Genomic DNA, 52071 nt, shown 5'->3' on the forward strand with positions numbered 1-52071 from the left:
TGGGATAGATTCACCGCTTACCCCCTTGGCGTGATGTCCCCGAAAGATATGGACCATACACAACGTGCTATAATCGTTTCAGGCGCTGGACGATTGCTGGAATTTGGGACAGGTTGATGGATGCAGTCACGCGCCCGTCGGATGACGGCGTCACGATGATCGACGGCACTTCAGTTCGCGTTCATCATTTGGCGGCAACGCTTAGGGCGGACCATCAGGATCGTTGCCTTGGGCGAAGTCGCGGTGGTCTTACCACCAAAATCCATGCCGTTACTGATGGAAACGGGCTGCCAATTAAGATCGCCATTACACCTGGTCATGCCCATGATCTAACTGCGGCTAGCGAATTGCTCGATGATCTTCCGGCGGGTGCCATGCTTCTCGCAGACAAAGCCTACGACGCCGATTGGCTCCGCGCGAAGGTAAGAACCAAGCGCTCTTGGGCAAACATTCCGCCAAAATCCAATCGGAAGATAACGCTCGTCTTCAGCCCATGGCTATACAAAAAACGGAACCTCATTGAGCGATTCTTCAGTAAACTGAAATGTTACCGACGGATCGCAACCCGCTACGACAAACTAGGCATGAATTTTCTTGCTATGACCAAGCTGGCTTGTGTTCGCCTCACTCTCTGCCATAACGAGTCCACGGCCTAGACTGGGGTCACCATTGAACTGGAAGTTTCCAAGCCATTCGCAAGCCATCGAGAAGATGACGACAAAGAGCGTCATGTCGCCGCTCCTCTGGTTTGTTGCCATTGCACTCGTGACGCTCATCTTCGGTCTGATTTTCGCAGGCTCCGCCGCGCAACCGATCCTCTTGACACTAATCGCCGTGGTGTGATTTTCCCAATGATCGCGTTTGCATTTTTCGCCCTAAAAGACCCCGATCGCCTCCAGTCGGAAGACTACCAGATTCAGAAAACATACCAGCTGATGCTCGAAGACGGGCGTAGTCCAAAGACCATCGATGTCACCGCCAGCCCTCCGGAAGCACAAATGCCTAACTCGTACGTGCAGCCGGCCGCCGTGATCGAGGACAAAAACGATGGAAAGTAAGACCTACATTCTGACGTTCTATAATCCAACGTTCGATTACTATGCTTTCAACGCATTCATGCGAAGCAGCGTCTACGTTGAAGCCTACTGGAACTATCTGCCCCTAATTTATTGCTTCAGGTCAAGCCGGCCGATCAACGAACTACGTGTGCATTTCGAGCCGTATTTTGGTTACAGCAACTTCATGATCGCGGAAATCAACCCATTCAATGTCGATGGACGTTTGCCCGATCAGGCAGCTTGGGATTGGTTCAGAAAGCATCCCACAAACACAAACATCGGCCGGGGCCCGTTTCTTCAGGGGCTTCTAGATGATTGATGGCAACGCGCCGGCAGATCCACGCTGAAGCCGAGACCCGCGTGGACTACCAACCCAAATCCAAATGGCGGCGAACGAAGCTCGACGAGAACGATCCAGATCTCAATCTGTCTGGCCTTGGCTGGGCTTGACGCCTTCCGAGCCTCACCTCATCTCTAGATGCATGAGCAAACAGCAAGACCTTCGACAAGCAATCCTAGACGCCGCTAACAGCAAAGCAGAGCGTGGTAAACCGGTGAACCTCTTGGAGATCGGCCCAACGCTGGTGATTGAGAAGAGCTTCACGCAGGACGAGGTGGTCAACGCGCTTTTCGCGATGCAGGGCGACAAGGTGATAGAGCTACTTGATGGCAACAGGATGAGGGTTTTATGAAGTGCAGACGTATTGCCGTCCCGACATTGCAGGCATCAATCTAGCATGAGAAATCCAGTGCTAGATTTCTACTTCGCCCTCCGGTATCGACGCGCAACATCTTGGAGTGCAGGAAATCGTGATAGTTGCGTGTGCCATTGACCGACGCTTTGCCGAGCTGGCTGGCGTCGTGATCTATTCATTGGAATTGAACGGCGATGTACCAGATGCCGAAATCTATGTCATCGGTGATGGTCTGAAGCAGTCCGATAAGGACAAAATCCAAGCGTGCGCAAAGCGACGGCTTACCTTCTTCGACCTTGACGAAGGCACCCTGAAACATATCAAGGGGCTCCCGACGAACTCAAATTGGAGCCGGGTTGTTTACGCGCGGCTCTTCTTTCCGAACCTGCTGCCGGCCGACAAGGGCAATCTCCTCTATCTCGACGCCGACACCATGATCAAAGGCAGCCTACGGCCGCTTCAGGATCTGGAGATGGGCAGCGCCGTGATTGCCGCAGCGGGCGGCCCATCCCAGCTCAACGCCAACATCGGCCGGCCCGACGAAGCCTTCTATTTCAATTCCGGTGTCGTCCTTATCAATCTACGTGAATGGCAGAGTGAGGGATTGAGCGAGAAGGCGATTGCACTTCTCAACAGCCGGCCCTTCACCTTCCCCGACCAGGACGTGCTTAACCTCTTGTCGGACGGGCGAACTATAAGTCTTGATCCCAAGTGGAATGCTCAGCGGCGCAAGTCATCGAATGAAGATACCCGCATTGTCCACTTCACCCATGCTAAGCCGAATACGACCTATTGCGACCATCCGGAGCAGGCACTGTTCTTGGAATATCGTTCGCATACACCTTGGACAAACGCACGGCTGCGGACGAAAACGGATCGCCGTCTGAACCGCTTGATGCATTCGATTAAGCGCAAGTTGCGTGGGATCTCGAGGGTAGGAAAATGATTGCGACGGTACTGATGTGCGCATCACTTACTGCCGTCGACGGCGACACTGTGAAATGCGACGGGCAGAACTTGAGGCTGTTGGGAGAAGGCGTTCCGTTCGTCTCGGGCATCGATACGCCGGAGATCGGAAGTCATTCCAAGTGCGAAAAGGAGCGCAAGCTGGCGCAGTTGGCGAAGGGCCGCTTGGTAGCCCGAAGTTTTGCAATTCCCCTCGTGATCTGTGGTCTCCTAGGCGAACCCGCCACTGCACAACCTCCAAATGAGATACCTAGGAACGCACTGATGGGCGTGAATACGTCGATCGCCAAAAACTGGTCGATGCCATATGATCCAATGGTTCGCGGCGTGACCGCAAAGGTACACCTGGAGCTCGATCGGGATGGCTCGATCGTAGGGACCCCAACCGTGGAAATTACGGGGGGAACCCTAGCCATCAGGAAAAGGCTCGCCGATTCATTACTTTTAGCGGTCCGGCGGTCGGCGCCTTTTACCAATCTCCCAAAAGATAAGTACGAGGAATGGAAAACGCTAACAGTGACCTTCGATCCCGGCGAGTGAACTGAAAGCCTTGCACGGTGGCCCGCCTGCCTCGGCACTCCAGCAGCGCGGGTCGCTTGCATCTGAGGACTATTATGATCGACTATTGGCCGTGACCTTGCCCCGTTGAAATAATCCATTTTGAAGTAAGCTCTGGCCCATTGAGAGGACCAGGGAATGAAGCGCAGCCGTTTCACAGACGAACAGATTATCGGCATTCTGAAGGAGCACGAGGCGGGCATGCCTGTCTCGGAGCTTTGCCGCAAACACGGCGTCAGCGATGCCAGCATTTACAAATGGAAGGCCAAGTTCGGCGGCATGGACGTGTCCGAAGCCAAGCGGCTGAAGACGCTGGAGGACGAGAACACGAAGCTGAAGCGGCTTCTGGCGGATGCGATGCTCGACAATGCAGCTTTGAAAGACCTTTTGGGAAAGAAGTGGTGACGCCCGCAGCAAAGCGGCGAGCTGTCGCGCATCTGGTGGACCAACATCGGATGAGCGAACGGCGGGCGTGTAAAGCCATCGGCTTTTGCCGGATGACGATCCGTTACGAAACCCGGCGCAGCGACGATCAGGGCCTTCGCGAGCGAATGAAGGCGTTGGCGCATGAACGCCGCCGCTTCGGCTATCGACGCCTTCATGTGCTGCTCAGGCGCGAGGGACACCTTGTGAACCACAAGAAGCTCTTCCGGCTCTATCGGGAGGAGAAGCTGACGGTGCGCAAGCGCGGCGGTCGCAAGCGAGCGATAGGCACACGAGCACCGATGCTGATCCCGATGGCCACCAATGATCGTTGGTCGCTCGACTTCGTGTCGGATCAACTCACCGATGGACGCAGGTTCCGGGTTCTAACGGTCGTCGACGATTGCACGAGGGAATGCCTGGCGCTCGTCGCGGATACATCGCTTTCCGGTCTGCGCGTTGCCCGTGAGCTGGATCGGATCATCGAGGAGCGCGGCAAGCCCAGGATGATCGTCAGTGACAATGGCAGCGAGTTCACCAGCAACGCGATCCTGCAATGGACGGACCGAGTCAAGGTCGATTGGCACTACATCGCGCCCGGTAAGCCGATCCAGAATGCCTTCATCGAAAGCTTCAATGGGCGGCTGCGAGACGAGTTCTTGAATGAAACCCTCTTCTCGTCACTGACCTATGCTCGCTCAGCGCTTTCAAACTGGCGCAGCGATTACAATCCTGTTTCATAACGCCCATCTTTCTATGTTGTTGAAGGGAATAAGTTTTCCTGATCTGGATGCGATCCTGTGGGGTGTCGAGAGTTCTGCCGGGCGCGATCGAGGATCTGATGTGCTTGTGGGGTGGCGAGTTTTGAACGGCTGAAGATCCATGGGCCGTCGGGTAGCGGATGAGCCCCCTCGATCTGGCCGGCCTCGGCCGCCAGACGCAGCGTTTTTGGCGTTATCCCGAGCAACTTCGCCGCACCGCCCAGATTAAGCCACGGCTCGACCCCGTCGACCTGGGGACGGAAGACCGGAATCTTGCGATATGACCTCAGGGCGGTGACCCGCTCCCGTGTCCACCGATTGCCATTGCCGGTCGTCAGTCCGTTGCGATTGAGGACACCGGCAATCACATCGTCATTGGCGATAAGGACGAGCTGTCGTACGGCGTCGACAATATCGTCAGGCGTCGCGTTTCTTTGCCCGCGGCGCCGCTTCGGCAGGCGCAGCTCGGTGTGGACACCACCGACCCAATGGATGATGAGGACGATCTCGGAGGTTCCATCATCGAGATCGGCAACCACTTCATTGATGAGCGCCCGCACGATGCGCTTCTTCAGCCTTGCATCGGTTGTCGGCGCCGTCCAGACGGCGCGGAGGTTCCCCGCAAGTGCGGCTACCTGGGATGCGGACATGGGGATCGGCTGCGGCGCAACCGTCCGATGTTTGGCAATCTTAGCTTCGATCTCGCCGGCGCGAGCGAGCGCCTTGTTCCAGCGTGCTTCGAGCTCCGACGTCACCAGCCTGTTCTCCGGATCAGCCGCGTCGTATTGCCGGAATGCCCGGTCGGCGGAATAGCGCGCTGCCTCGAGGTCGCGCAGCAGCGCATCCTGAACCTGGTCGCGTTGGCTGGCCATACGGCGTTCCGCCTCGATGGCGGCGGCAATAGCTCCTGGTTCGACCACCCCGAGCAGCGCCTCCTCGATCGCATCATCGACCCGCAGACCGCCGAAGGCGATGCAACGTGGTTCGCCGTTGTCGAGCAACCCTCGCCAACAGGAATAGCGCGGGATGTTATGGTTGGCTCCTGTGTAACGAACCGTCAGCTTCCGACCGCACCTTTTGCAGCGGAAAAGGCCGGCAAGCAGAGCGTCGCCATGCTTCGGCGCTCCATGATGGCGACTGGCCGGTACATTGTCGCTGACCATCTTGCGGATCTCCTCCGCCCGTTCCCAACTGACGTAACCTTCGTGTGCATCCGGGATCAGCGCCAACCATTCATCACGCGCCTTGCGGCGAATTCCAGATCGGCCACCGTATCCCGGTACGGAACGACTCTTACCATAAGCATAAGCGCCGCCGTAGATCGGGTTCGCAATCATCCGGTGGATGGTCGCATAGTTGGGTCTGCGCCAGATGACATCACCGTCCGCGCGCCTGACCGGCAAATCCAACCCGTGTTCGAGGAACCATAGGAGCGCCTGCCGTGCACTGCCAAGTTCGGCGACTTTGTTGAAGACCAACGCAATGGCGTCCTGGATGCGCCGGTCGGGATCTTTCTCGATCCTGTCACCGACCTTCAAAAAGCCGACCGGGACCGTGACGACAAGCTCTCCGCGGCGTGCCTTCTCGTAGCGGGCGGAAAGGGAACGCTGACGTAAGAGATCGAGCTCATACTCGTTGAGGCTGCCCTTCAGGCCCAAGAGCAGCCGGTCATTGCCCTGGCGTGGTGCGTAGACCGCTTCCTGGTCGATCAGAACGGTATCAACGACGCGGCACATCTCGATGAGCTGCTGCCAATCGCGGCTGTTGCGGGCAAAACGCGATACCTCGCGTGCCGCTACCGCCCCCACCTTGCCAAGGCAGACCTCGGCGACCATCCGGTCAAAACCAGCGCGGGTTACACCACCGGCGGCCGAACGACCAAGATCGTCGTCCACCGTCTCAATGCGCGACCAACCAAGTGCTGTCAGGCGATCGCGCATGGCGTATTGAAGGGTACTGCTTTCGCGATTGTGCAGAACCTGGTGAGCCGAGGACTGCCGAACATAGAGAATAGCCTTCCGCTCCAGATGGTGCGGCCCGATCTTCTCATGCATCATGACCGGCCTCCTTCTGCTGGGAGGCGCGCCCGCAGTTTGCGTGATCGACGAACAGCCGCACGATGAGAACCGTCAGCGCCTGGCGGGTTTCTTCCGGCAACTCCGGCCATTGCGGCATGCCTGTGGTCATCCCCCTCTGCGGAGCCGAAAACAGATCGAACTGGTATGTCATGGACTGGCGAGGCATGGACATCTCTCCGACTCGTTTCGTGAGAGACCAATGCTGCGCCCATTACCGCAGATTGCGATGAGGCGCCGGCGTCTTCCAGTAACTTTGCCAAAGCATGCAGGCTCGCGAGATCGACGTGCGGAACCGGCAGGTTGCGCCAATATCCGCTCACGGAGCGGTCGAACATCCATGCTGGGACTTCAAGAAGCCGATCAGAAGAAACACCAGAAAGGCTGCAGCGGAAAATGTCCGTACCTTTAGCCAGCGCCTCATGGACATGCACGAGCTGACCGCACCAAGGATGCCACGGATATAAAAGCTCGCGAACCTCCGTCCCGTGGGTGTTCTGCCGTCGTGTTGTACAATGATCACAGACCGCATTCTGGCCTCGGCTGGCTGACACCTGCCGAGTTCGCTCAGACCATCAACCCGCGACGTGATGCGGTGCTGCGCAGCCGAAATGGCTCCGCACCGCAACCCGCCGCTACCGCCCCAAATACAGCAACCCAAAACCGCAGGAGCGAACTCAAAACTGGATAAAACTTGGGGGCAAGGTCAGTACTCACGAAGGTCTATTTTCGTCCTATTGGACCTGCTGCCTCTTTTGTACTCTGTGCGTCGCGGCGTTTCCTCGATTTGCGTTTGAGTTCGTTGCGCGTGGACGACGAAATCAAATGTTAGGGCAGGTTAAAGCCGCCCTTAAGCATGAACCCAACGGCACCCATAATGATCCCGCCAAGCACGAGCCACATGATCCGGGATAGGGTCGCGTTGATGGCCTCGATCTTCTTGTCGATCGATGTGAACCGAACGTCCATGTTCTTGAACTGCTCGTCTTTCCGAGCGTCGGCAACGTCGCTCAAGCGCTGCCACTTCTCGAGCTCGGCAATCTGCTGTGAATGGAGGGTGGATTGGTGTTCAAGGCTGACGACTCTTGTTCGGAGGTCATAATCCATCTCGGTGCTCGGTGGGTTCAATTTCCCTGCCCTTTCAATGCGCAGTCACTGCCAATGTTTCAGTTCACGCCGTACTTGGTTTTGATATCGTCGTATATCGGCGCCTGAGGGTCACCCGGGTACCGTATAGCTGCGCCAGACGGGCTGAAGAAGTAGTCGTCGATGGCGACGCTCCTGCCATTCAGGACGCGATGGGTATGTCGGACGCGACTGTCACCGGCAGAGCGCCAGATCTTCGTCACATCCTGAGCCTCAACCTTGCCAGATGTGATCTGCTGGCGCATCGCCTGGTCACGTGCGGAGCCGAGAGCCATCATGGTCTCAGTCCGAGCCAGCATCTCACCGCGAAGCAACAGGTTCTTGTCGTTCAGCCGCCCAATGATCTTCTGCAGGTTCTCGCCTGTGATCGGCTTTCCTGCCTTCATTGCAGCGGTCACGGTCCGGTCGAAACGCTTATCGCGGGTCACAAGGGCCAGATACTGCTTCATAAGCTTCGGATCGCCCGACGCGAGGTTCTGGCGCGCCCGCTCGATATATTCGATCTGCCGGCTTGTCAGGCCGATCACGCCACCCTCTCGCCGACCGGTGACACGGTTCTGTCTACCGACGACATCGAGAGCCGTCGCGCGCGGGTTTGCTCCTCGTGCGAGCCCCTGCTCCAGCGCATACCGGATGCCCTGGCGCTGATCTTCGGTGATGTGCGTCACCATCGTCGAGGAAATGTCGCGAAGGATCCGCTCCGCTTCTGGATTGCGGACACCGAAGCGGAAGACAACCTTCGCGCCATTCGGATCGCGGACTGTTGGCAGTTCACCGATTGCGTTGATGCCGCCAGCATTGAACGCCTCTTGCAAGGCGAGATCGAGAGCGGCGAAGGCCTCAGGCTCTATAAGCATGGCCTCGATGGCTCCGGAGACGTCGCCTTTCTCCAGACGCTCGACGACGCGAGCGAGCACGATGCTCGACTTGATCTCTTCGATGCCCTCGCGGAATGCCGCAGCGAGCTTGGGCTCGTAGGTGTCGAGCAGTTCCTCGAAGGTCATGCGCTCGGCTTGTCCGCCTTGGCAATCTGCTTTTCAGCTGTCTTAGTCGCCGGCTCGACGAGGCCCATCTTTTCGAGTGCAGATGCCTTGGTCGCCGTAAGCTCGGTGACATCGCCCTTCTTGTGGCGCTCAAACGGCAGCAGTACATTCACTTTAACATTGGGCATGGGTTATACCTCTGTAGAAAGTAACGAATGAGCGGATCAAGAAGAGAGTTATTGAGTGGTGTGAGGCTCACGAACATCCCTTTCAGTCAGCTTGAAAGGCTGTCTAAGGTCCTTCAAAAATATCGTGGCACCCACTACCGCCTCCCGGCATCAGCCGGACCTATGGCAATGGCGGTGGACGTCGTGTGTCACTTCCCCGGCGGCCGTGAGCGATTGCTGTTCAAAACAGAATGGCCGCCGGGTTAAGGCGCCAACCTTCCTTGGACGATATGCACCACATTGATGACCCCGTCATAATTCTGCGGATCTGCGTTCATGACGTGGTACTCGACGCCACCCGCTGAGACGATGTCACCGACCTGCGGCACGACAGCCAGCCCGACCGAGGAGATGTAGATCTGCCGGTCTGCCGTCGTGATGACCGTCCCGTCTATGTACCGCTGGTCGTAGTTCATCGGCACGAGCGTGGCCGGATAGGTTGCCGGCGTGCAGTCGCCGCCCAACACCGGGTCTGGAGGCGTGATGCGCTTTATCGAGCCTGCTTGGCCATACTTCGCGATGAGGCGCCGTGCGGTTTCCTGCAGGCGGGTGTAGAGGGCATTCGCCACTGTTTCAGCCCTCACTCTTTCCTTTATCCAACCGCCCTATAGTTAAAGCCCTGTATCGAAAAGCTTTTCTAAGGAGTGGGATATATGGGTGCATCCATACTGATCGGAATTCTGATTACATTTCTCGTAATCGTACTTGTTCTCTACTTGGTGCAGCGGTTGCCAATCGACGGCCGCACGCGTCAGATCGTGCAGATCATCGTCATTATCATCGGCATCGTGTCGCTGCTGAAATATCTGGCCGTTTGGTAGTATCTGGCGGCCCGATTACGGCCGGGCCTCTTCAACAGCCGATCGACCAAATCCCAATGCTTGGCTGCGAAAGGTCGCGCAAGTACGGCGCAAGCATGCCGTCGACCATGGAAATCAACGGCGTTATCCCGAGGGCCGTCCCATCGGATTGATGTGACTGATACTCCACCTCAAGCTGGCCAACTTTTTCCCGTTTCACCGTCGATACCGTCGAACCGACCGCCGAAAGCGAACCAGGAGCGGTCGCCTCCTGATAGGCGGCGTAGTAGGAGGCGTTGATGACAGCCGTCGGGACCACTCCGGACGGGAACGCCTTACCATTGACGATCGCGCCATCGCGCGGCCACTGGCGTTCCTGCAGAGGGTCCTCTACGCGACCGACGAAGCGTGAGCCGTAGACGGCGTCAATGTACTGGCTACCACGGTTCAGCAAAGCCGCCAGGTCGGGCGATCCCGATGGCAGCGTATAGCCGTTTGCGTTGAACCACGTGTCGAAGCCTTGCTCGGTACCGTACGGAGTCATTTACCGCTCCTTGACCTTGAACTCGATCGACTGATCCATGGTGCGGCCCTCCGGCGGGCTTCCTCCAACTGTTTAGCTGGGCTATTGGATGGTCCAAGCTGTAGGAGGATGGATGTCTGATGAATTGACTGTTTTTGCGAAAGAATTGATCGTTGGTGTGACGGTTCTTTTGAATTTCACGGCACCCTATGTGGCTTTCAGGGTTCACCGCCATTTTGGCCGGCGACGCGTCATTTGGCACAGCTTGGCCTTCCTGTTTGTGCTGATTTCTCCGTTGCTTGCCGGCGGATTGATCGTGCCGGAGATGCTCCCGGACGAGGCTCCGGATGTTGGTGATGGACTCCTCCTGCTGCCACTACTCGCAGCGTCCGCGTTAATTCTGCTCACGTACTGTTTGGCTGCTGTGTGGCTAGCCTTGAAAGCCGCCTACTCCACGATCGCATTTAAAATCTCTGCGAGGTAATCCCCGGGGGGCCGTCACCAGCCAGGGATTGGTCTGCTACGGTTGGGTTGCCAGGTCTTCGAGGGCGGCTACGATCTCCGCCTTGCTGGCCGGCGTCTTGTCGCCGAGCAGTTCTTTGGCCGCAGCCTTGAACGTCATGAACTGGACGCTGCCGTCACCTGCCATGGCGAGGACTTCGGCGGCCGTCTTTGGTTCGTCACCGCCAGCACCAGTCGCGGGTTCCTTTCCCTTGGTGCTGCCCGAGAGGATGTCGTAGCGGCCTCCCCAGCCCTTTGGCTCCTCGTCAAGTTCGAGTTCGAAGCCGACGGGCAATTCCTTGCCTTCCTTGCCATAGATGCCGGTGGAGTTGAGACCAGCCGGCGCTTTCAAACGGATCTTCATGGGATCTGTCCCCTGTTGCGATGGAAGATGCCCCGCCCACCAATGGGGCGAGGTATCAATCATCAGGTGTTGGTGGAGTAGAAGACGCCGGACTTGCCGTTGTAGTCCGCGCGGATCTCAAGGCCCATCGCGCCCATCTTCAGGAACTGATAGTTCGACGCCGAATTCCTTCTTGACAACGGCGGAGACGGTTGAAGGGCTATCGAAACAGGCGAGAGCCTGAACGATAAAGGTTTTCACCTCATCGCTGAGTTTTGCCTTGGCCATCGGATTTGTCTAAGCCCTGTCAAAATTACGCGACACGCAACTGGCATGTCCCACATACATGGCCGACGCTGGCCCGGGATATCTCGGGCGGCCGGTTTGCCGCATCTACGAGAGCGCGGACATTGGCGGCGTCTGCCCCATAGCGTCGGACCACACCGACGAACTCTTCGACGTCGTGTCCCCTTATCCCGAAGGCAGGGGAACCATCGCGCCGGAACTTGGGAGCGCCGTATGGGTCCCTCTCCTGCCCGGCATGATAGAGCTTGCGTAGCGGCAAACAAGGTGAGATTCAGCGTCAATCAAGATGAGACTCTTATGTCGCGGTCGGGGTGAAGGTATCACGCTGATTGTCGCTGACAAGAGTCTCATCCAGATTGTCGCGCCCGTCTCATCCTGATCGCCGCGCTATAAGAGCTCGTGCTCCACGAGGGCGCAGAACTCTGTGTCCGAGCATGTCGCCGCGTAGTGAGCATCAAAGGTCAGCAGGAAGTGCGGCACGTCGCCGAACCACTGCTGTAGCTGAAGCTCAATCCGAGAGCGGGACCACTTACCTGCTGGTGGCAGTCCCATCTCGCACTGGCCGACTATGCGGCGACCGTTCCTGCCATTGGGGACATTGGTCCACAGGGCGCCGATCGAGGCAAAGCGGAGATGAGCGTGATCCTCGTTCAGGAGGTCTGCCGTCTCATCGATGAAGGATGACCGTGCCCATTCGATCAGATCGTGGGCAGGCTCGAACCGGATGCTGGCGTCTTCGAGCATGTCTTCCGGGGGTATTGGTCGTTTAGACATGCCCGCCATTACCGGCACTTGCCTTTCTTCTCATGCCGTGCGTTTTTCAGGACTGGCATGCTATAGGACAACGTCCAATGGAGGGGATGTTGCGCACTATCTGCATCGTGATTTTAGGATCGCTCCTTTGCGCCTGCACGAGCAGCAGTTCCTCCGGTCAATGGCACCGTGTTGCCTCGACCGAGCAAGGACAACTCAAGCAGGCGGAAGTGATATGCCGAGGCCAAGCCACGAACACTCAAGCGGCGTACGGTCGCCTGTGGATAGCAGGAGCCGTTGCCTCTGAAAGTGCATTCAAAGGGTGCATGGCCGAAAAGGGATATGTTCAGAACTGATATTCCGGCCACCAGCGGGACGCCATACCAGTCTCATCGCAACAACCCTGTTTGCAAGGAAGCTAGACCGAACGTTATCCCCACCAGGGCGAGATAGACGATCCATACAGCAGCGTTGCGGACAGGACGGGGCAGGCGAGCCAGATGATTTTGCAGCCGATGCGCAGCGTCTGATCGTGGGCGAACGTTGTCGTTCCGCGGACCTTCGCTTCGTCGATAAACGTATGAGCCAGCCATTCTGCTAACCCGAGCCAAATATTACCTGTGACCAGCGCCACACCTGCACCCTGCATGCCGGAGTGAGCGATCAGGTGATAAATGCGGAGCGGAGACCCGGCCGGCGAGTTGCTCGACCGGGAAACCATTGAAAACTAGTGCTTAGTGGCCTGAATAATTATGGTTCCCATGGAGACCTTTGGCGCCTCCATGCTAATGTTTGCTGCGTTTTTTGAGAGCCACTCCTTGGCAAGGCGAACACTCTCTTCAGTGCCGGCCTTGTCCCGGCATACGGTCATCGATAAGCCGCCGTCGCTTTCACTACTGCGTGCTAGAGTGTAGCTTTCAAAGCCGGTGACTGAGCGCATAAGCTTTTCAACGTCTGCCTTATGCGTCTCCAGCAATGAGAACAGCTCTTTCGAGCCCTTACCTGAGTAAGTTCTTACAACGACGTCCATAATGGATTTCCAATTCAGGAATGCGTTCATCATCTGAACGCACATGGTGGAGAGCATCGATCAAAACCAACGGCTCCGGTCCTGCTGACCACTATCCCTGATATGGGGGCGCCTTCGACCGAATGCGAGTTAATAGTGGCGTGGCCTCTAAAGCGATCGGAACCGGCAACAAAAAGGCCGGGGCGAAATCGCACTGACCTTCCTCACATCGCATCTCAAACCAGTGCCAGTTTACATCGGTTTCTTGGGCGTCTCTTCGCTCTCGGCTGCCCTGCGATCCGCAAGCAACGAATCCAAAGCCTTATGTTCCGGGCCAAACGGGCGTTGATATAAAAATGAAGTCACGGGAGTCTTAGTTTCATGACCGCCCGACGATGGGTTGCCACGGTGAACAACTACCTCTCTGTTTGTTTCGTCGTCGATGCCCAGAAGCCACCGATCACCATTTGTGCTGGAAGCAAATTCTCTAAGATTTTCCAATTTAGTGCTCCTTCTAAAGATAGAAGTAAGAACTTGGAACTGGAATTACGATGAAATACTTCGCCGGGCCACCCTCCCGGCTTGGCCGACGGCGCTGGTTGCATATCCAGCGCTTCATTAGGTCGGGGCGCATCGGCTTCCCCTGGTATTGGGGGGCCTTGGCGTTCTCGCTGGTCACCGAGCAGTCGCCTTGGCCATCAGACTGTGCTTCGCCAGACCGTATTGTTGCAACGGGAAGCCGTCCGATCTCAGGAATCGAAAAGCCGCCCCAAGGCGGCTCTAAGTTTGGAAGCATTTTTCCTATCGCGGGAGCCTAGTAAGGCCCTATGCATTGCCGCCGGGGGCCGTAGTAAGGCTGAAATGTATTGTCATACGCCCTGTAGGAACGATACCGGGAAAAGCACCAGCTAGCGTGCGAGTTGCCGTAATATCGTGGCTGCTCATAGGACGCGGGCTGATCATAATAGTACCTCGGCTGAGCAAGCGCGCCGCCGATGATCGCTCCCGTCGCCAACCCTCCGAGAACTAATCCGAAATCGTTGTAACCCCCATAGTAGCCACCATAGTATCCCCGACCATAGTAGCCTCCGTAGCGGTAGCCGCCATAAGGCCGATAGCCCCCGTAGTAGCCACGACCATAGTTTCTATAGCCGCCCCACGATCCGCCGTAGTGCCTGCCGTAGTTGCCGTAGTGCCGTCGGTATTGGATCAGGTGGACATCCGCGGCTTGTATCGTAGCCGGATTCAACGAAGGAAATGCCTGAGCCGGCATCACACTCGGACATACTGCCATCAAAGACAGTAAAAAGACCGCGAGCTTCTTCATTTTACTCACCATGTGCATTCAGCAGGCAAACGCCACAAAAGATGTCCTGCAATATTTTAAACTAGCCTCCCGCCAATTGTTGGCAATGCCCCAGATGGAAAAACCCGCCGACCGGTTAAGGTGGCGGGCGATTGGTGACGGCAACCATTCGGGCCGCAATGTTCGATTCGCGGGATAGACCGCGCTGAGAATGAAAGGCTCGATTATGATCGACAACTTTGTATCAACTGGCTGGACGAGCCGTGGGCACTGGGTGGCCATCCGCGAGAATGACATCACGGAACTGCTCGGCCCTTATCCGACTGCGGCGGAAGCACAGCGTGTGGCCGCTGAGGAAAGCGACCGCCTCGGGCTCCGCGGGATGTATCGCGGAGTACGCATGATCTAGAAAACGAGAAGCCCGCCAACCGATGACGAACCGGCGCTCTTGGCTGGCTGTTGCGTTACCCGATCCGTGAATTCACTCGGACTACCAGAATGAGCTCAGGGCTTGCGGGAATCGATGGTGTGTAGCTTCTTGTCTTCACAACCGTGGCAAGCAGATCAACCCATGCTCCGACCAGCAGACGAACTTGAAGAGCGCGTTATGCGCCTGTGGTGGCCTCTACTTCTCTGTGGGTGCCTGCTTTTCGTTGGCGCGCTGGTGTTTGGCCTGCGTTCCTGGCGCTTAAGCCACTTCCCGCATGCGGTCGCTACGATCACCGAGGTTTGGGATAAGCAGATTCGTGTTTCTCGAGGACGTGGCTCCGCCATTGCAGATTTGGTGGTTGGACCGACGTACGAGACAATCACGATGGGGCGCATCCAATTCGAGCGCAGCTCCAGGGTCAAGCGGTACACTTGCACCATGGTTTTGCAGCTCGGTAAGCCGAACGACAAATACCGAGTAGGCGAGAAGCTTGACGTCGTTCCCGCTACCGGCACCTGCCAACGCGTTGATGTTATTGGCCGCCTACCTTAGCGGCACCGGGCGTGGATGTTAGAGGCGGTTTTTAAAGATATTTTTTTGATTGCCTAATAAATGCAATCGAATGACCAAGGATCATCCCGTTAAATGAAGTTACTCCGCGGATTTTTTCAGTTTTGCGTGTTCATCATCCTGACAGTTCTGACGCAGATTGGTGGGATCGCGTATCTAATATCTTCATTTGTGGCGTCAAAGACGGGAGTGCGGAGTTGGTATGCTAAGCTGCTCGTTTTTATTGCTTTCTACGTTGCTGCCACAGTTTCCGCGAATTTGATTGCGCCGATCTTCGGACGGATCCCAATATCGTGCATGTCGGGCGAGGCTAACAATCTCGCGGTCAGATCCCCGATCTATTGCCTGCTAAACCGAAACTACGTGACCCCTCCCACACTTAATCTAGTATCGGCGCTGGCTAATGACGTAAACCGAGCGTTTCCAGGTACGACCACAATGGTGCTGGATGCCAACTTTCCTTTCTGGGACGGATTTCCGCTGCTTCCGCACCTTTCGCATTCCGATGGCCGCAAGCTCGATATAGCCTACTATTACAAGACTGCCGGCGGGGATTTTGTTAATGGCGTGACGAAGTCGCCAATAGGCTATTTTGCCTTTGAGCAGCCGTCTGCGAACGAGGAGCAGCCCTGCGTAGGAAGGCACGACATCCTAACCACCCGATGGAATTTCGATTGGTTACAACCATTCTTGCCCGACTATCACATCGAGGACCGGCGCATGGCTTTCAGCCTCAAATGGCTTGCGACTGAGGGCGTTCAGCGGTTTGGGCTGGAGAAGGTGTTCATAGAGCCGCATCTCGCCAATACGCTTGGAGTCAAGGATAGCGTAATCCGGTTTCAGGGCTGCCGCGCAGCCCGCCACGACGATCACATTCATGTCCAGATCAGACGGTTGGCGGTGCCTCAGCAGCTCGAGACAATGTGAAGGTGCGCATGGCATTCAGATTGTACGATCAGACTTCTCTTATTCAGATCATTTTCTGGCTAGCCGGCGCGACGTTCGTAATCGCGTTCATATGCTGTTTCGCGTGCATCGCCTTGATACTGCTCCGGACGCAAGCACTGAAAAACCTGGACAGGGAGAGACACCTGCCTGTTGGCGAGAAAATGGGCCTAAAGTTCAGTCGCGCAAATTCGTTTCTGGTCGACACGGCGTTTGAGAGAACGCGTCGCGCGTTGTTTGCTTCCTTTGCCGCCGCACTCCTATCGGTTTTTGTGATTACCGCATTGATTGTCGCCTATGAATGCGATCATCGACCGCCCAGGGAAAGGCCGTTATGAGCAGCACTACAGAAGTCGATTTTCCTCGCCTCGAACTCAAACTGGCAAAGGGGCCCCAGTATATCGCCGTATTGGGTGGAGCAGGTATCGCCGCCTGTTTGATTCTGATTGCCCTTGATGCCGTCGCTCCCAATGGCCCTTGGTCCAGCCCAAGTGGTAAAATGACGACTGGAGCGGTGCTCTTCACCATCGGCATGGGCGTTGGGCTTAAGCTATTTTCGAGGATCGATTTCGAAAAAGTAATGCTGACCTTAGACCGCGAGGGTATTTGGATCGCGCGGCCACGAGGAACGAACATCACTCATCGGTCCCCGATGAGTATTCCTTGGACGGCAATCTCGAAAATTCAGTACTACGAGATTGGCCGATTGAAAGAGAGCAAAATTATTGCCATCGATCTGCGCGATACAGCAGACGTACTCATCGATGCCAATCTTCTCCGTGGCAACGCTCGCGAGCTTTACGAAACTATGAGGCGGTATCGCCGCCAATTCGCACCGGCCGAGAGCAATGTCGCAGAAAACGGTCAAGTCTACCAATCGGCATCATGGACTGGGCTGGATGACGAATGAATGATTACGATTCGTAGGTTTTTCGCCAATCTCAGAAATCAAAAAGCCGCCCGGAGGCGGCTGATTTAGTGACCGCTCTGCGCAAATCACCACAATAATCACTAAATACCCCGCAAGGTTTACCTTAGCAACACTGTGGATCACGAATTCTGAGGTGTTTTTCGCTTTTGGAAGCCCCAATGCACAGCCAAATCGTCTAGGGCGTCCCTCAAGTAGTCTGCGAGGGTATGGCGAGCCCGCTTTGAGGTCCCGAGTTCAGCGATTGTCCGGCCCTCCCCAGCAATCCTGCTGACGACATCGTAGTGGCGGCGGCCGAGCAGGTCACGGCAACCTTTGAGCCTGATCCCAGCATCGATCTGGCGATCGGTAATCGGCTCCCGCGCGCCGCCGCCGTCGACTGGTTCGCGAGAATAGTCGAACGATCCGGCACCAGATCCGCCAAGCGCCTCCCATAGCCGGCGGAACATGACGGCGGCCTCGACCTGATGCTTTGCGAGGTGCCCTTTGGCCGCCATCATGGCGATCGGGCTCTCGCGGAGGTTCATGGCGGCCGTGACGGTCTTTGGGTTAACCGTCATTGGGCCAGAAAATGCGACGAGCGGTTCGTCGTCGGCCAGTCCTACACACTCGACGAGCTGCACGTCCGAACCTCCGAGACGCACCGGCATTATTTCGCGATGCTGCACGAGATATGGCAGAGCCTGCCGGAGCATTTTTCGGAACAGTTCCCGACGGAAGAGCACATGCGGAAGTATGCGCTCATCCGGACCGGCTACCACACCATGACGCAGCACGCCTGCAAATCGGAAGCCGAAGCTCAGCGGCTGGCTTCCGTCATCCGTCCCTACGACAGCTATCAGCTCGTGACGGTCAAGGACAGCATCGTCACCGTCTACAACGCCCTCAGCCAGGACTACCGGTCGATGGACAAGCGGACCTTTGCCCAGAGCAAGGAGAAGGTTCTCGACTGGTGCTCGGCGCTGGTCGGTGCAGAAAGGAGCGCGGCATGAACCCGAAGTTCCTCCACATCCTCCAGCACACTCTCGGCCTCGACCAGTACGGGCGCGGCACATTCTACCGGAACCACTTCGTTACCGGGGAAGGCAGGAAGGATCACGCCGATTGCATGTCTCTCGTCGATCTCGGCTTCATGTCGGTTCGTCGTGATCATCCTTTGAGCGGTGGCGATGACTGCTTTTGGGCAACGGAAGAAGGAAAGCGCGCCGTCGTGGCTGAAAGCCCTGCGCCTCCGAAACTCACCAAAGGCCAGCAGCGGTACCGGGATTATCTCGATGCAGACTGCTCAATGAGCTTCATCGAATACCTCCGGTACCGTGACAGGTGCGACAGGAGGGCGGCATCACCCGTATAGAGCTCTGCATTCTTTCCGACGATCTCATCAACTCCGGCGCCGTCGCCGACACGCGAGGTCTACCAGCATGAGAACCGCGCAAGACCACCTCCGCAAGCACCCACGCGCTTTGCCGTCCACCCTCGCCTTCATCGAAAGGCGGAATGCGGTAGTCGAGCAGCTCAAGCGCGAAACAGAAGCAGCCCGTCCGCCGTCGCGCAAGTCGATCATCGGCCGGTTCATGCCTTGGTTCGGGAGGCGCGCATGAAGAACCCGAACCCGGTCAACCTCCAGACAAGCGAGGAAGTCCGCAAGGCAGGATGGCAGGCAGAAACCCGCGATGCTGACGGCCACCTATGCCGCACCCACGCGCCGTTTGAGACTGACGACGACATCATTTGGCTCGTTCGGGAAGCGCTTGAGCACGGCGAGACGGTCACGATCTGGCCCTCCAACTCTCCGGAGGGCAAACATGAGGACCGTTGAGGAATGGATCGGGCGGACCGATGACGCCGCAATCCCGCCGCGCGTCCGACTTCGCGTCTTCGAGAAGTTCGGCGGAATCTGCCAGCTATCGGGCCGCAAGATCATGGTCGGCGAGGAGTGGGATCTGGACCACATCAAAGCCCTGTGGCGCGGCGGTGAGCATCGGGAATCGAACCTGCAGCCGGTTTTAAAGCAGCCTCACCGAGAGAAATCCGCCGCAGAGCAATCCGACCAGGCTAAGTGCGACCGAGTGCGCAAAAAGCACCTCGGCATCTGGCCACAGTCAAAAGCGAAGATCCGCGGCGGCGGCTTCAGGAAGACGAGGGACGTATGACCGGAGATTTCCCCTATTGGCCGGCGGCAATGAACCAGAAGATGGCGGCGGCATACTGTGGCCTGTCTGTCGACCTATTCAAAGAGATTTGTCCAGTCCGCCCCCTGAAATACACTCAATCAACATGGGGCCATCGATATCTTCGCCAAAGACTCGATGAATGGATGGCATCTCTCGATCCTAATGTTAAACAATCCTCGGTGGTCAAGTTCGAGGATTTCTTCAGTGGTGGTAAAGGTGCCGCTTAAAGGCCTGAACATTCGCCAGTCCCGGGGGAAATGGTACGTTTCCTACCGGTCGACTGGCGAAACCCTTATTAAGGGCTTCGAAGGAACACGCTACCAGCTCGATCGTCAGCTCGCCAGTCACGATTTCAGGATCAAACATCTCCAGGCGGAGACACGAGACCGCAGCCCCTCATATGACGAGGGAACGCTCGGCGCTATCATCAAATGGTTCAAGGAAGAATGCCCGCGGTGGGATAAGCTGTCGGACGCCAGCAAAGAGGACTATGAAAAGTCCTTCACCTATCTCGAGGCGGCGAGGCACGAGACGGCCGGCCCCGTCTACAATTTCCCGGTGTCCATCATTACGCAGCCCAGTGTCTACGCGATGCGTAACAAGGCAGCGAAAGACAAATGGGGACGCTTCGCCGACAAGCTGGTGAGCCACCTCTCGACGATCTTCAAGGTTGGGAAGATGGTGCAGAACCCGGCTGGCGGTGTCGAGAAGCTTCACACGGCCGACCCGAATGCCAATCACGAATGGACAGACGAGGAAGTGCAGACTGCGATCTGGCTTGCTTCCGACGCCGTTCTGACGCCGCTGGTACTCGCCCGTTATCAAGGCTTCCGGGGCCAGACCTGCGCCGCCCTCACCTGGCGGAATTACATTCCAGACGCCAAGACAGGGAAGGCCTTCTCCGTCGTCCTGCGGAAGAACAATGAGGCGAGTTGATTCCCCTGCGCTCCTGAGGCTCGGCTTCACCTCGACGCTTTGGAAGCTACCCGCGCCGACGCCGCGGTGAAGGCAACAACGATCTGCCTCAATAGTGATGGCCTGCCTTGGAAAAATGAGAAAGGCATGCAGGGGGCTGTGAGCGATTACCTGTCCGAACTGAAGGCGGATGGGTTGATCCGGGAAGGCTGCACGCTTCATGGCCTGCGTGTGACGTACGCGGCGGCCATTAGGCGCCAAGGCTTCGATACCGGGATTGTTGCAGATGCTCTCGGCGACCGCTCAAGGCGCATGGGAGAGCACTATACGCGCCACGTCGAGAAAGAACTCGGACGCCTTAAAGTCTTCAAAGGCAAGAACGATAAATGAACATAGTTTGCACAACAAAAAAGGCGTTGTGCAGAGCTTCCCAAAACAGATTCGCTAAGTTATTGCGATCGTTGAACGCGAGCGTGGCGAAACTGGTAGACGCAAGGGACTTAAAATCCCTCGGCCTTAGGCTATACGGGTTCGATCCCCGTCGCTCGCACCATCAGGGCCAGACTGCATCAACATCCAGGGCAGCCGGCCACCACCCTTTATCCTCGCTTGCGAATGTGCTTGTATGCGCACGCCAGAAGGACCGCGGTTGGGGCTGCGCATAGTTGTAGGCTTGTCTTGTGGGAGTAAGGCTATGGTTTACGATTGGGATGGCACGAGAACGCGACGTCTCAAATTGTTCAGGGCGGGAACGGCATTCATGATCGCCATTGCGGTTCTCGGAATACCGCTTCTTTTCTACGCGGTGAAACTGCACGACCTCTACGGCTGATGCGCAGTCGGTGACTTTCTCTGCGCAGTGTAAGCAGGCGCGAACCCAATGGCCGCGCCTGCCGGTGAAGAGAGCCGATTAGCCCAGCTTTGCGGCAATCTTGGCGACGTGAGCGCCCTGATACTTTGCCGCTTCCAGCTCGATCGCCGAAGGCTGACGGGATCCGTCACCATCCGTGATGGTGGATGCACCATAGGGTGAGCCGCCCTTGATTTCATCAACGCCCATCTGGCCTTGGAAAGCGTAGGGAAGTCCCGCGACGATCATGCCCTGATGCAGGAACGTGGGGATAAAGCCGAGGATGGTGGACTCCTGACCACCGTGTTGCGTTGCCGAGGACGTGAAAACCGAACCGACCTTGCCGACCAGCTTGCCGGCAAACCAGTGGCCGCCCGTTTGATCCCAGAAATTGCGCATCTGCGACGCAACCGTTCCGAACCGCGTGCCGGCACCAACGATGATGGCATCGTAATCAGCAAGTTCATCGACAGTTGCAATCGGCGCAGCCTGGTCCATCTTGTAGTAGGACGCCTTGGCAACTTCGTCTGGAACCAGTTCCGGAACGCGCTTGACAACAACGTCGGCGCCAGTCGACTTTGCGCCTTCGGCGACGGCATATGCCATGGTTTCGATGTGGCCGTAGGCCGAATAGTAGAGCACGAGTACCTTCGCCATTTACTTATCTCCATCAGGGAATTTGCGTTTGAATTCGTAGGCGGTGGAAACTTAGCAGCGCGCTGTAATCAACATAGCCCCACGCGGCAGAACGCACTGTTCAATGGCCATAGACGAAAAAATACTTGGTGCCAGTTGCGTGACCTAGCGGCGGTGACACGGTTTGCAAGACCGGCGAAGGGCGCTACCTATGTTGGGATCCAAACGTTCGGAAATTTCCAATGACCAATGAGACAGTTGTCACCGCCGCCATGCTTGCCATTGGCGACGAACTCTTATCCGGCCGCACCAAGGACAAGAATATCGGCCATCTGGCGGATATGCTGACGCTTTGCGGCATCGATCTCAGAGAGGTCCGCATCGTCGGCGACGAGGAGGATGCGATCGTCGAGGCCCTGAATGCCCTGCGCGCAAAATACGATTACATCTTCACGTCGGGAGGCATCGGGCCGACCCATGACGACATTACCGCCGATGCTGTGTCCGCAGCGTTCGGGCTGCCTTGCGAATACGATGCTGACGCAATGACCTTGCTCGGCGAGATGTATGCGCGCCGTGGGCTCGAATTTACCGATGCCAGAAAGAGAATGGCCCGCATGCCCAGAGGGGCGCGCCATATCGCCAACCCGGTCTCGACCGCACCTGGTTTCGTCATCGGCAATGTTCACGTCATGGCCGGCGTCCCGCAGGTCTTCCAAGCCATGGTCGACGCGGTCATACCGACCTTGCGCACCGGCACACGCGTGCTCTCGCTCGGCATCTCCTGCCCTTACGGCGAGGGCGACATCGGCACGCCGCTTGCCGCCATCCAGAAAGCCCACCCGGAGACGAGTATCGGCTCCTACCCCCGCTATGTCGGCCAGGCGTTCTCGACTGAAATCGTCGTACGAAGCCGCTCGCAGAATGCGGTCGATGCCGCGGGAGTTGATGTGCGCGCCATGATCGAGACCATCCGTCAAGCAAAGGAGGTGGCTGAAAACCGCTCGGCAGAGGCGTAGAATAAAGGAGATCCCGGCTCGCCGTTGATATGCATCAAGGCACCGGCGCCCTTGCCGGCGCATTCTCGTTGAAGATTAGCCGATTTCATCCGCGTAAGGAGAGAATTGTTTATGTCTTACAAAACGATACTTGCCATTCTCGACACCGTCGACAACACCACCGCCGTGGCCGATTTTGCTTTTGCCATTGCCGCGCAGACCAATGCCCACGTTATCGGCCTTCATGCGGAAACCGTCGCGGTCGTGCCTCTCGTGGCACCAATGGAGATACCCGACCCCGTCGCCGTGCAGGCGCTTCAGGACATGGCGCGTGCGGAAACCCTCGAAGTAGAGCGCGTCTTCCGCAGGAAGGCGCAGGCTGAAGGCGTCTCCTTTGAATGGCGTAGCTTCGCCTCATCCACCGGCTACGGCACGGCACCGTTGATCGAAAGCGCGCGAAGTGCTGACTTGCTGATCGCGTCGCAGGCCAATCCGGCAAAACCGTCGGACAGTCATGTCGACATTGACAACTTTCTCTTCGAAAGCGGTCGCCCGGTCATGATGATCCCCTTTGTGCTGCGCCAGCCGAAGCCGATCAAACGTGTTCTCATCGCCTGGAACGGCTCAAGGGAGGCAGCGCGCGCGGCGTTCGACGCCTTGCCAATCCTGAAAGCCGCCGACGAAGTCGAGATTTTCTCCGTCGATCCCGTCGACAATGCACTCCAGTCTGCGGCTGTCGCGGGCGCGGACATCGCAGCGGCTCTTTCCCGTCACGGCGTCAAGGTCACCTTGGCGACCGCTCAAAGCGCGGACAAATCCGCGTCGACTGTCATCGAAAACCGTCTCTCCGACAGCAGCATCGACCTGCTGGTTATGGGTGCTTACACCCATTCGCGACTCTGGCAGATGATTTTCGGCGGCACCACGAAAACGCTGCTGCAGTCGATGACTGCTTTGACGCTGCTGTCGCGATAAGAATCACGAGGGGCTTGCGTTTTGCCCCCGGAATCCGTTAATTGCGGCGACCGATGACGAGCTCCGGCTTCGGTCCTCCAATCGCGCAGTCTCGGCTGCGCGATTTGCGTTTGGCCGATCGCGGAATGCCTTGTCCGGCCGCCGGCAAACGGCGTGTCATCATTCATGCCGCGGAGCAAACCATGTCCCTTCCCGATAAAGCCTTTCCCGTCTCCTGGGATCAGTTCCACCGTGACGCGCGTGCGCTCGCCTGGCGCCTTGCTGGTTTGAAGCGCGATTTCAAGGCAATCGTCTGCATCACGCGTGGCGGCCTCGTGCCAGCGGCGATCATCTCGCGCGAACTCAACATCAGGCTGATCGAAACGGTCTGCGTTGCCTCCTACCACGACTATGTGAACCAGGGCGAAATGCTGCTCCTGAAGGGCATCGCGCCGGAACTGACCGCTGACGAAGGCGAAGCTGTCCTCGTCATCGACGACCTGACCGATACCGGCAAGACGGCCTCGGAAGTTCGCTCGATCCTGCCCAAGGCACACTTTGCCTGCGTCTACGCGAAGCCTCAGGGTGTTCCGATGATCGATACGTTCGTCACGGAAGTCAGCCAGGACACCTGGATCTATTTCCCTTGGGATATGGGGTTCACCTATCAGGAACCGATCTCCAAGGCCGGCCGCGGCTGAGCGCGACTCGCGGCGCAACCTGACAGGCCGGTGACAATTACAAATTGCACCAATCTTTGTTTAACTAACTCATCGGATTCCGCTATCGCGCCGCCCCCTCAGACCTTATCCTTCAAAGCAACCGTCCCGCGCGGCAACGGCGTTGCGCTGCGGACCGGGTTAGAAGGTTAGTCGCGGGGCGCGACGTTGGAACGAATATGATGCGTTGGGGCTACGTCGGGACGGTTGCGGCTTTCGGGCTGGGCCTCTGTCTCTCGCCTTTGGCCGCTTCGGCGGAACCGGCCTATGTGTCCGTCGTACGGGAATACGTCGAGACAGTCGTTAAGCCGATGGTGAATACGCCGATCGTCCGGAAGGCGATCGAGGACCAGAACGCCAAACTCGGCAATATCAGTGACGCGAACATCCAGGTGCTGGACAATACCTACCGCTCCGAGGTCCAGAGTGGCGGGTGGCAGATGGTCAGGCGCCTGCTCAACAAGCCGGTGTCACGATACTTGAAATCCAAGCAGGATGATTCGCAGGGCACCATCATCGAATTTTTTGTAACCGATCGTCATGGACTCAATGTCGGCCAGGGCACGATGACCACCGACTATTGGCAAGGCGATGAAGACAAGTTCCTGAAAACATTTCCGAGATATTCCGACGAGATATTTATCGACCGGGCTGAGCGCGATGAGCAGACACAATTACTGGAAACGCAGGCAAGCTTTGTCATCAAGGATGAAAACGGACAGCCTATAGGTATCGCAACGGTGACAATTGCGATTGACGCATTATGACCGAAATTGGCCTCAAACGAATCGGTTGCCGCATTTGGCCGGCAAAAGCTGCAACCAAATCAACACGGTCGCAACTTTTCTTAGATTTTTTAGGCTCTGGGCCGACTAAAGCTCGCAACCCATTGAATTTCTTGCACGACTTTGTTTTCCCCACTCTCCACAGCCCGATCCACAATATGTTGTGGTGAACGGTTCGTTAAAAACAACCCCTTGACGGAATCGCCAGTTTCCAACTTAATGGGTTCCGATGTTGCTGCGGCAGTTGGACCGGAATTAACGAGGCCGGTTCTCTTCAAAAATCGAGCGTAGAATCAGGGTGTTGCGTCCATGAAGGATGATCGCCATGAGGGGCTTCGTGCGCGATTTTTATCTTCCAAAAAGTGACATCGGGGGCTGGCGATAATAAGCTGTTAATACTATATTTAGTGTTTGCAGCCACCATCACCACAAGATACAGGAAAGTCATCTCCGATGACACTCCTGTGACGATACGGAAACGAGAACTGGCTGCGCTCCTCACGGCGCCGCCGGAGGTGGAAACTTGCGCCTTGATCAAACGGGGACGGGGCGCGCAAGCTAGAGGTTAGGCAAATGCGCATAGAACGCCGTTTCACGAAGGCAGGACAGAGCGCTTACGCGGATATCGAATTCCGCAAGGCGACGAGCGAGATCAAGAACCCGGACGGTTCGATCGTTTTCCGCCTCGAGAATATCGATGTTCCGGCGCAGTTCTCCCAGGTCGCTGCCGACATCCTGGCGCAGAAGTATTTCCGCAAGGCCGGCGTTCCAGCCAAGCTCAAGAAGGTCGAGGAAAACGACGTTCCTTCCTTCCTGTGGCGTTCGGTTGCCGATGAAGCGGCTCTGAAGGATGTTCCCAAGGACCAACAGTATGGTTCCGAAACCGACGGCCGCCAGGTCTTTGACCGTCTTGCCGGCACCTGGACCTACTGGGGCTGGAAGGGCGGCTACTTCTCGTCCGAGGAAGACGCCCTCGCCTTCAAAGACGAACTTGCGTACATGCTTGCTACCCAGCGCGTTGCCCCGAATTCCCCGCAATGGTTCAACACCGGCATGCATTGGGCCTATGGCATCGACGGCCCCGGCCAGGGCCACTTCTATGTAGACCCTTTCACCGGCAAGCTGACCAGGTCGAAGTCGGCCTACGAACATCCTCAGCCGCACGCCTGCTTCATCCAGTCTGTTGAAGACGACCTCGTCAACGAAGGCGGCATCATGGACCTGTGGGTTCGCGAAGCCCGTCTTTTTAAGTACGGCTCCGGTACCGGCTCCAACTTCTCCTATCTCCGCGGCGAAGGCGAAAAACTTTCCGGCGGTGGCCGCTCCTCCGGCCTGATGAGCTTCCTGAAGATCGGCGACCGTGCAGCTGGCGCCATCAAGTCGGGCGGCACAACGCGCCGTGCTGCCAAGATGGTCGTGGTCGACATCGACCACCCGGATATCGAGGAATATATCAACTGGAAGGTGAAGGAAGAGCAGAAGGTCGCTGCCCTCGTCACCGGTTCCAAGGTCGTCGCCAAGCACCTGAAGGCGATCATGAAGGCCTGCGTCAACTGCGAGGCTGGCTCCGAAGCCACTCGGGGCGATTGCTTCGACCCGAACAAGAACCCTGCCCTGAAGCGCGAAATCCGCGCTGCCAAGAAGGATCAGGTTCCTGAGAATTATATCGGCCGCGTCATCCAGTTCGCCCGCCAGGGCTACAAAGACCTCGAATTCAAGACCTACGACACCGACTGGGATTCGGAAGCCTACCTCACCGTATCCGGTCAGAACTCGAACAACTCGGTCTCGATCAAGGACGACTTCTTGCGCGCCGTCGAAAACGACGGCGACTGGAACCTGACCGCCCGCAAGGACGGCAAGGTCATGAAGACGCTGAAGGCCCGCGATCTCTGGGAGTCGATCTCGTACGCCGCCTGGGCATCGGCCGACCCGGGCCTGCACTTCAACACGACGATGAACGACTGGCACACCAGCCCCGCAGCCGGCCCGATCCGCGCATCCAACCCGTGCTCGGAATACATGTTCCTCGACGACACAGCCTGCAACCTGGCCTCGCTGAACCTCATGCAGTTCAAGGATGCCGCCACCAAACGCATCAACATTGCCGACTACGAGCACGCCGTCCGCCTGTGGAGCGTTGTTCTCGAAATCTCCGTGATGATGGCACAGTTCCCGTCGAAGCGGATTGCCGAACTCTCCTACGAATACCGTACGATCGGCCTCGGCTATGCCAACATCGGCGGCCTGCTGATGTCCTCGGGCATTCCGTATGACAGCGACGAAGCCCGCGCCATCGCAGGCTCGCTGACGGCGATCATGACCGGTATTTCCTATGCCACCTCGGCGGAAATCGCTTCCGAGCTCGGCCCGTTCCCGATGTTCAAGCCGAACCGCGAAAACATGCTGCGCGTCATCCGCAACCATCGCCGTGCCGCTTACGGCGAGAGCTCGGGCTATGAAGGCCTGTCGATCAACCCGGTCGCGCTGATCCATTCCGAAAACCCGGACCAGGATCTCGTAGCCCATGCCAAGAGCGCCTGGGACAAGGCTCTCGAGCTCGGTGAAAAGCACGGCTACCGCAATGCCCAGGCAACCGTGATCGCGCCGACCGGCACGATCGGCCTCGTCATGGATTGCGACACAACAGGCATCGAGCCCGACTTCGCACTGGTGAAGTTCAAGAAGCTCGCCGGCGGCGGCTATTTCAAGATCATCAACCGTGCGGTTCCAGAGGCGCTGCGCACCCTGGGTTATTCCGAAAGCCAGATCGCCGAGATCGAAGCTTACGCAGTCGGTCACGGCAACCTGAACCAGGCGCCTGCGATCAACCCCTCGACGCTGAGGGCCAAGGGCTTCACCGACGAGAAGGTCGAGGCGATCAACGCCGCGCTGAAGTCGGCGTTCGACATCAAGTTCGTCTTCAACCAGTGGACGCTCGGTACCGACTTCCTGAAGGGCACGCTGAAGGTTTCCGACGAGCAGCTCGCCGACATGAGCTTCAACCTGCTCGACCATCTCGGCTTCTCGAAGAAGGACATCGAGGCTGCGAACATCCATGTTTGCGGTGCGATGACGCTGGAAGGTGCACCATTCCTGAGAAACGAACATCTCGCCGTCTTCGATTGCGCCAACCCGTGCGGCAAGATCGGCAAGCGTTATCTCTCGGTCGAGAGCCACATCCGCATGATGGCAGCTGCCCAGCCCTTCATCTCGGGTGCGATCTCCAAGACGATCAACATGCCGAATGAAGCCACCGTCGAGGATTGCAAGAGCGCCTACATGCTCTCCTGGAAGCTCGGCCTGAAGGCGAACGCCCTCTATCGTGACGGCTCCAAGCTGTCGCAGCCGCTGAACGCCTCGCTGATCGAGGACGAAAGCGACGAGGATGCGGTTGAGGAACTGCTGCAGCAGCCGGTCGCGGCCCAGGCCGTCACCATCACCGAGAAGATCATCGAGCGTGTGGTCGAACGCGTCACCCGCGAGCGTGAGAAGCTGCCGAACCGCCGTCAGGGCTACACCCAGAAGGCCGCCGTCGGCGGACATAAGGTCTATCTGCGCACCGGCGAATTCGGCGACGGCCGCCTCGGCGAAATCTTCATCGACATGCACAAGGAAGGGGCCGCCTTCCGTGCGATGATGAACAACTTCGCGATCGCCATCTCGCTTGGCCTGCAGTACGGCGTGCCGCTCGAAGAATATGTGGAGGCCTTCACCTTCACCAAGTTCGAGCCGGCCGGCATGGTCATCGGCAACGACGCTATCAAGAACGCCACGTCGATCCTCGACTACGTGTTCCGCGAACTCGCCGTGTCCTATCTCGGCCGCCACGATCTGGCACATGTCGACACGTCGGACTTCTCGAACACGGCGCTCGGCAAGGGCATCCAGGAAGGCAAGACGAACCTCGTCTCGACCGGCTGGACGCGCGGCTACAAGCCGACGCTGGTAACGGGCAACGAGCGTCAGGCCGGCGGCGAGCCGAAGGGTGCCGCCACCACAGCCCCGGCGCGTGCCTCCTCTGGCGCCACGGTGACGTCCTTTGCCGGTGCTGCCGCCCGCAAGATCGAACCGACCGTCGCCATTTCCAGCTCCGAAATCGTCGCTTTCAAGCGCGACTATGAGGAGCGGGCGAAGGAACTAGCCGAAGAGATCGCCGAGGAAGTGATCGAAGAAGTCACGACTGAGGCCCAGCAGCAGGCAACCGCCCTCTTCTCCGACAAGGCGGCCGCCGACGCGGCATCGGCCAAGACGGAAGCCAAGAAGGTCGAAGCCGAACGCCGTGCCCGCTCCATCATGCAGGGTTACACCGGCAACATGTGCTCCGAGTGCCAGAACTTTACGATGGTGCGCAACGGCACTTGCGAGAAGTGCGACACATGCGGCGCAACGAGCGGCTGCAGCTGATAGCCGGTATTCGGACGACGACTGTAGTGTAGTTAGTAGCGCGCCACTAGGTTCGCCACTGCGCCATTCAAATGTCACTAAAGTGACCTTTTTGGCGGACGAGTAATTACCTTTCCGGGCACTTCGGTGCCCGGAAAATACCTCAAGGAACAAAACAGGAATCAACCAGAATGAGTGCGGTGGAAGGGCATGGCTGACGCGGTAATTGCAAACTGGGATGGTCGCGACTACCAGGCCCGGTCCTTCTGGATACATGCCTCTGGTCTACGCGACCCGGAGAAGCCTCTGTGTTGGGAGTAAACTATACGGATGGATGGTGGGCGGGGTGCGATGCCCCGCCACCAGCGGCTGCCGTCAATGGGCTCCAGCTCCTCCACCAGAGGTCCGCTTGGTCAGCAGCAAGGCGACTGCGGCGATGGCCAGAACGACGCCGATCACAGCGAAGGTGTCGCTGAAGCCCATGATCAGAGCCTGGCGCTTCACGGTCCTGCCGAGGGTTACGATCGCCTGCCCCGTCGCCTTTGCATGGTCGGAGACGCCATGCGACTGGAAGTATCCGGTGAGCGTATCGATGCGCTGGCGGACCTCATCCCTGCCCATCGTGATAGACTGCCCGATGATGTTCGAATGGAGCTGTTCTCGCTTTGTCAGCACCGTTCCAAGCGTAGCCGTTCCGACGGCGCCACCAAGGTTACGCAGCATGTTCGTCAAGCCGGACGCAGCCGCAGCATCCTGGGGTGCGATCCCGCCTGTGGTGATGGCGGTGATCGGAGTAAGCACGAGAGCCTGCCCAATTGCGCGGACAATGTTCGGGATCCAGAATTGATCGCCAGCATTGTCAGCCGAAAGCAGGATATTCATAAAGCAGCTAATGGCGAAGATGCTGATACCGAGGAAGCCGATATAGCGAGCGTCGAAACGCTTCATCATGATCGGAACCAGCGGGATCAGCAACAACTGCGGCAACCCGGTCCATGCCAGGACATTACCGATCTCCTGCGCGTTGTAGCGCTGCACCTGGCCCAGATACTGCGGCAGAATGTAGACCGTACCGAACAAGGCGACGCCGACGAGCACGTTGACGGCAACGCCAATCCCGAAGTTGCGCTGCTTTAGCAGGCAGAGCTTCACGAGCGGCTTCTCGACCTTCAGCTCGATCCAGATGAATGCAGCGAGGAACACGAAGGCGATGATGCTCAGCTTCACGATGAACGGCGACGAGAACCAGTCGTCCTTGTTGCCTTCCTCGAGGACGGTCTGCAGAGCTGCGAGTCCGATCGACATCGTCACGATCCCAGCCCAGTCGCCCTCGCGGAGAAGGCCAAGGCGCATCGGCTGCTTCTCGAGCGTAGCCGCAAGAGCGATCGCCATGATGGCGCTCGGGATCGTGTTGATGAAGAAAATGGTCTGCCATCCGTAGTTCTCGGTCAGATAGCCGCCGATGGTTGGGCCGATCGCGGGCGCGAAGGTGACCGAAAGTGCGAAGATGGCGAGACCGATGGGTTGCTGAGGCTTCGGCAGCTTGGTGAGGACCATGGTGAAGGCCATCGGGATCAGGATGCCGCCTGCGAAACCCTGCAGACCGCGCATGGCGATCATCCAGTTCAGGTCATGCGTGAAGGCGCAAGCCATCGAGAATAGCGGAAACAGGATCGTGTTGACCAGGATGTATCTCCTAAACGAGAACACGCTGCTGAAATACGCCGTCAGCGGAATGACAATGATCTCGCCGATCAGGTAGGAGGTCGAGATCCAGGCGCCGTTGTCGACGCCTGTCCCGATGCCTCCCTCGATGTCGAGGAGCGAGGCGTTGGTGATCTGGATGTTCAAAATGGCCATGAAGGCGCCGATCATCCCTGCGAGGACGGCGATCCATTCCTTCGCTCCGGCCTTCTGCGAGGCAGCCGGAGCCGCCATCGCCGCTGATGTCGGCAACGTTGCTACGTTAGACATGACTTGATCCTCCTGGATCCGGGCGATCGCCTCTAGGGCTACTCGTTGCCGACCTTGGTATCGATTGTGGGGGTTACGGACATGCCGGGGCGAAGGTCGCCGGAAGCGGCACTCTCGGCATCGATCACGATGCGGACCGGAATGCGCTGGACCACCTTCGTGAAGTTGCCAGTGGCATTGTCGGGAGGCAGAAGTGCAAACTCCTGACCGCTGGCCGGAGCAAGGCTGTCGACGCGGCCGTGGTAGACGTGGTCTGGGAACATGTCGACTTCGATATCGACTTCCTGTCCGGGCCGCACGTCGGTCAACTGCGTCTCCTTGTAGTTGGCGACCACGTAGGCTGCTTTCGTCGGAACGACCGTCATGAGCTGGGTACCAGCCTGCACGTACTGTCCGACACGCAGTGTCCGGTTGCCGACGACGCCGTCGATCGGAGCGACGATCTTCGAATACGAGAGGTTCAGTTCAGCCTGTCGCTGAACAGCTATATCACGTGCGAGCGCTGCCTCAGCCTGCGCAACCTCGGCCTTGAGGATATCGACTTGTTTCGTCGCGCCTTCCAGGGCGGCAATGTCCCGAGCCGTGGTCGCCCGGTTCGCGGCAATCTGTGAGGATGCCTGCTGTGCAGTCTGGACCGGTGCGTAGCCATTGGTGGCGAGGCGGGTATAACGCTTGTCGTTTTGCTCGGCGAATGTCTCGTTGGCGCGATCCACTTCGATGGAAGCATGGGCGGCCGCGATGACTGACTGCTGTGTCACCAGGGCGGCCTTCTTCGCCTCGATCGTGGCGCGGGCTGCATCGACGTCGGCCTTGGCTTGGTCGAGTGCGGTGGCATAGTCACGGTCGTCGATGACGGCCAGCACGTCCCCTGCCGTTACGACCTGGTTGTCACCGACGAGTACCTTGGCCAGGTACCCGGCGATCTTCGGGGCGATGGCGCTGTTGTCTGCCTTGATGTAGGCGTCGTCAGTCGACACCTCGAAGCGGCCGACTGTCCAGTAGTTGTGGCCATAGTAGGCGGCGCCGGCGATTACGGCGAGCAACGAGACGCCCATCACGAGCTTCTTGATGCCACCGCCCTTCCGTTCCGTGGCTACCGGGGCCGCGGGTGCGGCCACTGGAGCGGCGGGTGCCGGACGGTTACCAGCATCAGCGGTAGGTGCCTCCGGGGCAGCCGGGGCCTCAGCCAGAGCGGCCTTGCGGTCGGACTTTCCGGTCAGCGCGATAACATTCTCATCCATCGATATCACTCCTGCTTTCGGTTGCCGTCGCTTGGGCCGCAGCCGCTGTGCATTAAGGAAACTTGTTATTTTCCAAAATATGCCTTATCTAGTGGATGTCAACGATAATTTGGAAAATTTTCATGTTCCAAAATAAGAGCGACCATCCGAGGCATAGGGGGCGACCCAGATCGAGGTCCGACAAGGAGACGCGTGACCACATCGTTAGCGTCGCCAACGAAGGTTTCCGTAGCAGCGGTTATGCGAATTCCGCGATGAGCACGATCTTCCACGTATCGGGCATTTCCACGAAGACGATGTATCGCTTGTTCCCTGGAAAGGCTGAGCTACTTGCAGAGGTCATCTCTAGGCAGATCCATCGCTTCCTCATGGAGATCGATCTTGCGACACTGCGTGATCTGGATGTTCGCGAGGGCCTGACGCGGCTGATGACGACCTACGGGATTCTGACTCTGTCCGAAGATGCAGTGCGGATGGCGAAACTCGTTGTTGCAGAGTCCGCCAGATTTCCAGAGGTGAGCGCCGCCTTCTATGACAGGGCCATCGTGCCGACGAACAAGATCATCGAATGCTGGCCAGGAGAACGCATGGAGACCGGCGAACTCTCGATTGACAGTCCGGTGGAAGCAAGCGGAATTCTTCGCGGTATGATGATCATGGAGCCCCAGAGAGCGTCACTCCTTCTGAAGCAGAGAGCAATGACGCCCGACGAGACCAGGCGCCGGGCGTCAGAGTGCGTCGATTGCTTTCTATGCGGACGGTCGAACGCTCAATGAAAAAAGTTACCCCCCCGAAGACAACGGCATCTGACGCCTCCATCTCTAAACTTGGGTTCGATCCGGAGTTCTCTAGTATCGAGCTATCGAGAGCGGATCACGACTAGACGTATGATCGAGCATCTGGGAGCGGTGCTTCGGCGACATAGCCTTTAGGAAACTTGATGTTTTCCTAAATAAACGCTATGGTGATGGGGAAGCCAAAGATAGGAATTGGGGAATGCAGGAAGTAGTGCAGGCTGAGAAACGTTCGCGAGGACGTCCTAAGGAGAGATCCGACGAAGAGACCAAGGGCGTCATCATCGACGCTGCGAACGACCAATTCAAGAAGGCTGGCTACGCATCTGCGAGCATCAGTGCCATCGCGCAGACCGCGGGCGTATCGACGAAGACCCTCTATCGCCTGTTTCCGGCCAAGGCAGACCTCTTCTCCGACGTGATCTCAGCGAAAATCAGTCGATACTTCCTTGGCCTCAACGCCGAGAGCTTATCAGGGAACTCGCTCGTCGAGGGACTCGAGCGCCTCCTGATAGCGTACGGCAGATTGACGCTTTCTTCCGAAACCATCGTGATCACCCGGCTCGTCCTCAGCGAGTCAGACCGCTTCCCTGAACTTGCCGCCGTCTTCTACGAGCAGGCGATTCGCCGCACGAGCAAGACGATGGAGGAATGGCTGACCCGGCAGGTCGAGCTGAAGCGCGTCGTCATCGAGGACGTTCCCACGGCGACGGGTATGCTCCGGGGCATGATGGCGATGGAACCGCAGCGCGCAATTATGCTCGGGCAGATCCCCGATATCTCAGACGATGATATCGTGGCACGAGCTAGGGTCTGTGCGCGCATCTTCGTTGAAGGATGTGGTCACACATAAAAGTCAATTCCCTGCTCGTCACCGTGACACCCGTGGCTTGAGCAGGTTCCCGCTGCTGCGCCTGCACATGGTTGGAAAGCGGCGGCTGGGCAATATGCACCGTGGCCGCCGCCCGGCCAAAATGCGGTTCCTCTGCCACCGCGTCGAAATAGGAGAGCCATTCGTGCATCTTGACGTCGGCAGCATCCGGGCTTGGCCCGCATGCCTCGGCAAGAATTCGTTCGAATATGGCGCTCACAAGTTCCTGCCTTTCCTGCGCCATCATTCTTCAAACCGGCATCTTCCATTCTGGATCATTTGCATCAAATTAGCGTTGGTTCGCGACGCCGCTCAAAGCCTCGTCATGTGCATGACGTAGCGTGGCAGCGGTGAGGAGCGGGCTCTGCCCGGGTGCCCGATGACATGGGCGCCGGAGGGAGGCTCACGTGTCTTTGCCGCCATCAAAGCAATCAATCCAGAAAGAGGGACCCTGATCATGCCATTCATCAAGACCACGGACGGAACCGAAATCTTCTACAAGGATTGGGGTCCGCTCGATGCCCAGCCCGTTGTTTTCCATCACGGCTGGCCGCTCAGCGCCGACGACTGGGACGCGCAGATGATGTTCTTTCTGGACAAAGGCTATCGTGTGATTGCCCATGACCGGCGCGGACATGGCCGTTCCAGCCAGACGTGGCAGGGCAACGAGATGGACACCTATGCGGCGGACCTCGCCGCGCTTACCGATGCGCTCGATCTGAAGAATGCGATCCACGTCGGCCACTCGACCGGCGGCGGCGAGGTCGCCCACTACGTCGCGCGCGCAAAGCCCGGCCGCGTCGCCAAGGCGGTGCTGATCGGCGCTGTGCCGCCGATCATGGTCAAGTCGGACAAGAACCCGGGCGGCCTGCCGCTCGAGGTTTTCGACGGCTTCCGCGCAGCGCTTGTCGCCAACCGCGCCCAGTTCTTCCTCGACATCCCGGCAGGTCCCTTCTACGGCTTCAATCGCCCGGGCGCTAAAGTCAGCCAGGGCGTCATCGAGAACTGGTGGCGGCAGGGGATGATGGGTGCCGCCAAGGCTCACTACGATTGCATCAAGGCGTTCTCCGAGACGGATTTCACCGAGGATCTGCAGCGGATCACGGTGCCGACGCTGGTCATGCACGGCGACGACGATCAGATCGTTCCCTATGCCGACTCGGCACCGCTTTCGGTAAAACTCCTGAAGCACGGCACGCTGAAGACCTATGCCGGCTTCCCGCATGGCATGTGCACCACGCATCCTGATGTCATCAACGCCGATCTGCTGGAATTCTTCCTGGACTGAGATGGAGGATCATCCGCCGGGCTCTATACGGACCGGCGATCGTATGACGGATGAATACCGTTCGAACATTCGCAGGCGGATCCCTTGGGGACCCGCCTGCCGCACACCAGCATCTGCTCATCAAAGGAGACGCTCGTGACCTCACGAGATACCATTCCGAGCGGGTTGTCCCGACGCGACCTGCTGAAGCTGACGGCTGCCGCAGTGGCGATGCTTGCCTCACGCAACGCGATTGCAGCCGACTTCCACCGCTTCCAGCACGGCACGTTCGACATTACCGTCGTCAGCGACGGCTTCCTGACACTTCCCGCGGAGATTCTGCTTCCCGATGCCATGCCCGAGGAGCGCCAGGCGATCATGCAGCGGCTGGGCGGCAGTTCGGCGGCCGCCCCCGTTCAGGCCAACATTCCGCTGATCCGCCATGGCAACGACCTGATCCTCATCGATACCGGATCCGGCAGCCATTTCCAGGCAAGTGCCGGCAAACTGGCGGCGAACCTGCAATCACTCGGCATCGCGCCGGAAGCGATCACCAAGGTCGTTTTCACCCACGCCCATCCGGATCACTCCGGCGCCACGACCACCGCCAATGGCAAGGTGCTCTATCCGAACGCGCAGTATTTCGTCAGCGAAGCAGAGTGGAGCTTCTGGACCGACAAGGACTACGAGACGCACATGCCATCCGCGCTTCATGACTTTGCACGCGGTGCGCAGCGTGACCTGTTTGCCGTCAAGGACAGGCTGACGCTGGTGCGGCCCGATCAGGAGATCATTCCAGGGATGCGGATCGTGCAAACCCGCGGGCATACACCGGGCCATGTCTCAATCGAACTGGCTGGAGACGGCGACCTTTTGATCACACGCGACTCCTGCACCAACGACGTGATCTTCTTTGAGCATCCGGCGTGGCATTTCGGCTTCGATGCCGAGCCGGAGATCGCGCTGAAGACCCGTCAAACGCTGTTGGATCGTGCCGCGACCGACAAGCTCAAGATGCTCGGCTATCACTGGAGCTACCCAGGCGTCGGCTATGCTGAACGAAAGGATGCGTCCTACCGGTTTGTCTCGGCGTAGGTTTCGAAGCGGTTACTGCGCGTCGGCGGCTTCTGCCGGCGCGGCCGCCGACTGCGGCAGTTCTTCCGCAATCTCTTCGGCAACGGCTGCGAGATCGAGGTTCCCCCAGATCGACGCTGACTGGCGACGCTCCGCGCGACGGGATGATTTGACTTCGACGATGAACGGCTTCGACTGAGCGCGCATGGGGTTCCTATTGAAAGGCGTTGAACGAATCCATCAACGCCTCAAGCCTACGAAGCGTTCCGCGCTCGCGCAAGATCGCACCTCCCGCTGAATCCAGCCCCACACAGGCCAGGCACCGAGGGAACAAGCATGGGGCGAGCTCCGTTGCAGTTATTCAATCTGCGTGGAGCCCCATGCAAATTCCTGCGAAAAGTTCTTGAAGGAAAGATCGATGTCGATTACCTACCACGTCGCCGAACATGATGGCGCCTGGGCTTATGGCCTGGACGATGTCTGGTCGGAAACTTTCCCAACTCACGAAGAAGCACTGGCAGCGGCCAAACACGCCGCAGAGCGACAAGAGCTCGGTGGCCAGGATGCGGACATTACATATCAGCGTGCAAACGGCAGCTGGACAACGGAACGGTCGAACGGAGGCGACCGCCCCGAAGCCGATGTCGTCGATGACGCCAAGGAAAAAGACTAGGAATGACCATTAAAGAACGTTTTCTGAAGCAGCAGCATGCCTGGATGCTCGGCGCCTGCTATTCCCGCAAACATCCTGACTTCCATCGCTTTGGCGGCGTCGATGTTTCGATCTCGCCCCGCTGGAAAGACAGCGTTGAAACCTTCGTCAATGATATGATCGACACCCTGCCGCGCAGCCTCTCCGAACGCCGGATGGCGCTGAGAAACCCGCGCCGCCCGTTCGAGCCCGGCAATGTGGAATGGGTGTTCGCAAGCAAGCACTACGGCCTTCGCGCTCCTGATGGCACGCGGCCCGACATGGCGGACGCTCGTTCGCGCCGAGCGTAAGACGCTTCTGTACAGATCACATCCTTCGCCGGCGGAAGCTCCCCCAGAGGCTTCTTTTGCCGGCGAATTATTTTAGGGGCCTCAGATGCCAAATCCGGTGCCCCCTTGACCTGCCCTCGCCCAGATCAATGTCACCAGCCAGTGATACCATGCAGGCAGCTTACCCTGCCCGTCCGTTGAATGTCGCAGTCCCGTCAGCGCGGTTGGCCACGCTGATATGCTACGCCACAGGCCCGATCGTTACCGGTGCTGCGCGTTTTTCGTCACCACAATCACAACAATTCCGACGATCGCGGCAAGAGCGCCCCAATAGACCCAAGGCGTCTGGTTGATCATGAAACTTTCTTCGGGATAGGGAAAATAGCCGCTGCCCTGCCCCATCCAGACCACTCCGATCAGGATGAGCAGACCGGCAACAAAATAGCCAAACTTCACCATTCGATGTCCTCCATCACCAGCTGCGCGATGCCCGTTTCGCCCGCCGCTCTGGTTCTGCGGGCGTCGGTGCTACGGAGGCGACCTTACGCCTTCGGGAAATCGGCCGCGAGGCTCGTTCGCGCCATTCCTCGATCTGCGCCAGCCGCTGGCGCAACGGCAACACCACACCGAAATGACATCAATCTGGAAAGCCCGCGCGCCCGATCGGACACGCAGGCGATAGGACGGTTTACTGCAGCGTACGCGTCTGCATGTCCTGGCCGAGTGCCACGCCCTGATGGGCCTGCGTTCCAACTGCCACCCCGTCGAGGCCTGTCGCCACGACCGAGACGCGGAACTTGCCGTCGAGGTTGCGGTCGAAGATCGCGCCAACGACGATATCGGCCTCATCCTGAACCTCGTCGCGGATGCGGCTTGCCGCTTCGTCCACTTCGAAGAGCGTCATGTCGGTGCCGCCGGAGATCGAGATCAGAACACCCCTGGCGCCCTTCATCGAAATATCGTCGAGCAGCGGATTGGCGATCGCAGCCTCGGCTGCCTTCATCGCACGCCCCTCGCCCGAAGCCTCGCCGGTACCCATCATCGCCCGACCCATGCCGCGCATCACGGATTTCACGTCCGCGAAGTCGAGATTGATCAGGCCTTCCTTGACGATCAGGTCGGTGATGCAGCCGACACCGGCATAAAGCACGCGGTCGGCGGTCATGAAGGCGTCCGCGAACGTGGTCTTCGCATCGGCGATGCGGAAAAGGTTCTGGTTCGGGATGACGATCACCGTATCGGCCGCCTCGCGGAGCGCCTCGATACCGACATCGGCTGTCTTCATGCGGCGGTTGCCTTCGAAGGTGAAGGGCTTAGTAACCACTCCGACCGTGAGGATGCCGGCGTTGCGGGCGGCTTGGGCAATAACAGGTGCAGCCCCCGTTCCGGTGCCGCCCCCCATGCCTGCGGTGACGAAGCACATATGCGAGCCAGCCAGATGATCCATGATCTCATCGATCGATTCTTCGGCGGCTGCGCGACCGACTTCCGGCAGCGAACCGGCCCCCAGCCCTTCGGTTATATGCGCGCCAAGCTGTATGCGGCGGGATGCCTTCGATGTCGCCAGCACCTGCGCATCCGTATTGGCCGCGATGAAATCGACGCCTTCGAGATTTTCCGCTATCATGTTATTGATCGCATTGCCGCCGCCGCCGCCGACGCCAATTACTGTAATTCTCGGTCGCATTTCGGAAATCCCGTTCTTGGCGTTCGTCATCGCAATCTCCTTCGTGCGTTTTTGTCATGGCTCCGCCTCTTGTCGGGAACCGAATCGAGCATGAGCCTAGCCGCGCAACAAGGCAGAGCCGGGGCGAAAGAACAAGATGACACCGTCTTGAAACTTTATCCGGAACCTTTTTTGCCCTCGCGCTTTATTTCGAATCATCCCCTGCCAGAGAGAGGAGTACCGTGCAGATGCCTACGCCCGCCACCCGCCAGTCAGTTACGCCTGCAAACGAGCATATTCTTACCGCCCAAGAGGCCCTGGAACCGCTGTTCCTCAAGATCGAAGAGGAGGCCGAGGTCCGGATGATCGGCGCCGCCATTCGCGCGGGCTGGTCTGCGGAGGATGCGGTGGCAGCCATCGACGAGCTTCGCCGCAACGAGCTTCTTCCCGGCAGCGGTCACTAAAAAATCATTCGCCTTGAGGAAGGGATGACCTAAGTTCTGCGCGACCCACCAATCGCGGAAAGATCATCGCATGTCCCTCAAGAATATCTGCATCTTCGGCGCCGGTGCACTCGGCGGCGCGATCGCCGCCAAGCTTGCGTTATCTCTCGGCGCAGAGGCAACGGTTTCGGTCGTTGCCCGCCGCGCTCATCTCGCGGCCATCCGAAGCGATGGGTTGCGTCTCATTGAGGCCGGTGCAGAAGCACCCGTCACCGTCAATCTGACAGCTACCGACGATCCGAGGGAACTGCCGCCGCAGGATCTCGTCATCACCGGGCTGAAGGGCCATCAGCTCAGCGCCGCCGCAGAGGGAATCGACCATCTGCTGAAAGATAGCACACGCGTCATGATGATCCTCAACGGCATTCCGTGGTGGTATTTTCATCGCGACCAGGACAGCGGGCATGCGGAACGGCAGTTCGACGAGCTCGATGAGGATGGCAAGCTTTGGCGCCTTGTCGGTCCGCAGCGCGTGATCGGCTGCGTCGCCCACCAGGGCGCTGAAGTCAGCAAGCCCGGCGAGATCAGGCTTAGCAACAAAGGCCACTTTATTCTCGGCGAGCCCTCCGGCGAGATCACTGCAGATTTGCGCGACATCGAAGTGCTCCTGCAGCGCGCCGATATCGGTGTGAGACTCTCGAGCCGCATCCGCGACGATATCTGGAGCAAGCTGATGGGCAACGCCTCCTTCAACCCGATCAGCGCGCTGACGCGATCATTGATGTCCGATCTGATGGCGGATGCCGCGATCACCGACCAGATCGGCAAGGTTATGAAGGAGGTAAAGGCTGTTGGAGAGGCACTTGGCGCGAATGTCGGGATGTCCGTCGAGCAGCGATTGGAACAGGCCCGGCAAATCGGGCCGGTTCGCACCTCCATGCTGCAAGACCTCCTGGCGGGGAAGTCGCTGGAGATTACCCCGCTGGTGGGAATGGTCGTTTCACTGGGCCGCCTGACCGCAACGCCGACACCGGTTTCCGAGACGATCCTGGCGCTGGTGTCGCAGCTTGACCGGGAGAATTGCCGACCGGTGAAGTGAGTGCGCGAACGGTCGAGCGGCTTGCTGCCTTCTAGTGAGCCGCTCAGAAATTGATTTAGGAAGCCTCCACAACCACCTAGGATATAGAATTATTGCAACCACGCTGCAATGCGCTCGACTGCTTCAACGATCTCTGCCTCGGAGCCGGCGTAGGACATTCGCATCGACCTATTGCCTTCCAGCGGATCAAAATCCAGACCCGGCGTCGCGGCGACGTTGATCTCTGCCAGCATCCGTTTGGCGAACGCCATGCTGTCATTGGTGAAGCGCGTTACGTCGACATAGGCATAAAAGGCACCATCCATCGGCGAGGCAATGGACAGGCCGATTTCCGGCAGGCGCTTCAGCAGAAACTCGCGGTTGGCGGCGTAGCTTGCCTTGTAGACATCGAGTTCCGCGGTCGCGCTGAGCGCTGCCGTCGCGGCGATCTGCGAGAGTTCGGGCGGCGAGATGTAGAGGCTTTGCGCGACACGCTCGATGGGGCGCACCAGCCGCTCGGGCAGCACCATCCAGCCGATGCGCCAGCCGGTCATGCAATAATATTTGGAGAAGGAGTTGATGACGATCGCCTCGTCGGTCAATTCCAGCGTGCTGGTCTCTTCGCCGGCAAAAGTCAGCCCGTGATAGATTTCGTCTGAAATGAACGCGATCGAATTCGCCGCGCAATAGTCGGCCAACGCCTTCAGCCCCTGGCGAGCGGTCACCGTGCCAGTGGGGTTGGCGGGGCTCGCCAGCAGCACGCCCTTCAGTCTGACGTTGTTTGCAGTTTGGGCAGCCTCCAGGCTCTCGGGTGTCAACGTGAAATGCGTGTCGGCAGTCACCGGTACCTCGATCACCCTAAGCCCAAGAGCCCCGAGAATGTTGCGGTAGGCAGGATAGCCCGGCCGGGCGATGGCGACCGCGTCTCCGGCATCAAACAGCGAGAGAAAGGCAAGGTTGAAGCCGGCGGAAGAACCGGTGGTTATCGCGATGCGCGCCGGATCGATTTCCAGCCCGTGACGGTTGCGATAGTGCCCGGCCAGCGCATGTTTCAGCCTCGCCGTGCCGAGCGCGTCCGTATAGCCGATCCTGCCCTCGACGAGCGCTGCCTGCGCGGCCTCCAGAGCAGCGCGTGGCGCCGGATGGGAGGGCTGTCCGACAGCCATGGAAATGACCGGGTGACCGCTCGCTCGCCGCTTTGTCGCTTCGGCCAGAACATCCATGGCATGGAAGGGCTCGACTTCACTGCGTTGGGAAATGGAAAACAAGATCGCTTCTCTCTAACTTTGCTTGCGGCCAGACAATTGCCGCAATAATCGGATCATCACAATCCCGCGATTGAACAGCGGATGCGAAATTTCTTGTTTGAAGACGACCGGACGCACCATAATTTGACGGCATCTGATTTCCGCCGTTAACCGGGCAGTGTTATCCGGCGCCTAGAACGATGCATACGAACTGCTGATAACGAGGATATAATGGCCATACTTCCGAAAATCTTCACCGCACTGGCGCTGACTGCCTCGGTGGCAACGGCCTACCCGGCATCGGCGCTCGATGAAGCGCAGAAGAAGGAGTTCGGCGAGTTCATCAAGCAGTATCTGATCGAAAATCCGGAGATCATGCTGGATGTTCAGGATGCCCTGCAGAAGAAGCAGGAGCAGGCGCGCCTCGTCAAAGCCAATGCGGTGATTGCTGACAACAAGTCAACGATCTTCGATTCGAAGTATGACATGACGATCGGCAACCCGAAGGGCGACATCACGATCGTCGAGTTCTTCGATTACAATTGCGGCTATTGCCGACACGCACTTTCCGACATGCAGACGATGCTCGAAAAGGACAAGAATGTCCGCTTCGTGCTCAAGGAATTCCCGATCCTCGGCCCGGAATCGGTCGCCGCCCACAAGGTGTCCGATGCATTCCGCAAGCTGGCGCCGGAAAAGTATAGCGAGTTCCATATCGCGCTTCTCAGCAGTGATGGCCGCGCCGACGAAGCGAGCGCAATTGAAGTCGCCGGGTCGCTTGGCGTCAGCGAAAAGCAAATCCGTGACGAGATGGCCAAGAGCTCCAGCGATGCCTCCGTGAAGGAGACCTATCAACTTGCACAGAGCCTCGGCATCACCGGTACACCGTCCTACGTGATCGGCAACGAACTGGTTCAGGGCGCAGTCGGTTTCGATGATCTCGAAACCAAGGTCAAGAACATGCGCGCCTGCGGTAAGACGAGTTGTTGAGACGACGCCCATCAAATCGCCAAAATCGAAGCGTTTCAGCCATGTGGACAAATGTGGCGCGATTCGGGCTGCGTTTCCCAAAGGGCTTTCATTAGGTTCGTTGGGAGTCTATAGGTTGCCGTCTCGCACTTGATGGAACACTCGATGACGCAAACGATATTCGTCCTGAACGGGCCCAACTTGAACATGCTCGGCAAAAGAGAGCCGGGCATCTATGGGGGCAAGACGCTTCAGGATATCGAGGCGGATTGCAAGGCGGCTGGGCGTGAGCTCGGCTTCGATATCGATTTTCGCCAGAGCAATCACGAAGGTATGCTCGTCGACTGGTTTCACGAAGCGAACGACAAGGCCGTTGGCGTGGCGATCAACGCCGGAGCCTACACGCATACGTCGGTCGCGCTCCACGACGCAATTCGCGCTATTTCCATTCCGGTAATAGAGCTTCATATCTCCAACGTCCACGCGCGAGAAGAATTCCGCCACAAGTCGATGATTGCGCCTGCGGTTAAGGGCGTCATCTGCGGCTTCGGGCCTCATAGTTATATTCTAGCGCTGCATGCGCTGAAGAATCTCACGGCATAAGAAGAACACAGGGCAAACACTCATGGCTGAGAAGAAAAACGGTATCGACCAGGCGCTGATCCGCGACCTCGCGAACATCCTCAACGATACGGATCTGACGGAAATCGAAGTCGAGCAGGACGATCTGCGAATTCGCGTTTCGCGCGCCGGCAACACCCAGTACGTCCAGGCTCCGATCGGCGCGCCTGCATTTGCCGCCGCAGCGCCGGTCGCTGCAGCTCCAGCCGCCGCCGCGGCGCCTGCGGCTCCCGCGCGCAACCCTGCCAACACCGTTAGCGCTCCGATGGTCGGCACGGCCTACATGGCTCCGGCTCCGGGCGCGCGTCCCTTCATCGAGCTCGGCGCCACCGTCAAGGAAGGTCAGACGCTGATCATCATCGAAGCGATGAAGACCATGAACCAGATCCCTTCGCCGAAGTCCGGCAAGGTCACCGAAATCCTCGTCGAGGACGGAAGCCCCGTCGAATACGGCCAAGCCCTCGTCGTCATCGAATAAGGCGAGCGTCATGGTCTCGAAAATCCTCATCGCCAACCGCGGGGAAATCGCGCTTCGCGTGCTGCGCGCATGCAAAGAGCTCGGCATTCCTTGCGTCGTGGTTCACTCGACTGCCGACGCCGATGCCATGCATGTGCGCCTTGCCGACGAAAGCGTCTGCATTGGCCCGCCGCCCTCGCGCGAAAGCTATCTGAACATTCATCAGATCGTGGCCGCCTGCGAAATCACGGGTGCCGATGCCGTGCATCCGGGATACGGATTCCTGTCCGAAAACGCCAAGTTTGCGGAAATCCTGGAAGCGCATGGCATCACGTTCATCGGCCCGACGGCGGAACATATCCGCCTCATGGGCGACAAGATCACCGCCAAGACAACGGCGCAGGAGCTCGGTATCCCTGTCGTTCCGGGGTCCGATGGCGAGGTCAAGACCGAGGAAGACGCACTGCGTACTGCCGCTGAAATCGGCTATCCAGTGCTGATCAAGGCAACCGCAGGCGGCGGTGGCCGCGGTATGAAGGTTGCCAAGTCCGAGGCCGACCTGATCGAAGCCTGGTCGACGGCCCGTACCGAAGCGGCAGCCGCTTTCGGCAACGATGCCGTCTACATGGAAAAGTACCTCGGCAAGCCGCGCCACATCGAAATCCAGGTGTTCGGCGATGGCGAAGGCAATGCGATCCATCTCGGCGAACGCGATTGCTCGCTGCAGCGCCGCCATCAGAAGGTCTGGGAAGAAGCCAACTCCCCGGCCCTGAACGTCGAGCAGCGAATGAAGATCGGCCAGGTCTGCGCCGATGCCATGAAGAAGCTGAAGTATCGCGGCGCCGGCACGATCGAGTTCCTGTACGAGAACGGCGAGTTCTATTTCATCGAAATGAACACCCGTCTGCAGGTGGAACATCCGATTACCGAGGCAATTACCGGCATCGATCTGGTCCACGAGCAGATTCGCGTTGCTTCCGGCGGCGGGCTCTCCGTCAAGCAGGAAGAGATCAACTTCCACGGCCATGCCATCGAGTGCCGCATCAACGCCGAGGACGCGCGTACGTTCGTGCCCTCTCCGGGCACGATCACGCACTTCCATGCGCCGGGTGGTCTTGGGGTTCGCGTCGATAGCGGCGCCTACCAGGGCTACAAGATCCCGCCTTACTATGACAGCCTCATCGGCAAGCTCATCGTATTCGGTCGCACGCGTGTCGAATGCATGATGCGTCTGCGTCGCGCGCTGGACGAGTTTGTCGTGGACGGCATCAAGACCACGCTTCCGTTGTTCCAAGATCTGGTGGACAATCAAGACATCGCCAACGGCGACTATGATATCCATTGGCTGGAAAACTATCTGGCCAAAAAACCGGCGTAACAGAGAATGGCAGGATCGCGCAGGAAGTCTCCAGGCATAACACCGGAAATCCTCCTGCGCGCCTATTCTATCGGCCTCTTTCCGATGGCCGAATCGGCTGATGACCCAGAGATATTCTGGGTCGAGCCCGATCTTCGCGGTGTCCTGCCGCTTGATGAATTCCACGTTTCCAAAAGCCTCGCCAAGACGATCCGGCGCAAGCCTTTCGACATCCGCTTCAACCACGATTTCGATGCGGTGATCGCAGCCTGCGCGGCGGAGACCGGGGACAGGCCGAGCACCTGGATCAATCAAACGATCAAGACGCTTTATTCCACGCTGCATCGCATCGGCCACGCGCACTCGGTCGAGGCATGGGACGGTGACGAGCTTGTCGGCGGATTATACGGAGTGTCGCTGGGTTCGGCGTTCTTCGGCGAAAGCATGTTCTCACGGCGGACGGACGCTTCGAAGATCTGCCTCGTTCATCTCGTGGAACGGCTGCGGACCAAGGGGTTTACCCTGCTCGATACACAGTTTACGACCGAGCACCTAAAGACTTTCGGAGCCATCGATGTTCCGAAGGATGAGTACGCTCACATACTCGCGGCAGCAATTGAATCACCGCACCTGGAATTCTGAGAATTAGTTGGCTGCCTTGTCGGGCGCGGGCACGTCCGAGTTCTGCTTGCAGTCCTTCAGCCAGACGTCATAGATCGGATGCTCGACGGCATTGAGGCCGGGGCTGTCGGCAAACATCCAGCCGGTGAAGATGCGGCGGATCTTGCGGTCGAGCGTAATCTCGTCGACTTCCACAAAACCATCTATCTTCTGCGCTTCGGCCTGATCGCGCGAATAGCAGGCCTTAGGTGTCACCTGCAGCGCGCCGAACTGCACGGTCTCGTTGACATAGACATCGAACGTCGTGATGCGGCCGGTGATCTTGTCGAGGCCGGAGAAAACAGCGACCGAGTTCTCGATGCGCGCAGCGGAGGCGACCTGCGGCAGAAGGCCAAGCGCCAGGGAGAGCCCGGCGGCACGCAGGAGATTCTTCCGCGTGAAAAGCTTCATATCTGCCCGTCTCCACAGCATCTTGAAATCGAAGGCCGCAATCGCTGCGGCCATTCTGCGGGTAATGGTCAATTGTGGCCAAAAGCGGGGCCGGCGGGGCCTGCTCAGTTGCCAGGTGTCCAGGCATCGTAGTCGCCCGTAACCCGCGGACGTTCGCCAGGAACGACCAATGATCCAGGCGGGCGATAAGCCTGCGGCGAACCCGTCGGGTTTGCGCGATGCGGCTTCTGCCATTCCTTGGCGACGTAGTTTTCCTGGCTCGGAGGAACGTTCGTGCGGTGGTGCATCCAGCCGTGCCAACCCGGGGGAATTGCGGAGGCCTCGGCATAGCCCTTATAGATCACCCAACGCTTCGGAAGGCCGTAGGACGACATGCCGCCTTCGTAATAAACGTTGCCCAATTCGTCTTCACCGACGCGCTTACCGAAACGCCATGTCGCAAAACGCGTACCGATCGTCTGACCGTTCCACCAGGTGAAGATTTGCACGAGGAGATTCTTCATGTCTTTTCCTTGAGCTAGCCGGACGGCGAGCGGGACCAGAATTTGATCCCTCGCTTATGCCGCCAGCGATCCACATTGTCCAGTGATTCCGGCGCCACACCGGCTCATTTCAGCGCCATCTTGAAGTCGAGATGCGATTGTTTGAAGCCCAGTCGCTCATAGAAACGGTGCGCATCCTTGCGGCTGGCGTTCGAGGTCAGTTGCACGAGCCGAAGACCGCGACGTTTTGCCTCCGCGATGGCAAACTCGATCATCTGAGCGCCGATGCCCTGTCCTCGCATGTCGCCCCGCGTCTGCACCGCCTCGATGATCATCGAGGACGAGCCCCTGCCAACCAGCGACGTCACGATCATCGTCTGGAACGTGCCGACGACCTGCCCTTCGCGTTCGGCGACGTAGAGCGTCTGGTCGCGTGATGAGGCGACCCGCTCGAAAGCCCGGGAGATAGTCGCCGAAGGCCTCAGGCGCCGTCGTATCGCCGTGACCGCCGAGTTCATCCCCGGCAAAGATGTGCCGCCACGTCGGCGTTGCGCGCCTCGCGAATGATGGTTTGGCTCATGGTCACATTGTGGCTAGCGCTGCTCGAGAGGTTTTTCGAGGATCAGCGTCGGTATGCCGGATTGCCCCGGCCCGTCGTTTTCATTGCGGCCGACATCCTCGAAGCCGTGAGCATGATAGAAGGCGATCGCCGTCTTGTTCCGCGGCTCTACCTCCAAGCGCATGATCTCGGCATCGGGAAAACAGGTTTCCAACTCGGCAAAGATCTCCCGCCCGATACCCTGGCGATGCAGCGGGGGACGAACATAGAGCAGATGCAGCATGACGGTCTTCGTCATTTCATCCGACATGGCGGCGTAACCGATACCGCCGATATCCTTACCGTTATCGGCAACGAGGAACTCGGCATTCTTCTTCGCCAGTCGCGCCTGCAGCGCCGCCGGCGAAAACAGATGCGCAATGAGCTCGGCTACCTTCGCTTCGCCATAGAGGCCAGCATAGGTCGCGCGAAAGCCCTCATCCAGCAAGGTGCGCATCTTGCTTAGATCACCCTCGCTGGCGGTGCGCACGAAATACACGGTCTTACTCCTCGATGCCGAGCTTCGCCTTGACCAGAGCCTGGACTGCCTGCGGGTTTGCCTTGCCACCCGTTGCTTTCATCACTTGACCGACGAACCAGCCGGCAAGCGTCGGCTTGGCCTGGACCTTCGCCACCTGATCCGGGTTGGCGGCAATGATCTCATCGACCGCCCTCTCGATCGCGCCAGTATCGGTCACCTGCTTCATGCCCCTGACTTCGACGATCTCGGCAGGATCGCCGCCTTCGTTCAGCACGATTTCGAACAGGTCCTTCGCAATCTTTCCTGAAATAGTCTCCGCCCTGATAAGATCAATGATTGCGCCGAGTTGCGCCGGCGAGACAGGCGTCTCCTCGATGCTTTTGCCTGTCCGGTTCAAGGCACCGAGCAGATCATTGATGACCCAGTTGGCGGCTGCCTTGCCGTCGCGGCCTTCGGCCACGGCTTCGAAATAGTCGGCGATCGCCTTTTCCGAGACCAGAACGGAAGCGTCGTAGACCGAGAGACCGAGTTCGCGCACGAAGCGCTCCTTCTTGTCGTCGGGCAATTCCGGAAGGTCGGCTTCAAGCGCCTTGACGAACGCATCGTCAAACTCGAGTGGCAAAAGATCCGGGTCCGGGAAGTAGCGGTAATCGTGCGCATCTTCCTTCGAGCGCATCGACCGCGTCTCGCCCTTGTTCGGGTCGAAGAGACGGGTTTCCTGCTCAATCGCGCCACCATCTTCCAGGATGCCGATCTGGCGCCGGGCTTCGTATTCGATCGCCTGGCCGATGAAGCGGATGGAGTTGACGTTCTTGATCTCGCAACGGGTGCCAAAGCCTTCGCCCGGGCGACGGACGGAGACGTTGACGTCGGCGCGCATGGAGCCCTCGTCCATGTTGCCGTCGCAGGTGCCGAGATAGCGCACGATCGAGCGCAATTTCGTCATGTAGGCCTTGGCTTCTTCCGACGAACGCATGTCCGGCTTGGAGACGATCTCCATCAGCGCGACGCCCGAGCGGTTCAGGTCGACATAGGACATGGTGGCGTGCTGGTCGTGCAGCGACTTGCCGGCGTCCTGCTCCAGATGCAGCCGCTCGATGCCGATCTCAATGTCCTCGAACTGGCCCTGACGATCCGGCCCGAGCGAGATGACGATCTTGCCTTCGCCGACGATTGGATCCTTGAACTGCGAAATCTGATAGCCCTGCGGCAGGTCGGGATAGAAATAGTTCTTGCGGTCGAAGAGCGAGCGCTTGTTGATCTGCGCCTTCAGGCCAAGACCGGTGCGGACCGCCTGCCTGACACATTCCTCGTTGATGACAGGCAGCATGCCGGGCATGGCCGCATCGACGAGCGACACGTTGGAATTCTGCGGCTTGCCGAACTCCGTCGCCGCGCCCGAGAACAGCTTCGAATTCGACAGCACCTGTGCATGAACTTCCATGCCGATGATCACTTCCCAATCGCCAGTGGCGCCGGGAATGAAGCGTTTCGGATCAGGCGTACGAACGTCGACAATCATTGAGATGCTCTTTTTGAGGCTGTTCTTTTCAACTCGTGAGGTAACGGAAATGGCTTGCCGGTGCAAGGCTTTCGGCTGTCCCGTTGGGCGGGCCAGCCGGTTTGGGGCGTGTTAACGCAATGTCGCTAGCGTGGCCCGCATGACGGCGACTGATATTCTCATGATCCTCGGGCTCTTCCCGGCACTCAATGTCTTCGTGTTCTCGATCTATTTCCTCGACAAGCAGGCTGCTCGCCATCATCGTCGCCGGATCAGCGAGAAAACCTTGCTGACGCTCGCATTCGTCGGTGGCAGCCTGGGCGCGGTTTGCGCGCAAAGGCTCCTACGTCACAAGACGCAGAAAGAACCGTTCCGATCGATCCTTAGGGCCATTGCCATGTTTCATATGCTGACCGCGCTTCTTTTATCAGGCGCCCTCGGCTACGTCGTGTTGGACGGCACGCTGCTAGACTAGACCGTATGTGCCGTCGTCCGCCGATTCCAGAGCCTTTGACAAACCGACTGACGGCACATCACGATCGAGCTTGGGATTGTAGACAATCGATAGCCAATGAATTGCGTATCCACGCTTCTGGAAGAAGCTGATCGCTTCGGAGTTTCCGGAGTGCGTCTGCATCATTGCCGTATCGAAGCCCTGCGCTGCTATGTCTTTCTCGATATCCTGCAAGAGGGCAGTTCCGAGACCGTGACCGGTGAAGGCAGGATCGATCCAGAAATCCGAAATCTTCTCGTCGAGCGTCTCGCGCGCCGCCCATCCTGCCGCATGCCCGTTCCATTCGATGACAGTGACGGTGATCCAGCTACCCGTAACGAAATCGAAAAACGCGCTTCGCGCGGCATCGACCATGGCATCCCCTTCGCCGATGGATGCCATTGCCTTCTGCCAGGCCCTTATTCCGATCTCGCTCAAAAGCTCCGCTTCGCCTTCGCGGGCATTGCGAATGTGGATCAATAGCCTCTCCGCGTTTTCGCAGAAGTAAACACCGAATCACCGCGTTATCAAAGCGTTGGGTTTCGAGCGCGAGACCCAGCACAACATCCCCCATTGGTTGCAAAACTTGACGAAATTGAGGTCAGCGGATATGACGACCTTATGTTGAATTGGTCTTCTCAGACCCGGTAGAGGCCCTGCCCGCAGGTTTTTCTTGCGCGCACGGGCCCGAAAAAACGAAGCCCTGACGTCCAATCGGACGCCAGATCGTTTTTACGCGCCTCCTCAAGGCGCTACGACCGGATCAACATTCCATGGATATTTCACGCACGGAGCAGCGCATCCTGCACCTATTGGCCCAAGGTGGCCGGATTGAAATCGAACGCGACGACAACCGGAAAATCGAGGCGGTGAAGTGCTTCACCCGCGACGGCTGGGTCTATCCCGGCTTCGGCCTCGAGCTGTTTCGCAAGCTGAAGCAGAAGAGGGCCATCAAATCCTCGGGCGGCAAGCCCTATCGCATCACCGAACGGGGATTGGTTCTGGTGAGAGCGGAACAGGACAACAGATAAACTCCTGGCCGCGCGTCGCCTCAGCGCGCGGCTTCCTCAAAGACGCGTGGCAAGCTCGGCCTTCATCGCCGACCACTCCTCGGCCACCGAGCCGCTCCCACGATGCTTGCCAGCACGGCGGTACCAGTAGTCAGCATTCCAGTCGTCGCCTTCGATACGATGGCAGATGGCATGACCCCAATCGAAAGGCGCCTCGCCTTCGTGCGCCTGGCAGATTGCATGCACGGCCTGCCACTCCGCACCCACGGTGAAACCTGCCGCCGCGAGGCAGTCGAATGCTTCGATCATGTCCGCAATATTCTGTTTGGCCATAGGCCTCCTCCCGAAATTGCGCCTTCAGCCGAGACGCTTCTCCAGATGCACCTTTTCGAGCGGAATGCCGAGTTCCGCATCAAACTTCTCACCGCGCCAGACGATCGAGAAGCCGGCCCGCTCGTAAAGTCGGATGGCGCCGCCATTGGTAGCGCGGGTGTGGATTTTTGCAACTTTGAAGCCGTCAGGGGCAATGCGTTCAATGAAGTAGCGCACTAGGGCGGAACCGATGCCGCGGCCCTGGCAGGCGGGATCGATCCAGATGTCAGAAATGTAATTGGGTTTGTTTTCCCGGGCGCGCCAGCCGGCTATCCTACCTTCGAACTCAGCGACGATGAC

General features: G+C 58.4%; 67 protein-coding genes, 2 tRNA genes and 7 pseudogenes (1 of these 76 only partly in view). 42 read left to right on the forward strand and 34 right to left on the reverse strand.

From position 1 onward, the window contains the following. Positions 1–23 precede the first annotated feature (23 nt). The 8 genes and pseudogenes from PMI09_RS10390 to PMI09_RS10430 form a co-directional block, all read left to right on the forward strand. Positions 24–656: pseudogene (locus PMI09_RS10390) on the forward strand (IS5 family transposase); the annotation flags it as partial. Positions 657–669: 13 nt separating this feature from the next. Continuing rightward, the gene (locus tag PMI09_RS31265; RefSeq protein WP_157213356.1) at positions 670–843 is read left to right on the forward strand and encodes a hypothetical protein; all 174 of its coding nucleotides are present in this window, start codon (positions 670–672) and stop codon (positions 841–843) included. A gap of 8 nt (positions 844–851) precedes the next feature. Further along, entirely contained in the window at positions 852–1058 is a 207-nt protein-coding gene (locus PMI09_RS10395; protein WP_007792558.1) for a hypothetical protein, read from the forward strand. Then, on the forward strand, positions 1048–1377 hold the full coding sequence (locus tag PMI09_RS10400) for a hypothetical protein (RefSeq protein ID WP_007792560.1): 330 nt from the start codon (positions 1048–1050) through the stop codon (positions 1375–1377). The genes PMI09_RS10395 and PMI09_RS10400 overlap by 11 nt, the downstream gene beginning before the upstream one ends. A 163-nt stretch (positions 1378–1540) precedes the next feature. Beyond that, entirely contained in the window at positions 1541–1750 is a 210-nt protein-coding gene (locus PMI09_RS10405; protein WP_037082662.1) for a hypothetical protein, read from the forward strand. Between the two features lie 118 nt (positions 1751–1868). Then, positions 1869–2699, forward strand: coding sequence for a glycosyltransferase family 8 protein (locus PMI09_RS10410; RefSeq protein WP_007792569.1), 831 nt, complete (start codon positions 1869–1871; stop codon positions 2697–2699). Beyond that, a pseudogene (locus PMI09_RS10415) lies at positions 2696–2887 on the forward strand (thermonuclease family protein); the annotation flags it as partial. The gene PMI09_RS10410 and the pseudogene PMI09_RS10415, both read left to right, overlap by 4 nt. 528 nt (positions 2888–3415) lie before the next feature. After that, a pseudogene (locus PMI09_RS10430) lies at positions 3416–4431 on the forward strand (IS3 family transposase); the annotation flags it as partial. A 23-nt stretch (positions 4432–4454) separates the two neighbouring features. Here the strand turns inward: PMI09_RS10430 and PMI09_RS10435 are convergent. Together PMI09_RS10435 and PMI09_RS10440 are read right to left on the reverse strand one after the other, a co-directional pair. Further along, entirely contained in the window at positions 4455–6518 is a 2064-nt protein-coding gene (locus tag PMI09_RS10435; protein WP_007792578.1) for a recombinase family protein, read from the reverse strand. After that, entirely contained in the window at positions 6508–6705 is a 198-nt protein-coding gene (locus PMI09_RS10440; RefSeq protein ID WP_007792581.1) for a hypothetical protein, read from the reverse strand. Before PMI09_RS10440 ends, PMI09_RS10435 begins: the two co-directional genes overlap by 11 nt. A 342-nt stretch (positions 6706–7047) precedes the next feature. On the opposite strand from PMI09_RS10440, the pseudogene PMI09_RS31270 reads away from it, so the two are divergent. After that, positions 7048–7227, forward strand: a pseudogene (locus PMI09_RS31270) (IS3 family transposase); the annotation flags it as partial. A gap of 137 nt (positions 7228–7364) precedes the next feature. Here PMI09_RS31270 and PMI09_RS10445 read toward each other — a convergent pair. The 4 genes from PMI09_RS10445 to PMI09_RS10455 all read right to left on the reverse strand — a co-directional run bounded on the left by PMI09_RS10445 (position 7365) and on the right by PMI09_RS10455 (position 9461). Next, positions 7365–7643: a hypothetical protein gene (locus PMI09_RS10445; RefSeq protein ID WP_007792587.1), complete on the reverse strand. Its 279-nt coding sequence runs from the start codon at positions 7641–7643 to the stop codon at positions 7365–7367. A 59-nt stretch (positions 7644–7702) separates the two neighbouring features. Then, positions 7703–8686, reverse strand: coding sequence for a phage minor head protein (locus tag PMI09_RS10450; RefSeq protein ID WP_007792590.1), 984 nt, complete (start codon positions 8684–8686; stop codon positions 7703–7705). Further along, the gene (locus tag PMI09_RS31275) at positions 8683–8853 is read right to left on the reverse strand and encodes a hypothetical protein (RefSeq protein WP_007792593.1); all 171 of its coding nucleotides are present in this window, start codon (positions 8851–8853) and stop codon (positions 8683–8685) included. The genes PMI09_RS10450 and PMI09_RS31275 overlap by 4 nt, the downstream gene beginning before the upstream one ends. Positions 8854–9095: 242 nt before the next feature. Then, positions 9096–9461, reverse strand: a complete 366-nt coding sequence (locus tag PMI09_RS10455; protein WP_007792596.1) for a hypothetical protein — start codon at positions 9459–9461, stop codon at positions 9096–9098. 84 nt (positions 9462–9545) lie between these two features. Between PMI09_RS10455 and PMI09_RS31700 the strand changes: the two genes are divergently transcribed. Further along, a complete protein-coding gene (locus tag PMI09_RS31700; RefSeq protein WP_007792599.1) occupies positions 9546–9713 on the forward strand; it encodes a Thivi_2564 family membrane protein in 168 nt (55 codons plus the stop codon). Positions 9714–9744: 31 nt separating this feature from the next. Here PMI09_RS31700 and PMI09_RS10460 read toward each other — a convergent pair whose 3' ends face one another. Continuing rightward, on the reverse strand, positions 9745–10236 hold the full coding sequence (locus tag PMI09_RS10460; RefSeq protein ID WP_007792603.1) for a DnaT-like ssDNA-binding protein: 492 nt from the start codon (positions 10234–10236) through the stop codon (positions 9745–9747). Between the two features lie 112 nt (positions 10237–10348). Between PMI09_RS10460 and PMI09_RS29720 the strand changes: the two genes are divergently transcribed. After that, entirely contained in the window at positions 10349–10699 is a 351-nt protein-coding gene (locus PMI09_RS29720; protein ID WP_007792607.1) for a hypothetical protein, read from the forward strand. 36 nt (positions 10700–10735) lie between these two features. Here PMI09_RS29720 and PMI09_RS10470 read toward each other — a convergent pair whose 3' ends face one another. The 9 genes and pseudogenes from PMI09_RS10470 to PMI09_RS30220 all read right to left on the reverse strand — a co-directional run bounded on the left by PMI09_RS10470 (position 10736) and on the right by PMI09_RS30220 (position 14454). After that, a complete protein-coding gene (locus tag PMI09_RS10470; RefSeq protein ID WP_007792611.1) occupies positions 10736–11080 on the reverse strand; it encodes a hypothetical protein in 345 nt (114 codons plus the stop codon). Positions 11081–11142: 62 nt separating this feature from the next. Then, on the reverse strand, positions 11143–11217 hold the full coding sequence (locus PMI09_RS32135; protein WP_244423756.1) for a hypothetical protein: 75 nt from the start codon (positions 11215–11217) through the stop codon (positions 11143–11145). Positions 11218–11227: 10 nt separating this feature from the next. Then, positions 11228–11347: pseudogene (locus PMI09_RS30915) on the reverse strand (DUF2280 domain-containing protein); the annotation flags it as partial. A 25-nt stretch (positions 11348–11372) separates the two neighbouring features. Beyond that, a complete protein-coding gene (locus PMI09_RS32140) occupies positions 11373–11624 on the reverse strand; it encodes a putative metallopeptidase (protein ID WP_081499055.1) in 252 nt (83 codons plus the stop codon). Between the two features lie 128 nt (positions 11625–11752). Continuing rightward, a complete protein-coding gene (locus tag PMI09_RS10480) occupies positions 11753–12139 on the reverse strand; it encodes a putative metallopeptidase (RefSeq protein ID WP_193385389.1) in 387 nt (128 codons plus the stop codon). Positions 12140–12548: 409 nt separating this feature from the next. Then, complete coding sequence (locus tag PMI09_RS30215) at positions 12549–12752, reverse strand: hypothetical protein (protein ID WP_244423755.1); 204 nt, start codon at positions 12750–12752, stop codon at positions 12549–12551. A gap of 93 nt (positions 12753–12845) precedes the next feature. Then, positions 12846–13148 (reverse strand): hypothetical protein, encoded by a 303-nt coding sequence (locus tag PMI09_RS10490; protein ID WP_037082696.1) that lies wholly within the window; start codon positions 13146–13148, stop codon positions 12846–12848. A gap of 231 nt (positions 13149–13379) precedes the next feature. Next, complete coding sequence (locus tag PMI09_RS31285) at positions 13380–13628, reverse strand: hypothetical protein (protein ID WP_157213358.1); 249 nt, start codon at positions 13626–13628, stop codon at positions 13380–13382. A 313-nt stretch (positions 13629–13941) separates the two neighbouring features. After that, complete coding sequence (locus PMI09_RS30220) at positions 13942–14454, reverse strand: BA14K family protein (RefSeq protein WP_081499057.1); 513 nt, start codon at positions 14452–14454, stop codon at positions 13942–13944. A gap of 205 nt (positions 14455–14659) precedes the next feature. Here PMI09_RS30220 and PMI09_RS10495 point away from each other — a divergent pair, with 205 nt between their 5' ends. The 3 genes from PMI09_RS10495 to PMI09_RS10515 all read left to right on the forward strand — a co-directional run bounded on the left by PMI09_RS10495 (position 14660) and on the right by PMI09_RS10515 (position 17288). Beyond that, positions 14660–14842, forward strand: a complete 183-nt coding sequence (locus tag PMI09_RS10495; protein ID WP_007792636.1) for a hypothetical protein — start codon at positions 14660–14662, stop codon at positions 14840–14842. Between the two features lie 666 nt (positions 14843–15508). Then, complete coding sequence (locus PMI09_RS10505) at positions 15509–16360, forward strand: hypothetical protein (RefSeq protein WP_007792642.1); 852 nt, start codon at positions 15509–15511, stop codon at positions 16358–16360. Positions 16361–16712: 352 nt separating this feature from the next. Continuing rightward, positions 16713–17288: a hypothetical protein gene (locus PMI09_RS10515; protein WP_007792646.1), complete on the forward strand. Its 576-nt coding sequence runs from the start codon at positions 16713–16715 to the stop codon at positions 17286–17288. A 140-nt stretch (positions 17289–17428) separates the two neighbouring features. Here PMI09_RS10515 and PMI09_RS10520 read toward each other — a convergent pair whose 3' ends face one another. After that, on the reverse strand, positions 17429–17929 hold the full coding sequence (locus PMI09_RS10520) for a hypothetical protein (protein ID WP_162130395.1): 501 nt from the start codon (positions 17927–17929) through the stop codon (positions 17429–17431). A 36-nt stretch (positions 17930–17965) separates the two neighbouring features. Here PMI09_RS10520 and PMI09_RS30225 point away from each other — a divergent pair, with 36 nt between their 5' ends. The 3 genes from PMI09_RS30225 (at position 17966) to PMI09_RS10540 (ending at position 19125) form a co-directional block, all read left to right on the forward strand. Then, complete coding sequence (locus PMI09_RS30225) at positions 17966–18298, forward strand: hypothetical protein (RefSeq protein ID WP_193385390.1); 333 nt, start codon at positions 17966–17968, stop codon at positions 18296–18298. Then, the gene (locus tag PMI09_RS10530) at positions 18295–18660 is read left to right on the forward strand and encodes a hypothetical protein (RefSeq protein ID WP_007792653.1); all 366 of its coding nucleotides are present in this window, start codon (positions 18295–18297) and stop codon (positions 18658–18660) included. Before PMI09_RS30225 ends, PMI09_RS10530 begins: the two co-directional genes overlap by 4 nt. Before the next feature lie 243 nt (positions 18661–18903). Then, positions 18904–19125 carry a hypothetical protein gene (locus PMI09_RS10540; RefSeq protein WP_007792657.1) on the forward strand — a complete coding sequence of 74 codons (222 nt, stop codon included), beginning with the start codon at positions 18904–18906 and terminating at the stop codon, positions 19123–19125. Between the two features lie 145 nt (positions 19126–19270). Here the strand turns inward: PMI09_RS10540 and PMI09_RS31290 are convergent. Next, positions 19271–19344 (reverse strand) — tRNA-Ser (locus PMI09_RS31290). Between the two features lie 111 nt (positions 19345–19455). Between PMI09_RS31290 and PMI09_RS10550 the strand changes: the two genes are divergently transcribed. The 5 genes from PMI09_RS10550 (at position 19456) to PMI09_RS31710 (ending at position 21227) form a co-directional block, all read left to right on the forward strand. Next, entirely contained in the window at positions 19456–19707 is a 252-nt protein-coding gene (locus PMI09_RS10550; RefSeq protein ID WP_007792665.1) for a hypothetical protein, read from the forward strand. Beyond that, entirely contained in the window at positions 19685–20416 is a 732-nt protein-coding gene (locus tag PMI09_RS10555) for a hypothetical protein (protein WP_007792666.1), read from the forward strand. Before PMI09_RS10550 ends, PMI09_RS10555 begins: the two co-directional genes overlap by 23 nt. Positions 20417–20482: 66 nt before the next feature. Next, complete coding sequence (locus PMI09_RS29735; protein WP_162130396.1) at positions 20483–20785, forward strand: hypothetical protein; 303 nt, start codon at positions 20483–20485, stop codon at positions 20783–20785. 77 nt (positions 20786–20862) lie between these two features. Beyond that, positions 20863–20948: transfer RNA gene (locus PMI09_RS10560), tRNA-Leu, on the forward strand. Between the two features lie 141 nt (positions 20949–21089). After that, positions 21090–21227, forward strand: coding sequence for a hypothetical protein (locus PMI09_RS31710; protein ID WP_007792673.1), 138 nt, complete (start codon positions 21090–21092; stop codon positions 21225–21227). 78 nt (positions 21228–21305) lie between these two features. On the opposite strand, the gene wrbA is transcribed toward PMI09_RS31710, so the two are convergent. Beyond that, positions 21306–21902, reverse strand: coding sequence for an NAD(P)H:quinone oxidoreductase type IV (gene wrbA, locus PMI09_RS10565; RefSeq protein WP_007792676.1), 597 nt, complete (start codon positions 21900–21902; stop codon positions 21306–21308). A gap of 221 nt (positions 21903–22123) precedes the next feature. Between wrbA and PMI09_RS10570 the strand changes: the two genes are divergently transcribed. The 5 genes from PMI09_RS10570 to PMI09_RS10590 all read left to right on the forward strand — a co-directional run bounded on the left by PMI09_RS10570 (position 22124) and on the right by PMI09_RS10590 (position 29744). Further along, complete coding sequence (locus PMI09_RS10570; RefSeq protein ID WP_007792679.1) at positions 22124–22900, forward strand: competence/damage-inducible protein A; 777 nt, start codon at positions 22124–22126, stop codon at positions 22898–22900. Positions 22901–23011: 111 nt separating this feature from the next. Continuing rightward, positions 23012–23854 (forward strand): universal stress protein, encoded by an 843-nt coding sequence (locus PMI09_RS10575; RefSeq protein ID WP_007792681.1) that lies wholly within the window; start codon positions 23012–23014, stop codon positions 23852–23854. Positions 23855–24036: 182 nt separating this feature from the next. Next, the gene (gene gpt / locus PMI09_RS10580; protein WP_007792684.1) at positions 24037–24534 is read left to right on the forward strand and encodes a xanthine phosphoribosyltransferase; all 498 of its coding nucleotides are present in this window, start codon (positions 24037–24039) and stop codon (positions 24532–24534) included. 197 nt (positions 24535–24731) lie between these two features. Further along, a complete protein-coding gene (locus PMI09_RS10585) occupies positions 24732–25319 on the forward strand; it encodes a hypothetical protein (RefSeq protein ID WP_037082671.1) in 588 nt (195 codons plus the stop codon). Positions 25320–25910: 591 nt separating this feature from the next. Further along, positions 25911–29744, forward strand: coding sequence for a vitamin B12-dependent ribonucleotide reductase (locus PMI09_RS10590; protein ID WP_007792689.1), 3834 nt, complete (start codon positions 25911–25913; stop codon positions 29742–29744). Positions 29745–30098: 354 nt separating this feature from the next. On the opposite strand, the gene PMI09_RS10595 is transcribed toward PMI09_RS10590, so the two are convergent. Next, on the reverse strand, positions 30099–31661 hold the full coding sequence (locus PMI09_RS10595) for a DHA2 family efflux MFS transporter permease subunit (RefSeq protein ID WP_443216177.1): 1563 nt from the start codon (positions 31659–31661) through the stop codon (positions 30099–30101). Positions 31662–31735: 74 nt separating this feature from the next. Next, positions 31736–32938 carry an HlyD family secretion protein gene (locus tag PMI09_RS10600; RefSeq protein ID WP_007792693.1) on the reverse strand — a complete coding sequence of 401 codons (1203 nt, stop codon included), beginning with the start codon at positions 32936–32938 and terminating at the stop codon, positions 31736–31738. 122 nt (positions 32939–33060) lie between these two features. Here PMI09_RS10600 and PMI09_RS10605 point away from each other — a divergent pair, with 122 nt between their 5' ends. Further along, entirely contained in the window at positions 33061–33714 is a 654-nt protein-coding gene (locus tag PMI09_RS10605) for a TetR/AcrR family transcriptional regulator C-terminal domain-containing protein (RefSeq protein ID WP_007792695.1), read from the forward strand. Positions 33715–33934: 220 nt separating this feature from the next. Beyond that, positions 33935–34585: a TetR/AcrR family transcriptional regulator gene (locus tag PMI09_RS10610; RefSeq protein WP_007792697.1), complete on the forward strand. Its 651-nt coding sequence runs from the start codon at positions 33935–33937 to the stop codon at positions 34583–34585. Between the two features lie 45 nt (positions 34586–34630). Here PMI09_RS10610 and PMI09_RS32145 read toward each other — a convergent pair. Next, positions 34631–34754, reverse strand: a pseudogene (locus PMI09_RS32145) (LysR family transcriptional regulator); the annotation flags it as partial. A 306-nt stretch (positions 34755–35060) separates the two neighbouring features. Between PMI09_RS32145 and PMI09_RS10620 the strand changes: the two are divergent. Next, positions 35061–35891: an alpha/beta fold hydrolase gene (locus tag PMI09_RS10620; protein ID WP_007792703.1), complete on the forward strand. Its 831-nt coding sequence runs from the start codon at positions 35061–35063 to the stop codon at positions 35889–35891. A gap of 135 nt (positions 35892–36026) precedes the next feature. After that, positions 36027–36965, forward strand: a complete 939-nt coding sequence (locus PMI09_RS10625; RefSeq protein ID WP_007792707.1) for an MBL fold metallo-hydrolase — start codon at positions 36027–36029, stop codon at positions 36963–36965. A 12-nt stretch (positions 36966–36977) separates the two neighbouring features. On the opposite strand, the gene PMI09_RS31715 is transcribed toward PMI09_RS10625, so the two are convergent. Next, positions 36978–37151 carry a hypothetical protein gene (locus PMI09_RS31715; protein WP_007792709.1) on the reverse strand — a complete coding sequence of 58 codons (174 nt, stop codon included), beginning with the start codon at positions 37149–37151 and terminating at the stop codon, positions 36978–36980. Positions 37152–37362: 211 nt separating this feature from the next. Between PMI09_RS31715 and PMI09_RS10630 the strand changes: the two genes are divergently transcribed. Then, positions 37363–37617 (forward strand): DUF2188 domain-containing protein, encoded by a 255-nt coding sequence (locus PMI09_RS10630; RefSeq protein WP_007792711.1) that lies wholly within the window; start codon positions 37363–37365, stop codon positions 37615–37617. Between the two features lie 2 nt (positions 37618–37619). Beyond that, a complete protein-coding gene (locus PMI09_RS10635) occupies positions 37620–37946 on the forward strand; it encodes a hypothetical protein (RefSeq protein WP_007531928.1) in 327 nt (108 codons plus the stop codon). A 240-nt stretch (positions 37947–38186) separates the two neighbouring features. On the opposite strand, the gene PMI09_RS10640 is transcribed toward PMI09_RS10635, so the two are convergent. Further along, on the reverse strand, positions 38187–38384 hold the full coding sequence (locus PMI09_RS10640; RefSeq protein WP_007792715.1) for a hypothetical protein: 198 nt from the start codon (positions 38382–38384) through the stop codon (positions 38187–38189). Between the two features lie 229 nt (positions 38385–38613). Further along, complete coding sequence (ftsZ, locus tag PMI09_RS10645) at positions 38614–39642, reverse strand: cell division protein FtsZ (protein ID WP_007792717.1); 1029 nt, start codon at positions 39640–39642, stop codon at positions 38614–38616. Between the two features lie 197 nt (positions 39643–39839). On the opposite strand from ftsZ, the gene PMI09_RS10650 reads away from it, so the two are divergent. Then, a complete protein-coding gene (locus PMI09_RS10650) occupies positions 39840–40055 on the forward strand; it encodes a hypothetical protein (RefSeq protein ID WP_007792720.1) in 216 nt (71 codons plus the stop codon). A 70-nt stretch (positions 40056–40125) separates the two neighbouring features. After that, positions 40126–41133 carry a ketopantoate reductase family protein gene (locus tag PMI09_RS10655; protein WP_007792723.1) on the forward strand — a complete coding sequence of 336 codons (1008 nt, stop codon included), beginning with the start codon at positions 40126–40128 and terminating at the stop codon, positions 41131–41133. Positions 41134–41222: 89 nt separating this feature from the next. Here the strand turns inward: PMI09_RS10655 and PMI09_RS10660 are convergent, their stop codons facing one another. Beyond that, positions 41223–42380 carry a pyridoxal phosphate-dependent aminotransferase gene (locus tag PMI09_RS10660; RefSeq protein WP_007792726.1) on the reverse strand — a complete coding sequence of 386 codons (1158 nt, stop codon included), beginning with the start codon at positions 42378–42380 and terminating at the stop codon, positions 41223–41225. Between the two features lie 210 nt (positions 42381–42590). Between PMI09_RS10660 and PMI09_RS10665 the strand changes: the two genes are divergently transcribed. The 5 genes from PMI09_RS10665 to aat all read left to right on the forward strand — a co-directional run bounded on the left by PMI09_RS10665 (position 42591) and on the right by aat (position 46405). Next, entirely contained in the window at positions 42591–43349 is a 759-nt protein-coding gene (locus PMI09_RS10665; RefSeq protein WP_007792729.1) for a DsbA family protein, read from the forward strand. 144 nt (positions 43350–43493) lie between these two features. Then, positions 43494–43931, forward strand: coding sequence for a type II 3-dehydroquinate dehydratase (gene aroQ, locus PMI09_RS10670; protein ID WP_007792731.1), 438 nt, complete (start codon positions 43494–43496; stop codon positions 43929–43931). Between the two features lie 22 nt (positions 43932–43953). Continuing rightward, entirely contained in the window at positions 43954–44427 is a 474-nt protein-coding gene (accB, locus tag PMI09_RS10675) for an acetyl-CoA carboxylase biotin carboxyl carrier protein (RefSeq protein WP_007792734.1), read from the forward strand. A 10-nt stretch (positions 44428–44437) separates the two neighbouring features. Beyond that, positions 44438–45784, forward strand: a complete 1347-nt coding sequence (gene accC, locus PMI09_RS10680) for an acetyl-CoA carboxylase biotin carboxylase subunit (protein ID WP_007792735.1) — start codon at positions 44438–44440, stop codon at positions 45782–45784. A 6-nt stretch (positions 45785–45790) separates the two neighbouring features. Further along, positions 45791–46405, forward strand: a complete 615-nt coding sequence (gene aat / locus PMI09_RS10685) for a leucyl/phenylalanyl-tRNA--protein transferase (protein ID WP_007792737.1) — start codon at positions 45791–45793, stop codon at positions 46403–46405. A gap of 3 nt (positions 46406–46408) precedes the next feature. On the opposite strand, the gene PMI09_RS10690 is transcribed toward aat, so the two are convergent. The 5 genes and pseudogenes from PMI09_RS10690 to gatB all read right to left on the reverse strand — a co-directional run bounded on the left by PMI09_RS10690 (position 46409) and on the right by gatB (position 49917). Further along, on the reverse strand, positions 46409–46834 hold the full coding sequence (locus PMI09_RS10690; RefSeq protein WP_007792740.1) for a DUF2155 domain-containing protein: 426 nt from the start codon (positions 46832–46834) through the stop codon (positions 46409–46411). 104 nt (positions 46835–46938) lie between these two features. Beyond that, complete coding sequence (locus PMI09_RS10695; protein ID WP_007792741.1) at positions 46939–47337, reverse strand: NADH:ubiquinone oxidoreductase subunit NDUFA12; 399 nt, start codon at positions 47335–47337, stop codon at positions 46939–46941. A 104-nt stretch (positions 47338–47441) separates the two neighbouring features. Further along, positions 47442–47896: pseudogene (locus PMI09_RS10700) on the reverse strand (GNAT family N-acetyltransferase). Positions 47897–47909: 13 nt separating this feature from the next. After that, the gene (locus PMI09_RS10705) at positions 47910–48413 is read right to left on the reverse strand and encodes a GNAT family N-acetyltransferase (RefSeq protein ID WP_007792746.1); all 504 of its coding nucleotides are present in this window, start codon (positions 48411–48413) and stop codon (positions 47910–47912) included. Positions 48414–48417: 4 nt separating this feature from the next. After that, positions 48418–49917 (reverse strand): Asp-tRNA(Asn)/Glu-tRNA(Gln) amidotransferase subunit GatB, encoded by a 1500-nt coding sequence (gatB, locus tag PMI09_RS10710; RefSeq protein ID WP_007792747.1) that lies wholly within the window; start codon positions 49915–49917, stop codon positions 48418–48420. Positions 49918–50056: 139 nt separating this feature from the next. Between gatB and PMI09_RS10715 the strand changes: the two genes are divergently transcribed. Further along, positions 50057–50371 (forward strand): DUF1294 domain-containing protein, encoded by a 315-nt coding sequence (locus PMI09_RS10715; RefSeq protein ID WP_007792749.1) that lies wholly within the window; start codon positions 50057–50059, stop codon positions 50369–50371. Here PMI09_RS10715 and PMI09_RS10720 read toward each other — a convergent pair. Beyond that, on the reverse strand, positions 50363–50869 hold the full coding sequence (locus tag PMI09_RS10720) for a GNAT family N-acetyltransferase (RefSeq protein WP_007792751.1): 507 nt from the start codon (positions 50867–50869) through the stop codon (positions 50363–50365). The genes PMI09_RS10715 and PMI09_RS10720 overlap by 9 nt on opposite strands. Before the next feature lie 293 nt (positions 50870–51162). Here PMI09_RS10720 and PMI09_RS10725 point away from each other — a divergent pair, with 293 nt between their 5' ends. Next, positions 51163–51420: a YjhX family toxin gene (locus tag PMI09_RS10725; protein ID WP_007792755.1), complete on the forward strand. Its 258-nt coding sequence runs from the start codon at positions 51163–51165 to the stop codon at positions 51418–51420. Between the two features lie 36 nt (positions 51421–51456). On the opposite strand, the gene PMI09_RS10730 is transcribed toward PMI09_RS10725, so the two are convergent. Both PMI09_RS10730 and PMI09_RS10735 read right to left on the reverse strand, forming a co-directional pair. After that, on the reverse strand, positions 51457–51732 hold the full coding sequence (locus PMI09_RS10730; protein ID WP_007792757.1) for a hypothetical protein: 276 nt from the start codon (positions 51730–51732) through the stop codon (positions 51457–51459). A 24-nt stretch (positions 51733–51756) separates the two neighbouring features. Further along, on the reverse strand, positions 51757–52071 hold the 3' portion of the coding sequence (locus tag PMI09_RS10735) for a GNAT family N-acetyltransferase (RefSeq protein ID WP_007792760.1). 150 nt of this gene lie beyond the right edge of the window; the window shows 315 of its 465 coding nt (coding positions 151–465); its start codon lies off the right edge, out of view — the gene reads right to left on this strand; it ends in the stop codon at positions 51757–51759.

Origin of the sequence: Rhizobium sp. CF122, assembly GCF_000282035.1 — a bacterium.
GTDB lineage: Bacteria > Pseudomonadota > Alphaproteobacteria > Rhizobiales > Rhizobiaceae > Rhizobium.

What these genes read in the sequence shown, in the direction of transcription:
- PMI09_RS10395 (WP_007792558.1), top strand. Translation starts at nt 852, where the DNA reads ATGATCGCGTTTGCATTTTTCGCCCTAAAAGACCCCGATCGCCTCCAG.
- PMI09_RS10400 (WP_007792560.1), top strand. Translation starts at nt 1,048, where the DNA reads ATGGAAAGTAAGACCTACATTCTGACGTTCTATAATCCAACGTTCGAT.
- PMI09_RS10405 (WP_037082662.1), top strand. Translation starts at nt 1,541, where the DNA reads ATGAGCAAACAGCAAGACCTTCGACAAGCAATCCTAGACGCCGCTAAC.
- PMI09_RS10435 (WP_007792578.1), bottom strand. Translation starts at nt 6,518, where the DNA reads ATGATGCATGAGAAGATCGGGCCGCACCATCTGGAGCGGAAGGCTATT.
- PMI09_RS10440 (WP_007792581.1), bottom strand. Translation starts at nt 6,705, where the DNA reads ATGCCTCGCCAGTCCATGACATACCAGTTCGATCTGTTTTCGGCTCCG.
- PMI09_RS10445 (WP_007792587.1), bottom strand. Translation starts at nt 7,643, where the DNA reads ATGGATTATGACCTCCGAACAAGAGTCGTCAGCCTTGAACACCAATCC.
- PMI09_RS10450 (WP_007792590.1), bottom strand. Translation starts at nt 8,686, where the DNA reads ATGACCTTCGAGGAACTGCTCGACACCTACGAGCCCAAGCTCGCTGCG.
- PMI09_RS31275 (WP_007792593.1), bottom strand. Translation starts at nt 8,853, where the DNA reads ATGCCCAATGTTAAAGTGAATGTACTGCTGCCGTTTGAGCGCCACAAG.
- PMI09_RS31700 (WP_007792599.1), top strand. Translation starts at nt 9,546, where the DNA reads ATGGGTGCATCCATACTGATCGGAATTCTGATTACATTTCTCGTAATC.
- PMI09_RS10460 (WP_007792603.1), bottom strand. Translation starts at nt 10,236, where the DNA reads ATGACTCCGTACGGTACCGAGCAAGGCTTCGACACGTGGTTCAACGCA.
- PMI09_RS29720 (WP_007792607.1), top strand. Translation starts at nt 10,349, where the DNA reads ATGTCTGATGAATTGACTGTTTTTGCGAAAGAATTGATCGTTGGTGTG.
- PMI09_RS10470 (WP_007792611.1), bottom strand. Translation starts at nt 11,080, where the DNA reads ATGAAGATCCGTTTGAAAGCGCCGGCTGGTCTCAACTCCACCGGCATC.
- PMI09_RS10480 (WP_193385389.1), bottom strand. Translation starts at nt 12,139, where the DNA reads ATGTCTAAACGACCAATACCCCCGGAAGACATGCTCGAAGACGCCAGC.
- PMI09_RS10490 (WP_037082696.1), bottom strand. Translation starts at nt 13,148, where the DNA reads ATGGACGTCGTTGTAAGAACTTACTCAGGTAAGGGCTCGAAAGAGCTG.
- PMI09_RS30220 (WP_081499057.1), bottom strand. Translation starts at nt 14,454, where the DNA reads ATGAAGAAGCTCGCGGTCTTTTTACTGTCTTTGATGGCAGTATGTCCG.
- PMI09_RS10495 (WP_007792636.1), top strand. Translation starts at nt 14,660, where the DNA reads ATGATCGACAACTTTGTATCAACTGGCTGGACGAGCCGTGGGCACTGG.
- PMI09_RS10505 (WP_007792642.1), top strand. Translation starts at nt 15,509, where the DNA reads ATGAAGTTACTCCGCGGATTTTTTCAGTTTTGCGTGTTCATCATCCTG.
- PMI09_RS10515 (WP_007792646.1), top strand. Translation starts at nt 16,713, where the DNA reads ATGAGCAGCACTACAGAAGTCGATTTTCCTCGCCTCGAACTCAAACTG.
- PMI09_RS30225 (WP_193385390.1), top strand. Translation starts at nt 17,966, where the DNA reads ATGCTGCACGAGATATGGCAGAGCCTGCCGGAGCATTTTTCGGAACAG.
- PMI09_RS10530 (WP_007792653.1), top strand. Translation starts at nt 18,295, where the DNA reads ATGAACCCGAAGTTCCTCCACATCCTCCAGCACACTCTCGGCCTCGAC.
- PMI09_RS10540 (WP_007792657.1), top strand. Translation starts at nt 18,904, where the DNA reads ATGAAGAACCCGAACCCGGTCAACCTCCAGACAAGCGAGGAAGTCCGC.
- PMI09_RS10550 (WP_007792665.1), top strand. Translation starts at nt 19,456, where the DNA reads ATGACCGGAGATTTCCCCTATTGGCCGGCGGCAATGAACCAGAAGATG.
- PMI09_RS31710 (WP_007792673.1), top strand. Translation starts at nt 21,090, where the DNA reads ATGGTTTACGATTGGGATGGCACGAGAACGCGACGTCTCAAATTGTTC.
- wrbA (WP_007792676.1), bottom strand. Translation starts at nt 21,902, where the DNA reads ATGGCGAAGGTACTCGTGCTCTACTATTCGGCCTACGGCCACATCGAA.
- PMI09_RS10570 (WP_007792679.1), top strand. Translation starts at nt 22,124, where the DNA reads ATGACCAATGAGACAGTTGTCACCGCCGCCATGCTTGCCATTGGCGAC.
- PMI09_RS10575 (WP_007792681.1), top strand. Translation starts at nt 23,012, where the DNA reads ATGTCTTACAAAACGATACTTGCCATTCTCGACACCGTCGACAACACC.
- gpt (WP_007792684.1), top strand. Translation starts at nt 24,037, where the DNA reads ATGTCCCTTCCCGATAAAGCCTTTCCCGTCTCCTGGGATCAGTTCCAC.
- PMI09_RS10585 (WP_037082671.1), top strand. Translation starts at nt 24,732, where the DNA reads ATGATGCGTTGGGGCTACGTCGGGACGGTTGCGGCTTTCGGGCTGGGC.
- PMI09_RS10590 (WP_007792689.1), top strand. Translation starts at nt 25,911, where the DNA reads ATGCGCATAGAACGCCGTTTCACGAAGGCAGGACAGAGCGCTTACGCG.
- PMI09_RS10595 (WP_443216177.1), bottom strand. Translation starts at nt 31,661, where the DNA reads ATGGCGGCTCCGGCTGCCTCGCAGAAGGCCGGAGCGAAGGAATGGATC.
- PMI09_RS10600 (WP_007792693.1), bottom strand. Translation starts at nt 32,938, where the DNA reads ATGGATGAGAATGTTATCGCGCTGACCGGAAAGTCCGACCGCAAGGCC.
- PMI09_RS10605 (WP_007792695.1), top strand. Translation starts at nt 33,061, where the DNA reads ATGTTCCAAAATAAGAGCGACCATCCGAGGCATAGGGGGCGACCCAGA.
- PMI09_RS10610 (WP_007792697.1), top strand. Translation starts at nt 33,935, where the DNA reads ATGCAGGAAGTAGTGCAGGCTGAGAAACGTTCGCGAGGACGTCCTAAG.
- PMI09_RS10620 (WP_007792703.1), top strand. Translation starts at nt 35,061, where the DNA reads ATGCCATTCATCAAGACCACGGACGGAACCGAAATCTTCTACAAGGAT.
- PMI09_RS31715 (WP_007792709.1), bottom strand. Translation starts at nt 37,151, where the DNA reads ATGCGCGCTCAGTCGAAGCCGTTCATCGTCGAAGTCAAATCATCCCGT.
- PMI09_RS10630 (WP_007792711.1), top strand. Translation starts at nt 37,363, where the DNA reads ATGTCGATTACCTACCACGTCGCCGAACATGATGGCGCCTGGGCTTAT.
- PMI09_RS10635 (WP_007531928.1), top strand. Translation starts at nt 37,620, where the DNA reads ATGACCATTAAAGAACGTTTTCTGAAGCAGCAGCATGCCTGGATGCTC.
- PMI09_RS10640 (WP_007792715.1), bottom strand. Translation starts at nt 38,384, where the DNA reads ATGGTGAAGTTTGGCTATTTTGTTGCCGGTCTGCTCATCCTGATCGGA.
- ftsZ (WP_007792717.1), bottom strand. Translation starts at nt 39,642, where the DNA reads ATGACGAACGCCAAGAACGGGATTTCCGAAATGCGACCGAGAATTACA.
- PMI09_RS10650 (WP_007792720.1), top strand. Translation starts at nt 39,840, where the DNA reads ATGCCTACGCCCGCCACCCGCCAGTCAGTTACGCCTGCAAACGAGCAT.
- PMI09_RS10655 (WP_007792723.1), top strand. Translation starts at nt 40,126, where the DNA reads ATGTCCCTCAAGAATATCTGCATCTTCGGCGCCGGTGCACTCGGCGGC.
- PMI09_RS10665 (WP_007792729.1), top strand. Translation starts at nt 42,591, where the DNA reads ATGGCCATACTTCCGAAAATCTTCACCGCACTGGCGCTGACTGCCTCG.
- aroQ (WP_007792731.1), top strand. Translation starts at nt 43,494, where the DNA reads ATGACGCAAACGATATTCGTCCTGAACGGGCCCAACTTGAACATGCTC.
- accB (WP_007792734.1), top strand. Translation starts at nt 43,954, where the DNA reads ATGGCTGAGAAGAAAAACGGTATCGACCAGGCGCTGATCCGCGACCTC.
- accC (WP_007792735.1), top strand. Translation starts at nt 44,438, where the DNA reads ATGGTCTCGAAAATCCTCATCGCCAACCGCGGGGAAATCGCGCTTCGC.
- aat (WP_007792737.1), top strand. Translation starts at nt 45,791, where the DNA reads ATGGCAGGATCGCGCAGGAAGTCTCCAGGCATAACACCGGAAATCCTC.
- PMI09_RS10690 (WP_007792740.1), bottom strand. Translation starts at nt 46,834, where the DNA reads ATGAAGCTTTTCACGCGGAAGAATCTCCTGCGTGCCGCCGGGCTCTCC.
- PMI09_RS10695 (WP_007792741.1), bottom strand. Translation starts at nt 47,337, where the DNA reads ATGAAGAATCTCCTCGTGCAAATCTTCACCTGGTGGAACGGTCAGACG.
- gatB (WP_007792747.1), bottom strand. Translation starts at nt 49,917, where the DNA reads ATGATTGTCGACGTTCGTACGCCTGATCCGAAACGCTTCATTCCCGGC.
- PMI09_RS10715 (WP_007792749.1), top strand. Translation starts at nt 50,057, where the DNA reads ATGACGGCGACTGATATTCTCATGATCCTCGGGCTCTTCCCGGCACTC.
- PMI09_RS10725 (WP_007792755.1), top strand. Translation starts at nt 51,163, where the DNA reads ATGGATATTTCACGCACGGAGCAGCGCATCCTGCACCTATTGGCCCAA.
- PMI09_RS10730 (WP_007792757.1), bottom strand. Translation starts at nt 51,732, where the DNA reads ATGGCCAAACAGAATATTGCGGACATGATCGAAGCATTCGACTGCCTC.